Here is a 57,671-nt window from a genome sequence, read left to right on the forward strand (position 1 = left end):
GCCCGGTCGACATCGGCCTCGGTGGCCCAGGCGACCTCCGCCAGGACCTCCTCGGAGGCCGGGTTCACGGTCTTGTTGCGGTTCTCGCCCTGGGAGTCGACCCACTCGCCGCCGATGAACAGGCCGTAGGACGGCCTGATGTCGACGACGTCACGCGACTCGGGCGCCGGTGCGTACTCAAACATGTGAACGCCTTAGTCGAGGGTGAAGTAGTCGGGACCCGCGTACCTGCCGGTGGCCATCTTCTGGCGCTGCATCAGCAGGTCGTTGAGGACGCTGGAGGCGCCGAGCCGGAACCAGTCGGGGGTGAGCCAGCCGTCGCCGACGGTCTCGTTGACCAGGACGAGCATCTTGATCGCGTCCTTGGTGGTCTTGATGCCGCCCGCGGGCTTCACCCCGACCCTGCGGCCGGTCACGGCCAGGAAGTCGCGGACCGCCTCCAGCATGACCAGCGTCACGGGGAGGGTCGCGGCGGGCTGTACCTTTCCCGTGGAGGTCTTGATGAAGTCGCCCCCGGCCAGCATGGCCAGCCAGGACGCGCGGCGCACGTTGTCGTACGTGGACAGCTCGCCGGTCTCCAGGATCACCTTCAGGTGGGCGGTGCCGCACGCGGCCTTGATCGCGACGATCTCCTCGTAGACCTTGAGGTAGTCGCCCGCGAGGAACGCGCCCCGGTCGATGACCATGTCGATCTCGTCGGCCCCGGCCGCCACCGCGAGGGTGGTGTCGGCGACCTTGACGTCGAGCGAGGAGCGTCCGCTGGGGAAGGCGGTCGCGACGCTGGCCACCTTGACGCCGGAGCCCTTCAGGGCCGCCGCGGCCCCGGCGACCATGTCGGGGTAGACGCACACCGCGGCCACCTTGGGCACGGAGGGGTCGGCCGGGTCGGGGTGGACCGCCTTGGCGCACATCGCGCGGACCTTACCCGGGGTGTCGGCCCCCTCCAGGGTCGTCAGGTCCACCATGCCGATGGCGAGGTCGATGGCCTGGGCCTTGGCGGTGGTCTTGATGGATCGGGTGCCGAGCGTCGCGGCGCGCTGGTCGGCGCCCACGCGGTCGACACCGGGCAGGCCGTGCAGGAAGCTTCGCAGCGTGACGTTGGACGTTGCCACGTCGGTGAGCGAGGTCGTCATAGTTGACACCTCTCCAGCATGCCTACTGGTGTGATTACTTCCAAACTGGACCCTGCCCAGCGGCCTTGCCGGTTTTCGTCAACATCCGCCGACCGGCCCGCCCCGCCCCATGGAGGCCCGGCGGTGACGCGGAGTCATTTCCAGGACGGGGTCATCCACGGGGCCGGGCCGGGACCGCCCCGAAGAGGCCGTCTAGGCAGTGCCGGGACGGCCTAGGAACGACCTAGGGACGGCCTAGGTAGTGCCGGGGCGAGGAGCGTCCGGGAGATAGGACATCCTCCCGATGTGGGACCGGGGGTCTTAGGACGAATCTTGAGTCTGTAAGGAAAGCGCGCCGCGAGGCGCCACACCAGGAAGGAACCCTCATGGGTCCCGAGCTTCACCTTCAGATGATCGCCCACCGGACCACCGAACTCCGCGAGCAGGCCGACAACTACCGCCTCGCCCGTGAGGCACAGGAGGACAAGAAGGGTCACTCGCCCGAGAAGCGCCGCCGGAGCCTCTTCGGCAAGATCATCCCGGCATGACCCCGCCCCGAGCGCCCGGCCGCCCCCATCTGCCCGGCCGGGCCTCACAGCCTCCCTAATCTGCTGATTTCACCGAGCGAAAAATAAGGAGATCGCACCTTTAAGGCATGACATGCTGGCAGACATGGTGGGTCGGGCGGTGAGCCCCATCTTCGTGGGGCGGGAGAGGGAGCTCGCGGACCTGGCCGAGGCGTTCGAGCAGGCTCGTAAGGACGCGGCGATGACCGTGCTGCTCGGTGGCGAGGCGGGTGTCGGCAAGTCACGGCTGATCGGGTGTTTCGCGGAGCGGGCCACGGCCGACGGCGCCCACGTGCTCAACGGGGGCTGCGTGGAGCTGTCGACCGAGGGCCTCGCCTACGCGCCGTTCACCGCGGCGATCCGCCAGCTCGTCCGCGAGTGCGGCGCCGAGGAGGTCGCGGCCCTCCTCCCCGAGGGAGGGGCGCGCGACCTGGCCAGGCTGCTCCCCGAGTTCGGCGAGCCGAGTGGCGACACCGAGAGCGACACCGCACGCGCACGCCTCTTCGAGCAGATCCTCACCCTGCTGGAACGGCTCGCGGAACGCCACCCGGTGATCCTCCTCATCGAGGACGTCCACTGGGCCGACAGCTCCAGCCGCGACCTGATCGCCTTCCTCAGCCGGAACCTCCGCACCGCTCCCGTGTTGATGGTCCTCACCTACCGCTCCGACGAGCTCCACCGCCAGCACCCGCTCCGGCCGGTGCTCGCCGAGCTCGGCCGGCTGGACGGGGTCCTCCGGATGGACCTGCCCCGGCTCACCCAGTCCGAGGTGGCGGCCCAGATGGCCGGAATCCTCGGCACCACGCCCGAGTTCGCCCGGGTCGACAGGGTCTTCCAGCGCAGCGAGGGCATCCCGCTGTTCGTCGAGGCGCTGATGGAGTGCGACGGCGACCACACCTTCCCCGACTCCCTGCACGACCTGATCATCGGCTCCGTGGAGCGGCTCCCCGAGGAGACGCAGCGGGTGCTGCGCATCGCCGCTGCCGGTGGCATCCGGGTGAGCCACGCCCTGCTCGTCGCGGTCAGCGCGCTGTCGGACGTCGAGCTCGACGACGCGCTGCGCACCGCGATCGCGGCCAACGTGCTGCAGGTCGCCGATGGCCGCGCCTACGTCTTCCGGCACGCGCTGATCCGCGAGGCCGTGCACGACGAGCTCCTGCCCGGCGAGCACGTACGGCTGCACGCCCGCTTCGCCGAGGAGATCGGCAACGACCGCACGCTGGTGCCTCCCGGCCGGGCCGCCATCGAGATCGCCCATCACTGGCACTCCGCCCGCGACGACCTCTGGGCCCTCATCTCCGCCTGGGAGGCGGCGGGCAAGGCCGCCAAGACCTTCGCCCACAAGGAGATGATGCAGCTGCTGGAGCGGGTGCTGACGCTGTGGAGCAAGGTCCCCGACGCCGCCGAGCGCATCGGCGTGGACCACACCACCGTCCTGGAGCACGCCGCCGAGGCCGCGAGCGCGTGCGGGGAGGTCGACCGGGGCAGCAAGTTCGTCAAGGCCGCGCTGCACGAGCTCGACGAACGGACCGAGCCCGCCCGGGTGGCGAACCTGGTCGTACGGAGATCGCAGTTCAAGAAGGCGAAGCGGCGGCCCGGGGTGCTCGACGACCTCCGCTACGCCGAGCGGCTGGTCCCCGAACCGGGGCTGGAGCGCGCCGAGGTGCTGTCCAAGCTGGGCTCGTACCTGATATTCAGCGGCGAGCTGGCGGAGGGGACGGCGCTCACCGAGGAGGCGCTGCGGATCGCGCGCGAGCACGGCGAGGAGACCCTGGAGGCGGAGCTGCTGCTCAACCTCGCGCTGGGCCACTCGATCGCGGGGCGCATCAACGTCACGATCGAGCTCAACGAGACCGCGCAGGCGATCGGCGAGCGTGTCGAGTCCGGCCGCAGCGTCCTGCGCGCCATCGCCAACAACGTGGACGCGCTGAACAACATGGGCCGCTCCACCGAGGCGATCGAGCTCGCGTGCGAAGGGGAGCGGCTGGCGAGGAAGTACGGCCGCTACCGGGACCAGGGCACCTTCATCGCCAACAACCGGGCCGAGGCGCTGGAGGCGCTGGGCAGGTTCGGGGAGGCGGCCCGGCTGGCCGAGCATGCCCTCGGCATGGACCCCACCCTGCGCACCCGCCACGACCTGCGGCGGGTCCGCGGGGACGTGGCGGTCGCCCGCGGCGAGACGGACGTGCTCAGATCCGTCCTGGACGAGGTGGGCGCCTTCGCCACCGTCCCCGAGGAGTTCATGCAGGAGTTGACGGCGAACGCCCGGCTCATGATCGGCCTGCACATGCTCAGCGGGGAGCCGCTGGCCGCGCTGGAGGTGGCCGAGCGGGTCGCCCTGGAGGCGCAGATCACGAGCAAGCCCATGCTGGGCTGGCGGACACTCGGCCTGCTCGGGGGGATCTGCGAGACGGTCGAGGCGCTCGCGCCCGAGCGGGTGGCGGCGCTGCGCGCCCACGTCGGGAAGGCCGCGGCGGCGATGACCGTGGACAGTCCCGTCGCCGAGGCCTACCGGCTCGGTCTCACCCGCGACCACGACGCCGCGGCCGTCGCCTGGGAACGGCTGGGCCGTCCCTTCCCCCAGGCGAAGTCGCTGCTCCACGGGGGGCGGATGGCGGCCGCCGTCGGTGACCGCGAGGGCGCCGCGTCCCGGCTGCGCGCGGCCTACCCGATCGCCGTGGCGCTCTCGGCCCGGCCGCTGGCCACCGAGATCGAGGCCCTGGCCCGCCGGATCGGGATCTCCCTCACCGAGCAGGCCGGAGCCACCGGGCAGGCCGGAGGCGGGGAGCCTCCGCTGACCCCGCGCGAGCTGGAGGTGCTCCGGCTGGTCGCCCTCGGACGGTCCAACCGCGACGTCGCCGCCGAACTGTTCATCTCGGCCAAGACCGTGAGCGTTCACGTCTCCAACATCCTCGGCAAGCTGGGGGTCTCCACCCGCGGCGAGGCGGTCGCGGCCGCTCACCGCCTCGCCCTGATCAGCTGACCTCGCCCCCCGGGGCCGGGCGCGACCACCGGCCGACGGTACGGCGAACGACCCGGCGGAACGAATCCGGCGATCTTTCAACCCGATCATTCGCGCGGATATAAGTCTTATAAGCCATTAAAGCTGTGCGGAAAGCCTTATATCTTAGATATGTACGCACATTATTTGGTGATTGCGTATCTTGATCACATGGATTTCTTCACCGCACCACCGGCCCCCGACCGGGAGCCCGAAGAGGAGAAGACACTTCCTCCCTGGCTCGGTCCCCCGGACACCGTACTCGGCCGCACCGTGGACATCAGCCGGACGCTGTTCCACAGCGAGGCACTGGTCATCGTGCTCACCAGCGCCGTCGCCTTTCCCGAGGGGGCGAAGCTCTACATCCGGATGGCCGCCCGCCCTGTCGAGGGCGTGAACAAGGACACGTGGTGGGAGCGGCGCGACCTGATGTTCGAAAGGCGCCACCGCCGGTTCCATCCCGGAACGTCCCTGGAAGACGAGGTCCTCCGCTTCGGCGTCCGCTTCCCCGACGGCGGCAAGGCCACGACCGTCGACGGCAGGCCGCACTACGGCGGTGAGTGGCCCCCGCCGCGTCCCGACGGTCCGATCCTCCAGGAGCGCGGCGGGGGAGGCGGAGGGGGCGGTGACCATTTCATCTCCTTCGGCTGGAACCTGTGGTTGTGGCCGCTGCCTCCCGCGGAGCCGTTCGAGTTCGCGGTCGAGTGGCCCGCCTTCGACGTACCGCTGACGTTCACCGAGATCGACGGCGCCGCGATCGCCGCCGCCTCCGAGCACGCGCGGCCGTACTGGCCCTGATCAGGCAAACAGCGGTTCGAGCAGCAGGATCACGCCGAAGGCGGCGAAGGCCGCGGCGGCGCCGTACCGGATGATCTTCTCCGGCAGGTGCCTGCCGAGCATCCGGCCGACCACGATGGCGAGGGCGTCGGCGGCGACCATGCCCACCGTCGAGCCGATCCAGGTGCCGAACCAGCCGTACTGGGTGGCGAGCGTGATGGTCGCGAGCATCGTCTTGTCACCCAGTTCGGCGAGGAAGAAGGCGACGGTCACCGCGATGATCGCCGACCGGGTGGTGCGCTGCGCCTTGCGCGACTCCTCCTCGGTCAGCTCGTCCCCGCGCAGCGTCCACAGCGCGAAGCCCAGGAAGGCGATACCGGCGATGATCGTGATCGCCGTGGTGGGGAGAAAGTCACCGACCAGCCCGCCCAGGCCGACGCTGAGGAGGTGGACCACCGCGGTGGCCAGAGTGATTCCCGCGAGGACCGGCCACGGTTTGAACCTGGTGGCGAAGGTCATCGCCATGAGCTGGCTCTTGTCGCCGAGCTCGGCGACGAAGATCACAACGAGACTGATCCAGAACGCTTCCAACGAGGGTGCCCTTCCGCGTACGCAGCCGGGCGGAAGGGGGATACCCGGGGAGTCTCGGGCACGTCTTCGGCCCGGCGGCATCCATCAATGCCTGCCAGGCCGAAGGTCTCGTCCGCCACGGAGCCGAGCCGAACCGGCCGGATCCGAGGCCCGCGCGACCGGGCGCCTCGGGCGCCAGCATGTCGATCACGCGATTGGGACTACTCCCCTTCGGGTCTTTCCATCAGACCATAGCAGCAGAAATCGGATGCCCGTTCCCGCCCCAGAGGAGCTCAGAGGACCTCACAGGACCCTACCGGGCCGCAGGAAAGAACCTGCGCCCTGCCGAGGGCCGCTTCACGCAGAGGAACCCCAGAAGATCGCAGAGGACCTCGGGAAACCCGTCAGGAGAACCTCGAAGGCCCCGGAAACCCAGGAAAACCAGGAAAACCAGCCGGGGAAACCTCAGAGCCGGGTGCCGACCATCACGGGCTCGTTGACCAGGGTGACGCCGAACTTCTCCAGGACGCCGTCCCTGACCTCGCGGGCGAGATCGAGGAGCTCCTCCGTCGTGGCCACCATTTCCGGATTTGTCATGGCAAGGGTGTGCTTGGTGGAAATACGGGCCGGGCCGCGCCGGTAGCCCTTCGGGAACCCCGCGTTCTCGATCAGCCACGCCGCCGGGACCTTCACGCCCCCGTCCGGCATGTCCCAGCGGGGGAACCCCGGCGCCCGCAGCTCCAGCTCGGCGGCCCGCGCGGCGGTCAGGACCGGGTTGGTGAAGAACGACCCCGCGCTGCGGGTGTCCGGGTCGGCGTCGTCCAGGACCATGCCCTTGCCCGCGCGCAGCTCCAGCACCGCCGCCCGAGCCTCCGCGAGCGGCACCCGCTCTCCCTGGGCGACACCCAGCCGGGAGGCCAGCTCCCGGTAGGCGACCGGGCCGGACAGCGCGTCCCCGGCCAGCTCGTAGGTGACCGCGAGCACGACGTATCGCCCCAGATCATCTTTGAACGCGCTGTGCCGGTAGGCGAACCCGCACTCCCGCGCGGTCAGATCCCGCACCTCACCGGCCCGGCGGTCGTAGGCCCGGACGGCGACGATCGTCTGGGAGACGTCCTGCCCGTAGGCGCCGACGTTCTGGATCGGCGTGGACCCGACCAGCCCGGGGATGCCGGACAGGCACTCCACGCCCGACCGGCCCTCCCCCACCGCGCGCTCGACCAGGGCGTCCCAGTCCTCGCCCGCCTGCGCGGTGACCCGGTCCCCCTCGACCTCGACGCCCCGGGAGGCGACGCGCACGACCAGGCCGTCGAAACCCTCGTCGGAGACGACCAGATTGCTGCCGCCCCCCAGCACGAGCACCGGCTCGCCCGCCCGGTCGGCCGCCGCCACCAGCTCGACGATCTCCTCGGACGACCCAGCCTCCACGAACGTCCCGGCCGGTCCTCCCAGCCCCAACGTCGTGTACGGCGCCAGCCGCACCCCCGCCACCCGCTCCGTCATGCGCTTCCCCACCCGCGACCCGGCCGAAATCCGCGACCAGCCTACGGGGCGCGCAGCAGCTTCAGAACCCGGTCGTAGGTCCGCTGGGACTCCCGGTCGCGGTATCCGGGGTCCGCGCCGTCGTCGCGGCGGTGCCGCTCCTGGCGGACCGGGAGATCCTTCCCCAGGGCGACGAGGGTGCCGGGCAGTCTGAGCGAGAACTCCAGGTCGGCGTTGCGGTAGTAGCGGGCGTCGGCCGGGAAGCCTCCCGCGGCGAGCGCGGTGTCGCGCCTGATCGCGAACAGGTGGCCGAGCAGCCCCCGGACCTCGCCGGGCTCGGCCTCCAGCCATTCCTTGTCGTCCTCGCGGGGATTCACGCCCTTCCAACCGGCCGCGGTCACGTCGTCGTCCAGCGCCTTGACCAGCGGGGTGACGGCGTCGCCCTCCAGGACCACGGAGGTGTCCATGACGACGTGCACGTCCGAGGTGTCGAGGCGCAGCAGCTTGTCGCGGCTCTCGCCCCACCCCGCGGAGCCACCCCTCCAGTGCGGCGACTCGGCCACGTGCCAAGCCTCCACCCGGCGGGGGAACTCCTCCACCAGCTCCTGCAGGACCGCTCCCGCGCCGTCCACGTTCCCCAGGTCGAGGCCGAGGATCCTGGCCTCCGTACGGGCGACCAGGGCGCGTACGCACTCGCGCAGCTCGTCGGGGTGGCCGTCGACCAGCAGCGCGACGGTCACCGTCGGCCGCGCGGCCCTCGGCTCCTCGGCGTCGGCCGGGGGAACGATGGTCTCGTCGAGCCGGGAGACCGACAGGCTCGCGTCCCACAGCAGCTGGGAGGAGACCATCCGCTCGGGATGGCCGTCGAGATCGTCGGCCCGGCCGACCAGCTCCGAGCCCTCGGGCGTCTGCTGGGGCGCCGCCTCGCTCTCGGCGACCTCCTTCGCCTCCCGGTCACCGAGCCGCCCGGGGTGGCGTCCCGGATCCGCGGCCTCGGCGACCCGCCCGGCGTCGGCCGACCGGTCCCGCCCGGCTGCCCCGTCTTCGTCCTCGGCGCTGACCCGTCCCGGGGCCGTGGAGGCTCCCGGCTCCCCGCTCGAACCGTTCTCCTTCGCCTCCGGGGAACCCCCCTCGGGCAGGGAACTCACCGTGGGCCACACGTCGAAGGAGGGAGAGGGGATGAGCTCGAAGCCGTCCGCGGTGTCCCGGACGAGCCAGCCCTCGGTTCTGATCTCGTCACGGAGCGCGTCGGCGGCGGCATGGTCCTGCTCGGCTCGCGCCTTGGCCCGCCGCTCGGCCAGGCCGGTCACGTTAGGAGGTACTTCGCTCATGCTGGGGGGCTACCCCGAGACAGGGAGAAGATTCGGCCCCGGCCCACGAGCCTGCCGGTGAACCGCGTTCCGGCCCACCGGTGAATCCCGCGAGCCTGCCGGTGAACCGTACTGCGGCCCACCGAGGACGGTGCCGGTGGATCATGCCCCGGCCCTTCGCGGGCCCGCCGGGGACCACGCCCCGGCCCGCCGGGGAACCGTGGCCGGTGAGCCCCGGGCCGGGCCCCATGGGCGCCGACGGCACCCACGGCCGGGTGCCGCCGTGGGGTGCCCGCGACAGGGTGCCTACGACAGCTGGACCACCGCGCGGGCCTTGGACAGGACCCGGGAGTCGTTGGACTTGGCGGTCAGGACGACCACCACGCGCTTGTCCTCAAGCTTCTCCTCGATGATCCCGCTCACCGTGATGACGGCGCCCTGGTCGTCGTCGGGAACGACCACCATGGAGGAGAACCGCACCCCGTAGTCGACGACCGCGCCGGGGTCGCCCGCCCAGTCGGTGACGAACCGGCCGCCCTGCGCCATGGTGAACATGCCGTGCGCGATGACGTCCGGGAGCCCGACGGTCTTGGCGAAGCGCTCGTTCCAGTGGATGGGGTTGAAGTCGCCCGAGGCCCCGGCGTACATCACCAGGTTGACGCGGCGCACCACGTATTCGGCGGGCGGGATCTGCTGACCCGTCTCGACCTCGTCGTACTTGACCGTCGCGGCCATGTCAGCCCGCCCCTCCACGCTCGACGATGGTGTTGTAGGTCGTGCACACGGGCTCGCCGTCGACGGTGCTGACGTCGCTCTTGACGGTGATCAGGTCGTTGCGGCCGACGCTGCGGATGTCGGTCACCGTGGAGACGGTGACCAGCTCGTCTCCGGCGTGGATCGGCCGCCGGTACTCGAAGCGCTGCTCGCCGTGGACCACCATGGCGAGGTTCAGGCCGAGCTCCGGGTCGGTCAGGATCGACCCTCCGGCCAGGCTGAACACGATGGGGAAGGTCGGCGGCGCGATCACGTCGGGGTGCCCCGCGGCCCGCGCGGCCTCCGTGTCCCGGTAGATCGGGTTGTCGTCCCCGATCGCCGTCGCGAATTCTTTGATCTTCACGCGACTGACCTCGTACGGCGAGGAGGGCGCGGACGCCCGCCCGACGAAGTCACGGTTCAGAGCCATCGTGCTCCTTTGCGGATACCGAGCTGGTGGGGCCGGCACCGGCGGCTTGGACGAGACATTGACAGGACAGGATTCCAGGACGTGCCCTCGGAAGGATCACCAAGAGGCAGATCACCGGCGGGCGGGCCGTCAGGAAAGCGTAGCCCGGCCCGCTCTCCCCCCGGCTCTCTCGCGCGGTCAACGCTCTCGCGAGAAAACTGTGCGGATACGACAAACCGGCGCCTCGTCTGAGGACGCCGGTTCTCGTGGAGCGTGTGCGTGCCGACGAGGCACTCATCTCCCGCCGTGGCGGGAGGCTTCGCGCAGACTAGCGAGTCTCGCGGTGCGCCTGGTGCGTCTTGCAGTTCGGGCAGTACTTCTTCAGCTCAAGCCGATCCGGGTCGTTGCGCCGGTTCTTCCGCGTGATGTAGTTGCGGTGCTTGCACTCCTGGCAGGCCAGCGTGATCTTCGGCCTAACGTCGGTGGCAGCCACTTGGGAGTGCCTTTCTACGTTCTGGACAGTGGACAACCCACGACGGGACCTCTCTGGTGGGAGAAGCCCCGGATGGGTAGTAGCGGAGGCCGGACTTGAACCGGCGACACAACGATTATGAGCCGTTTGCTCTGCCTGGCTGAGCTACTCCGCCTTGGGGCCGACAAAATCGACCGACCCCGCAAGGATACCCGACCCGCAGAGTGCCTGCGTACTTGTGCAGGTCAGGGCGATCTCTCTGGGTCGCCCCAGTATGCCCGCTCGCGCGTCAGGAACCTTGAGTATTTTCTGGCTCGCCTTTCCTGCCTTTAAGGCCAACCATGCCGAAAGCCCTAACCAGGAGGTTAGGGCCTTTAGGCTGTTGAGCCCCTTTACGGAATCGAACCGTAGACCTTCTCCTTACCATGGAGACGCTCTGCCGACTGAGCTAAAGGGGCCTGTCCGTGTCGCTCTCGCTTGCGGACAGGTGTAACCATACACGGCTCCGCAGCAGGATGCGAAATCAATCGAGGTCCACCCGGACCACCACACGTTCCCCCTCGAAGCGCCCACGTCGCCCCCCACGACCAACCCCGTCCGAGCCCCGTCCGAGCTCCGGGACGCCCCGGGAGCACCGGGAAACACGGCCCCGCCAGAAGGTGCGACGAGCGCCTGATCCGGGCCGGCGGACAGGCGCGCATCGCCTTCGTTCTCGCGGGTCCGGAGGGGGCTTCCCGTGAAGGTCCCCGGGAGAATCCCACGGCCTCCACGGGTGACCTGACGATCACCCGGCCGCGATCCTCCGGGACCGCGGTGAATTCCACACCAATCCTCGGCCGCGAAGCCTCCGAATACGTCACGTGGCGAATCTGGGACATGTGGCGAGAACGGCCGGGGCGGGGCTCCTGCCGGCACTCGCCGCGCTCGGCGGTGGAGAGCTGGCGGCGGGGCTGCTCCGGCCGTCGTCCTCCCCGCTCGTCGCCGTGGGCGGCACGGTCATCGACCTGACGCCGACCCCGGTGAAGGAATTCGCCGTAAGCACCTTCGGGACCTACGACAAGATCATCTTGATCGGCACGATCGTCGCCGTTCTGCTCACCGCCGCCGTCCTGCTCGGCGTTCTCGCGCGGGCCGGGCGACGGCTCCGGGCCGCGGCAGGGGTGGCCGGGCTCGGTGCCCTCGGCGCCCTCGCGGCCGGAACGCGGCCGGCGGCGGTACCCCTGGACGTGGTGCCGTCCCTGGTGGCGGCGGGCGTGGGAGCCCTCACCCTGCTCCTCCTCACCCGCGCCTCCACCGGGACGGCATCACCCGCGAAGCACAGCGGAGCCTTCCCCCTCGGCGGAACGACACCCCCCACGAAAGACAGCGAGACCTCTTTCAGCGACGAGACGGCGTCACCCGCGCAGGACGGCGAAGCCTCCCCCACCGGCGGAACGGCGCCGTCCGCGTCGGACCGCAGGGCCTTCCTCGTCACGGGGGCGGGCGCCGGGGCGGCCTTCGCGGCCGGGCGCCTGCTCTCCTCCCGCGTCCCCGCCACCACCGAGCTCACCCTGCCCGCGCCCGCCTCCCCGGCACGGCCGCTCCCGGCGGGAACCGATCTCCGCGTCCCCGGCCTGAGCCCGTTCGTGACCCCCGCCGCCGACTTCTACCGGGTCGACACGGCGCTGGTCGTGCCCCGCCCCGACCTGGCGACCTGGACGCTCCGGGTCCACGGCACCCGGACGATCGAGTTGACCATGGCCGACGTGCTCAGGCGAGGGCTGATCGAGCGTGACATCACCCTGACCTGCGTCTCCAACGAGATCGGCGGGCCGTACGCGGGAAACGCCCGCTGGCTGGGCGTGCCGCTGCCCGTCCTCCTGCGGGAGGCGGGCATTCCGGCCGGCGCCGACCAGCTGCTGAGCACCTCGGCCGACGGCTGGACCTGCGGCACCCCCGTGGAGGTCGTCATGGACGGCCGGGACGCGATGCTGGCCGTCGGCATGAACGGCCGGTCGCTCCCCGCCGAACGCGGCTTCCCCGCCCGGCTCATCGTCCCCGGCCTGTACGGCTACGTGTCCGCCACCAAATGGGTCGTGGATCTGCGGCTGACCCGCTACGCCGACGAGCGCGCCTACTGGACCGAGCGTGGCTGGGCCGTCGACGCGCCGATCAAGACCATGTCCAGGATCGACGTCCCGGCTCCCCTCAAGCGCCTGCGGGCCGGGCCCGTACGGGTCGCCGGGGTCGCCTGGGCACAGCACCGGGGTGTCGCGGCCGTCGAGGTCCGCGTGGACGGCGGCCCCTGGCAGGAGGCCACCTTGGCCGCCACCCCCGGCCCCGACACCTGGAGGCAGTGGACCTGGACCTGGCACGCCACCTCCGGCACCCACACCTTGGAGACCCGCGCCACCGACACGACCGGACGCGTCCAGCCGTCGTCCCGGGTGACGCCGTTCCCCGACGGCGCGACGGGCTGGCACTCGGTCGTGGTCACCGTCGCATGACCGACCTCACACACCGATGAGAACCGAATAGAAGGAGTACCACCATGAGAAGCACGGCATTCGCCGCCACCACCCTGGCCATCCTGGCCCTCACCGCGGCCTGCGGGAGCGGCGACACCACGGCGACCGGTGGCACGGCGGCCCCGGCGACGTCCTCTCCCATGGAGAGCGCGACGCAGAGCCCGATGGAGACCCCGACCGAGGACGCCATGGCCGGCGCCCCGTTCGGCGCCGCCTGCTCCGCCGTACCGGCGTCGGGTGAGGGGAGCTTCACCGGCATGGCCGACGACCCGGTCGCCACCGCCGCGTCCAACAACCCGGTACTGTCCACGCTGGTCACGGCGGTCAAGGAGGCCGGCCTGGTCGACACGCTCAACTCCGCCAAGGACATCACGGTGTTCGCGCCCACCAACGACGCGTTCGCCAAGATCCCGAAGGCGACCCTCGACAAGGTCCTCGCCGACAAGGCGACGCTGACCAAGATCCTGACCTACCACGTCGTCTCCGGCAGGAAGACCCCGGCGGACCTGGGCGACGCCTCCCTGGAGACGCTGCAGGGCGGCACGCTGGCCGTCAAGGGTTCGGGGGAGGACTACACCGTCAACGATTCCAAGATCGTCTGCGGAAACGTTCCCACCGGCAACGCCACCGTCTACATCGTCGACACCGTGCTCATGCCGAAGTAGGCGTCCCGTTCGTGCCGGTTCCGGCACGGGGCCCGCGCCTCGGGGACACAGGGAGACGCGGGCCCCGTCTCGGGACGAATCCCGGCACCGGCCGCGCGGAGGGACGCCTGCGGCGGCGTCCCTCCGCCGGGTCTCCCACCCGGCCGGCCGACATGCTTGACGAGCACATCTCGTCAGGAAGGAAGTACGTGTTCGTCGCCGGTGCCCTGGGTGGCGGTTGTCCGCGCCACAGGTCATCGATGAAACGATCGGCGGAGACCGTGTGCCCACCCGCCGCGACGAGCCTGGCCACCACGGCTCGCCGCCGGGAGGTGCCCGGGTCCGCCGTACGGCCGTTGATCTCCGCCTGGAGCGGACCGAGAACGCGCGACATACCAAAGCGGGGTATGCGCCCTCCGGCCCTTGTGGGGAACACCGAGCCCGTATGGGGGAACGCCGAGCCTTTTGACGAACACCGAGGAGCACGATGCTGCAGGACCGCCGCAGGGACACGATCCGGGCGCTCGACGAGAGCGACCGGCCGCACCTGTACTGGCACGGGGTGGACGGCGACGGCCACGTGTGGCTGTTCGAGACCGTCATCGACAGCGGCGGGGAGTACTGGCCGGTGAGACACGCCGAACTGGGGTCGGACGGCATCGCCCGCACGTACTCATGGCGCCACATCGAGGACGAGCACGGCTTCCTGGCCGAGGGCCCGATCTATCCCGGTGACTTCGGCCTGAACGCCCTGACCCCCGAGGAGTTCGGCACCCTGTGGACCGCGCTCGGCGGCTGAGGGCGCTCCCGCCTCGCTTCCCGGGGAGACTTCGGGCGAAGTCCGGGCCGGGCGGGCGGGGCCGTGGTTTCGCGCCCGCGACCTGGACGGGGCCTTGAACGGGGACTTGGAGGGGGCGCGGATGCGGGCGTTCGTCAACCGCACATGAGTCCGGCGGATGACGAATGGTATTCGCCAGCCCTTCACCTCGATTTTCGAATGTTTTCGACCACTGGTCAGCCGTCGTTCCGACCGCGTCATAACATCGCCATATTGGGATGACAAAGTGGGTTATTTCGCATATATGCATAGGAGTAAGTTGCTCGCATGAGCGGAACGCCCGGCCTGAGGATGGCAGCCTCGGACATGACCGCGCTGAGCCTGTGGACCGCCGACGCGGTGGTGCTGTTCGACTGGCTCCTGAGCGTGGATCTCGACCAGCTTCCCGTCCAGCACCTGGCACAGAAACAGGCCCTGATGGATCTCCTCCAGCAACTTGACCGGAGCATTCCCGGCTACACCGCCGAGGACATCGAGCAGGCGCACCTGCTGCTGACCCGCGAGATGGGCCTGTAGCCACACCCGCCATGCCCTTCCCTGCCGCCCCTTTCCCGGCAGCCCCTCCCCGGTCGCCCCCACCAGACCGGCCGTCCTCACCAGACCGGCTGTCCCATGAGACCCCCGGGCACATGATCGACGCCATGGCCATCCCGGCTCCTCACGTCCCGGCTCCGTGGCCGAAAATTTTTCGCCGGATGTCCGGAAGAATGTCGAGAACGCTGTCGCCTGCTTCTACCTGTGAGTGAGAGCGTCGGCGAAGACGCTCGCACACGAGGAGCGAAGACATGAAGTACATGATGTTGATGCAGTTCAGCGGGCAGATGCAGGACGCGTTGCCGCCGATCGACACCTGGCCCGTCGATGACGTCCAGGCCCACATCCAGTTCATGCGCGACACGAACGAGAAGCTCGTCGAGGCCGGAGAGCTCGTGGACGCGCAGGGGCTGGCGGCTCCGGACCAGGCCAGGATCGTACGAGCCGGCGAGGGCGGTGCCGCCGTCGTCACGGACGGCCCTTTCCCCGAGACGAAGGAGTTCCTGGTCGGCTACTGGATCATCGACTGCGACAGCACCGAGCGGGCGGTCGATCTCGCCGCGTACGTCTCGGCGGCTCCCGGCCCCGGCGGCAAGCCGCTGAACATGCCGATCGAGCTGCGCCAGGTGATGTCGGTCGCTTCGTCCGAGGAGCTGTGACCGCTGGATAGCCCGGCCGTCAACGACCTGCTGCGCCAGCTGGTGCCGCAGGTCGTCGGCGTGCTCACCCGGCGCTTCGGAGACTTCGCCGCCGCCGAGGACGCGGTCCAGGAGGCACTGATCGACGCCGCGGCCCAGTGGCCGGCGGAGGGCGTCCCGGCCAATCCGCGCGGATGGCTCATCCAGGTCGCGTACCGCCGGATGATCGAGCAGCTCCGCAGCGAGCAGGCGCGGCGCAGCCGGGAGGAGCTGGTGGCCACCCAGGCGCCCTCCGACCGGCGGACGGCCCCGGCGGCGGACGACACGTACGAGACGGACCGGGACGACACGCTCACCACGCTGTTCCTGTGCTGCCACCCCGCGCTGACCCCGGCGTCGGCGATCGCCCTCACCCTGCGGTCCGTGGGCGGCCTGACGACGGCCGAGATCGCCAGGGCCTTCCTGGTGCCCGAGCCGACCATGGCGCAGCGGATCAGCCGGGCCAAGCAGCGCATCAAGGCGTCCGGGGTCCCGTTCCGCATGCCCGCTCCCCCGGAACGGGCGCGACGGCTCGGCTCGGTGCTGCACGTGCTCTACCTCGTCTTCAACGAGGGCTACGCCAGCAGTGCCGGCCCCGACCTGCAGCGCGTGGAGCTGTCCCGGGAGGCGATCCGGCTGGCCAGGATGGCCCACGGCCTGCTCCCCGACGACTGCGAGGTGGCCGGGCTCCTCGCGCTGATGCTGCTCACCGACGCCCGGCGCCCCGCCCGTACCGACCCGGGCGGCACCCCGATCCCTCTGGCGGAGCAGGACAGGAGCCTGTGGGACGGCGAGGCCGTCACCGAGGGCATCGCGCTCATCACCGCCACCCTGTCCAAGGGCGCGGTCGGCCCCTACCAGCTCCAGGCGGCGATAGCCGCGGTCCACGACGAGGCGGCGACGGCCGAGGAGACCGACTGGCCGCAGATCCTGGCGCTGTACGGCCTGCTGGAACGCATGTCCGACAACCCCATGGTCTCGCTCAACCGTGCCGTCGCCGCCGCCATGGCACACGGTCCCGCGACCGGCCTCGACATGCTCAAGGCGCTCGATGCCGACGGCCGCCTGACGGGACACCATCGCTTCCACACGGCACGGGCCCACCTCCTGGAGATGGCCGGTGACCGGCGGGCGGCCGTCGAGGACTACCGCGCGGCGGCGAGCCGCACGACGAGCGCTCCGGAGCGCGACTACCTCACCACCCGCGCCGCCCGGCTCACCGCACCGGAACGGCCGGAACGAACCACACCGGAACAGCCCGCGTAAGCCGTACCGAAACAGATAGATCGTCCGGAGCTGCCGGAGCGAGTCGTGCGACCGCCGCCGGCTGGGATCGCCTGGCAGCGGCGGAAAGACGCCTCAAGGGCACGGCATGGCGGCCGTCCGCGACGACCACAAAACGGCACGAATCCCGGCCGGAACCCGACGCCCCCCGCAGATGAAGATCATTTCGCTGGACCTCCTCAAGATAGTTGGAGTTCCAGCTCGCCCGAACCCTCAACTTTCACCGTCGCCCCAAAAGCGACACACGAGCATCTATCGGACATTTCACCTGGATCTTCACGAACACAGGAGCGAACTCCGGTGGGATCCCAATGATCTTGACCCCACCTCATCATCCCCGGTCACACCATGTGAAAACCCCGTCAATCCTGTAACGATTGTACCGTTCCAAGATATCTAGAGAGGGTGTGCCAGTAATGTCCCGAGCTATCGGATAAGGTGCCTTTCCCCCGTGGCCTTATGGGCATCTTGGGATGACTCGCCCAAGAAGATCAGTGGAGTCCGTTTTGGGTTGGTTTGATGCTGTCTATGAATGGCTCGTTCGCTCCAGCGCCAACGGAACCTGGCGAGACCTGATCCCCCTGGGACTGGCCGGTCTGCTCGTCTGGGGGCTGTGGGTCTATCGGGTGGTGCTGTCCCGGCTGGCCAAACCCGTCGTGAACGGCTACCGGACCACGGTTTCCGTGGTCGTCCCCTCCTACCGGGAGGACGCCGAGATCCTGGTGCGCTGCCTGGCCAGCTGGCTGGCCCAGGATCCGCAGGAAGTGATCATAGTTGTGGACGTCGCGGACACCGAGTGCCACGCCAAGCTCCGGGAGGTGACAGACCCCCGGCTGCGTGTCCTGGTGTTCGAGCACTCGGGCAAGCGCTCCGCGCTCGGGGTGGGCATCCGGGCGGCCCGGGGCGAGGTCGTGGTCTTCGCCGACTCCGACACCTGGTGGCAGCCCGGCCTGCTGGCCGCCGTGCAGATGCCCTTCGAGGACCCGGCGGTCGGCGGGGTCGGCACCCAGCAGAACGTGTTCCAGCGGACCAGCAGCGTCTGGCGGCGCATCGCGGACTGGCTGGTCAACCTGCGCTACTACGACTACGTGCCGGCGATGGGCAGCAGGGGCGGGGTGGCCTGCCTGTCCGGCCGGACCGCCGCCTACCGGCGCGAGGCCATCCTCCCGGTCCTCACCCACCTGGAGAACGAGTTCTTCCTCGGCCGCCGGTGCATCGCCGGCGACGACGGCCGGCTCACCTGGCTGGTCCTCGCCTCCGGGTACAAGACCGTGCACCAGTCCTCGGCCCGTGCCATCTCGATGTTCCCCGACTCCTTCCGCGCCTTCGTCAAGCAGCGCGTCCGGTGGAGCCGGAACTCCTACCGCTGCTACCTGACCGCGCTGTGGAAGGGATGGCTGTGGAAGACCCCGCTGGTCACCAAGGTGACCGTGCTGCAGATCCTGCTCACCCCGGTGACCATGGGCGTCACGCTCGCCTACCTGTTCTTCAGCAGGCTTGAGCTCACCCCGCTGGGCATCGGGCTCGCCGTCGGCTGGCTGCTCCTCGGCCGGGGCGTACGCGGCTGGTCGCACCTGCGCCGCCACCCCGGGGAGATCCTGCTGCTACCGCTGCTCTGCCTGGTGGTCATCATGATCGCGCTGCCGATCAAGCTGTACGCGTTCCTGACGATGAACAAGCAGGGCTGGCTCACCCGTACCTCCGACCAGGTGGGCGGGGCGGGTCAGAGCGCCGCCACCCTCAAGGGAATGGCCTGAGATGGCACGTCCCATCCCTGTTCTGCTGGGCGCCGTGGCACTGGCGTTCGGGCTGGGGGTCGGGCCGGCCGCCGCTGCCGCCCTCTCCTCCCCCAACCCCCCGGGTGACTCCGAAGTGCTCCCGGGGAACGACCCGACTCCGACGGGTAGCGCGACTCCGGACGACAACCCGTTCCTGAACGAGCCGGTGCCCGACCCCAAGCCCTCCCCCGAGGACGACCCTCCGCCGAAGGCCACCGCGACTCCGACCGTCAAACCGTCTCCGACGGCCAGTGCGACCCGGACGACCGGCCCGGCCACGAGAGACGACGCGTCACCGACCACCCGTCCGGCCCCGACCTCCGGACCCGCCTCGACCTCCGGACCGGCTCCGACGGAGGAACCGGCCACGGAGGCTCCCCCGGCTCTGGTCGAAGACGCGATCATGGCGGACGACGCGATCCTGAAGGCCGGCACCCTCACGGCGGGCGACGCCGAGGCGCAGGCGACCCTGGTGGACGTCGAGGACCAGCGGATCATCCAGACTCGGGCCGCGCTCACGGCCATGCTGCAGGCCGGTGGCATCGCGGCCGCCCAGCGCAAGCAGCCGCAGGTCTTCGTGTCGGCGCACGGCAGGACGCTGGTGCTGCCCTCGCGCAACACCGAGACCCCGTACACCCTCAAGGACCTCGCGGCCGTCGAGAAGGGCCGGTACCTGCGGCGGCTGAAGGACGGCTCCTACCTGCTCGGCGTCCACGTCTTCGTGGCCGACGGGGCGCGCCTGCAGTTGCGCGGTCCGCTGACGCTGCGGATGGGCAGTCTGCCCGGCTCGTTCAGCTCGATCGTCGCGTTCGGCGGCGACATCGAGATCAAGGGCACCGCCAAGAGACCGGTGCGGATCACCAGCTGGGACGTACGGACCAAGAAGCCGGACACGACCACGACCGACGGCCGGGCTTACATCCGGGCGGTCGGCGGCGAGTTCGAGATGACCCACGCGCAGGTCTCCCACCTGGGATTCTGGAGCGGCCGTACGGGGGGCATCGCGCTCACCGGCACCGAGCGACCGGCCAGCGTCTACCGGCACCGGACGAAGGACCAGCGCCACCAGGACAAGCAGGAACGGCTGGCGAACACCAAGCGGGGTGAGCGGAGCGGGGGCAACTTCGGCGACGTGGAGACCATCCCGATCGGCCCCGGTACCGCCTCACACGTGCTCGCCGACGAGCTGGTGTCCGGATCGATCAAGAACAGCGTCATCACCGGCGACGCCTACGGGATCTTCGTCTCCGGCTCGAACCAGACACAGATCATCAACAACAAGATCATCAGCAGTCTGGTGCACGGCGTGTTCATGCACCGGTTCGCCAAGAACGCGACGATCGAGGCGACCGAGGTGATCGGCAGCGGCGGTGACGGTTTCGTGCTGTCGCGGGCGACCGAGAAGGTGAAGGTCGTCGACTGCCTGGCCGAGCGGAACAAGCGCAACGGTTTCACGCTCAACGGGCAGGCGCTCGCGGGCGGCCCGTCCGCGAGCGGCGAGTCGCTCGCCGTCTACGGCGACAGTTCGGTCAGCAACAGCACCGCCCGCGACAACGGAAGGTACGGCGTCGAGGTGCTCGGCGGCAGCCGGCTCGCCGTGCAGACCAGCGAGGTCATCGGCGGTGACATGGGCATCGTGGTCCGCGCGGGCGCCAGCGGGGTGCAGATCTCCGGCAACAAGCTGACGAACCAGCGCCGCCAGGCGATCGCGCTGCGCGACGGGGCGACCGGCGCGCACGTGGCCGGCAACACGATCACGGGAACCGTCACCGGGATCTACCTCCGCGACTCCGTCGGCATGATCGTCGGAAACAAGATCACCACCTTGTCGACTCCCAAGGCCCACGGGATCACCGTGGTCGGCGACGCCACCGGCTCCGAGGTGACCCGCAACACCGTCATCGGTTCGGGGACGAGCGCGATCAGCATCGCGCGGGCCGGTGACACGGTGAACAAGCACAACAACGACGAGGACCAGTGGAATGACACGTCGTCGTTCTGGGTCAAGGCCAAACGCTACGTCAAGCCCATGAACGTGATCTGGGCGGGGGTCATCCTCCTGGTGATCGTGTCGGCGATCCGATCCCGCGGTGTCCTCGAACGGCGGCAACGCCGAGGGGGGATCCGCAACCCCTACGAGCAGCAGCGACTGCTCGCCGAGGGACGGTTCACCCTGCTGCGCCAGCCCACCCCACCCGCGCCGGACCGCTCGGCGCCCCCCGCCGGACATCCTCCGCGGCGCCTGCAGCCGTCGTCGCTGCACGCCGACTCGACCCCCGTGGGAGGCAGGGGATGAGCCGCCCCCGCCGGCGGAAGGGCCGCTCCCTCCTCATGGTCCTGGTGCTGGTCCTGTCCGCGGCCGGCACCTGGGCGTACCTCTCCTACATCGATCGTCCCGCCCCGCCTCCCGGTGTCAACGAGGTGTCCCAGGCGGAGGCCCAGCAGCAGTCGGCCCTCGTCGACCAGGAGGATCTGCGGATCATGCAGACCCGCGCGACGCTGTCCTCGGCGCTGGCGCGGGGCGGGCCCGCCGCCGCGAGATCCCGCGTGCCGCACATCTCCAGCTCGGCCAACGGCCAGACGCTCGTGCTGCCGCAGCGCCGCGAGCCGTACCGGATCGCCGACCTGGAACGCCTGGGCCAGGAGTACTTCCAGAAGCAGTCGGACGACTCCTACGTGCTCGGCATCAACCTGTTCGCCGGTCCGGGGGCCAAACTGGTGCTCCAGAACGCGACCGGCCCGCTGGTGATCCGGATGCGCAGCGACCCCGGCGCCTTCGTCTCGATCGTGGGCTTCGGCGCGAACATCCGGATCAACGGCTCGGCACGCAACCCGGTGCGGATCACGAGCTGGAACGCGCAGGAGAGGACGGCGGACACCAAGGTCTCCGACGGGCGCGCCTACCTGCGCGTGGTCGGCGGGGAACTCAAGATGAGCCACGCGGTGGTGGAGTATCTCGGATTCTGGAGCGGCCCGACCGGCGGGCTGGCGCTGACCGGCAGCGACCGCCCCACCCAGGGCGCGGACCTGGTGGCCCTCCCCGCCACCCCCTCGGAGCCCTCCCTCCCGCGATCGTCGCCCACCCCGACGCCGCAGGCGACCGCCTCCCAGCAGCGAGCGCTCCTGCCCAACGGCCTGCTCGTGCCGAGCAGGGGCGACGGCAACCAGATCGAGATCACCGACGGAGCGGGCCGGGGCAGGGTCTCCTACCGGATGCCCGAGGCCAACCTGGTCACCGGCGACATCACCGACACCAAGATCACCGGCAACGCGTACGGAATCTTCATCACGGCCTCCAACGAGACCCGGATCATCGACGTCTCGGTCACCGGGAGCCTGGTCCACGGGGTGTTGTTGCACCGGTTCGCGCGCAACGCCACCATCGAGAACACCACCGTGACCGGCAGCAGGGGTGACGGCTTCGTCCTGTCCAGAGGCACGCAGAACGTCACGATCACCGGCTCGGAGGCCGAACGCAACAACGGCAACGGCTTCACCATCAGCGGCCTGCCGCTGGCCCGGGGACCGTCGGCGTCCGGGGAGTCGCTGCGCAGTTTCGGCGGCAGCTCGGTGACCAGCAGCACGGCGCGGGACAACGGCCGCTACGGCGTGGAGATCCAGGGCGGCGTCAAGCTCGTCGTACAGACCACCGAGGTGATCGGCGGGGAGATGGGCGTCGTGGTGAGCCAGGACGCCACCGGGGTCCGGGTCACCGGCAACCGTCTCACCGGCCAGCGCAGCCAGGGAATCGCGCTCCGCGACGGGGTACGGGGAGCCCGGATCAGCGGCAACATCGTCCGGGACACCCAGACCGCCATCTACCTCCGCAACTCCGAGGCCACCATCTCCGCCAACACGGTCGAGTCCGCCTCACTGCACGCGATCTCACTGCTCGGCACGGCCGAGGGCACCAAGATCACCGAAAACACCCTGGGCGGCGCCGGCCGCAGCGCACTCGACACGAGCCGGGCGAAGGGAACCACGACGGTCGAGCAGAACAACACCGACGGCTGGCAGGACACCGCCGGCTTCTGGACGATGGTCAAGCGGATCGCCAAGCCGATGAACCTGATCTGGATGGGAGTGATCTCCCTGATCGTGCTCTCGGCGCTCCGGGCACTGCGCGGCGACGGCCCGCGGGTCGGCCAGCGCTTCGTTCATCCCTATGAGAAGCAGGCACTGATGGAGGAGCGACCGGCGCGGGCCCTGAGAGCCGCCACCGTCCAGACCTCAGCGGAGAGGAGTTTGAGCGATGCGCCTGGACATTGACAGAAAGACCCTGGTGGGAATGCTGGCCGGGGCGGCCATCACGATCGTCGTCGTGGTGCTGCTGCGCGGGCTGTTCGGCGGCGGGGAGGGTCCGGGCACCCCCATCGAGGACATCCGGCCGAGGAGCGCGGACGCGCCGGCCTCGCAGCCGGAGAACGACACCGCGCCCGCGGAGGAAGAGGAAGAAAAGGAAGAGGAGGACGTGGAGGAGTTCGTCGCGTCGCAGGACCCGCCCGACATCGCCGTCCCCGCCGGGAAGGGAATGATCGAATGCCCCGACGCCACGGTGACCGTCAGCGACGCCGCCGGGCTCACCGAGGCCCTGGAGGCGGCCGAGCCGGGCGCGGTGATCGCGCTGGAGCCCGGCGTCTACAGCGGCCGGTTCGTGGCGACGGTCTCGGGGACGGAGAGCGAGCCGATCTTCGTCTGCGGCCCGCCCGAGGCGATCATCGACGGCGGCGGGGTCAAGAAGGGCTACGCCTTCCACCTCAACGGGGTGAGCCACTGGCGGCTGGTCGGTTTCACCGTCCGCCACAGCCAGAAGGGGGTGATGGCCGACCAGACCAACAACACGATCATCCAGGGGCTGACCGTCCACCACATCGGGGACGAGGCGATCCACCTGCGCAACTTCAGCAGCGACAACACCGTCCAGTACTGCATGATCTACGCGACCGGGCTGCGCCGGGAGAAGTTCGGCGAGGGCGTCTACCTCGGCACCGCGGAGAGCAACTGGGCGTCATACTCCGGCGGGAAGATGGACCGCAGCGATCGCAACATCGTGCGCGGCAACGTCATCCGGGCCACCGCCGAGGCGATCGACATCAAGGAGGGCACCTCCGACGGTCACATCGTCGGCAACGTCTTCGACGGCTCCACCCTCGGCGGTTCCAAGCACAACGATTCCTGGGTCGACGTCAAGGGCAACGGCTACCTCATCCAAGGTAATACCGGTAGCAACACCAACGCGGACGGCTTCCAGACCCACAAGATCGTTGATGGCTGGGGCACCGGCAACGTGTTCCGAGCCAACATCATCAATCTTGGCAATTCAGGCGGTATCGGCATCAACGACACAGCCGGCGGAAACACGATCGCCTGCGACAACAAGGTCACCGGCGGCACGATTTCCAAGACCGGCGACTGCTCCTAAACACGGCCCCAAGGACTGAGTAGATAGGAAAGACGGACATGGGCGAAGCCGAGCTCCCACGACTGACGGTGATCGGAACCGGCTACCTCGGGGCGACGCACGCGGTTTGCATGGCGTCACTGGGGTACGACGTCGTCGGCCTCGACGTGGACAGCAAGAAGATCGAAAGACTGCAGGCCGGGGAGGTACCGTTCTTCGAGCCCGGCCTGCCCGAGTTGCTGAGCAAGGCCCTGGCGTCGGGCCGGCTCCGGTTCACCACCTCCTACGAGGAGGCCGCCGAGCACGGCGACATCCACTTCGTCTGCGTCGGCACCCCCCAGCAGCCGGGCTCGGACGCCTGCGACCTGAGCTACGTCGACGCCGCCGTACGCGACCTGGCCGCCCACCTGACCCGGCGCTGCCTGGTGGTCGGCAAGTCGACCGTCCCGGTGAACACCGCCGCCCGCCTGGCCGGCCTGCTGCACGAGCTGGCCCCGGCGGGAGAGGAGGTGGAACTCGCCTGGAACCCGGAGTTCCTGCGGGAGGGCTTCGCGGTCGACGACACGCTCAAGCCCGACCGGCTCGTGTTCGGCGTCGCCTCGGAGTGGGCGCACGAGCGGCTGGCCGCGGCGTTCCAGCCGATCCTCGACCTCGGCACCCCGGTAGTGGTCACCGACCTGGCCACCGCGGAGCTGGTCAAGGTCGCCGCCAACTCGTTCCTGGCCACCAAGATCTCCTACATCAACGCGATGGCCGAGGTCTGCGAGGCCACCGGGGCCGACGTCCGCGACCTGGCCAAGGCCCTCGCCTACGACGACCGGATCGGCGGCCGGTTCCTCCAGCCCGGCCTGGGCTTCGGCGGCGGCTGCCTGCCCAAGGACATCCGCGCCTTCGCGCACCGGGCGGAGGAGATCGGCGTCGGCCAGGCCGTCTCCTTCCTCCGCGAGGTCGACGCGATCAACCGACGCCGCCGTTCCCGGACCATCGACCTGGTCAGGGAACTGCTCGGCGGCCAGCTCGCCGGCAAGAGGGTCGCCTGCCTGGGCGCGGCCTTCAAGCCCAACTCCGACGACATCAGGGACGCCCCGGCGCTGGACGTGGCCAGGACCATGCACGGGCTGGGCGCCAACGTCCGGGTGTACGACCCGGCCGCGCTGGACAACGCGCGCCGCACCTATCCGGAGCTCAGGTACGGCACGAGCGCGCTGGACGTGGCCCAGGACGCGGACGTGGTGGTCCTGCTCACCGAATGGGCCGAGTTCCGCGAGATCGAGCCCTCGGCGCTGGCGAAGGTGGTCAAGCACACCCGGATCGTGGACGGCCGGCACGCGCTCGACGCGAACACCTGGCGCGCGGAGGGCTGGGAATACCGGGCACTGGGCTGCCCCTGAGCCACAGCCGCCCGTGAACGACGCCCGTGAACGACGCCTGCGAACGACGCCCGTGAACGACGTCGGATGTGGTCATGTGACCGAGTAACCGAGTGACCGGGTAACCGAGCAGCCCCGAGTGGCCGATCCTCACGGAACCACCCGCACACCGTGGAAGACCCCGCCTGGCATTACTTCGGCGGGGTCTTCCACGGAGATGTCCCCTCTCGCTCGGCGTCGAGAGCGGATGCCGTGTCACCACGGAACTCGGGACGGTTCACCATGCAAAGGCGACGAATCAGGTGCGGAACTTTAAACTGACCTTCGAGCGCCCCGCCGGTGTGTGCTCGTCCCTCGATGAGTCGGCGGTGTGTCGCCGCGGTAAGGAGTGCCCATGCCCCCCTCCGGCCTGACCGGCACCGCGTGGCGTAGGAGCGACTACAGCGGTCCTGACCGGGACGACCGCGTAGAGGTGACCGTGAACCCATCCGGCCCGATGCCGGCCTCCACCCCGGCGGCCTGGCGAGACTCCCTCAAAGACATCCGTAACGGGAATCTCTGACTCGTATCACGTGACTCACTCCGCGCGCTCCACCGGTGAGCGCTTCACCGCGCAGCCATTCGTGCTCCGTACGATGGCCGCCGCGTTTGTCGGCCTTCTCCTTCCGCCGCTCGTCTGGGCGATCACCCAGGCCGGGCTGGCCGTCATCCCGTACGACGGCTCGGGCGGCAATCCCGGCTGGGGCCGCTTCGGTCAGGGGGTGGGCATCGTCGCGGGAGTCGTGCTGTTCTCGCTGGTCATGACCTGGCCGTCGCTGTGGGCGCTGCGCGTGCGGCCCGCCTGGCATGTCGCCCTGCCGGCCCCGATCGTGGGCATCGTCTTCGGGATCGCCCTCACCACAGTGGCCTCCCAGATCATCGGAAACCCGCTGACGGCCGCCTCCGTCGCCCTCGCCCTCGCGTACGGGCTGACCGCCCTGCTCACCACGCCGGGAAGGCCCTGGTGGTGGCAGCAACTGCCGCTGATGGCCGTGGGCGGCCCCCCGCCGATACCGATGGCGGCACCACGATCTCGCCTCCCCGACCTTGAGATCCCACTGATCGCTCCCGACCTGCCCGCCTACACGATCGAACGCCTTTCCACCCGACCCGGCGGCCTGCGGTATCTCCTCCGCCCGTCGGCACTCCATCGCGCCGCCACCCCTGCCGAGCGCGATGCCTCCACCATCGCCGTGACCGTCCGCTCCCGGGTGGACCCGCCCGGCGAGGACTCCGCGTACGAACCGGCGGGCCCTCGGACATGGCGGCGAGCCACGGACACCGGCACCACCTACGTGATCGACCGCGATGACGCCACGATCATCGTGAAGGCCGGACCCCGTGTCCCGGCCGCCATCCTCCTCCAGGCCACCACCACCCTCCAGCCCCGCCCGCCATCCCACTTCACGACCGGACCGTGACTTAGTTCGTTCTGCTTCGTTTACGTTCGTCTGGTTCGTTCCGGTTTGTCCTGACGGGAACACGACCCCGAACCCGATGGCACACCGCCGGTGTCCGGACCACAGGGGAAACCTCACGGCCGGATTCAAAGTCGGGCCTGGCGCGATGTCCACGAGGCCGTGGCCCTACTCGCCCACCCACAATCGTTGCACTGGGCTTGCGGACGGTTGATAATTCTGGTCGCGAAGGCGTTCGACGTGTCCGTGACCGTGCCGGTCATCCTTTGTCGCCCATTCACAGGAGGCTCCGTGAAGGTCAGCGTCGTCATTCCAGCCTTCAACGTGCGGAGCAAGTTGCGCCTGTTGCTGTACACCCTCGCGCACAGCGTGCTCGATCCGGAAGACTCCTTCGAGCTCGTCGTCGCCGACGACGGCTCCACCGACGGTACCGGCGAGATGGTCGCCGAGCTGGCAGGCCGTGACAATCTGACCTACCTCTACCTTCCGCGCACCGATCGGTCGAGCCGGGCAGCCGCCCGTAACGCGGCCATCGCCAAGGCCAGCGGGGAGCTCATCGTCATGGTCGACGCCGATACGGTGGTCGGGCCGACCTATCTCGCCGAACACGTCCGTTATCACCGGCTCAGGAATGATCTCGTGGTGATCGGCCCCCGTCCGGACCTCGGAGACGGAGACTTCGACGAGGAGCGCCTCAGCCGCGAATTCACCTTTGACGCCATGCCCGCCGTCGCCTGGGGTGATCCGCGCGAGCGGGTGCTGGCCGAATTCTCGGGCAACATGAACCGGCTCGCCATTTGCTGGCATCTCCTGTTCACCTGCAACGCCTCGGTGCGCGTCGAGCACCTACGCCGGCTCGGTGGTTTCGACGAGGCATTTCTCGGCTGGGGACTTGAGGACACCGACCTGGGGTATCGCCTGCGGCAGGCGGGACTGGCCTTCGCTTTCAACGTCTCGGCCGTGGCCTACCACCAGCAGCGCCGGGGAATAGACGCCGGAATGTACAGCGACTGGGTCCGCAATCTCGCCTACATGATGGCCAAGCATCAAGCGCCCGAAGTAGCGATCCAGTCGATCGTCGGCCTGGCCATGAACCCCGCTGACCGGCGGATCGGCTGGGTGGAGGCGATGCGCTGCTTCGAGTTCGCCGCACGGGCCCTCGATGGCCGGCTGCCGGTGCCCGTCACCTACCAGCTCGTGGTGGTCAAGGAGGACACGGTCGACGCCGCGACGGTGGAGTTGGCGGCCCGCGGTGCGACGAGCGATCTTCTCATCATCGATGAGACCCACGACGCCGAGCTGGCCGGCCTGGTCCAGTGCGTGGACACCCCCGGCGAGCTGCTCTACTTCCACCGGCCGTCAGCAACACAGCGAGCCGAAATCTTCAGCCGCTACCCGGTGGCCGGCGACTGAGTTGAACGTATTTCATTCCGCTTCGCGGGTCTGAAGGACGGGGATGGCTTTGACGAGCTGACCTGCGCGAAGTGGGCAGCAGCGTAGTTTCTGGGGGATGTGCCAGGTCTTCAACATGGCGTTGGCTTGGCGGGCAGAAGTGGCATCTGACTGCACACCCCCGGAAACGTAAAAGAGGCCCCGGAGGGCCTCTGAGCTGCCGGTTTGGCTGGTGACAGGTGCAGGACTTGAACCTGCGGAGGCTGAGCCGACGGTTTTACAGCCCGTGACCGTTCCTTGCGCTTTATGGCTACTGACCTGCGATGACGCTTCCTCCCACCGCGGCGACCGCCTTGATCATTGCACGTATATTGCACGTCAAGGCAGACGCGCTTCTAGATCCAGCCAGCGTTTGATCTCGGTCTGCATCAGTTCCACCGTCAGCCGATCAGCCACCAATTCCATGGATTTGATCAAGCTCTTGCACGTGCATATAGCGAGGATCTCGTGCCGACCGAATAGCTGACCCCCGGCGTGAAATGCATGATCGTGTCGAAACGATAGCTGTTCGCTACGCTCTGCGCAGAGCAGTCTCTTATCGTTCCAAGACGAAGGCGGGTGAGGTACCTGTCAACCAGTTCACCTTCACGGCGGCCTCGGCAGAGCCGAGCCGAATGGTGGACAGCTACGCCGCGTGCTCTGCGGATCGCAGTGCTGCTGCTGGCCAGCTTCGGTGTCATCATTCTCGCGATCGGCCTCATGGGGGACTCCATCGGGCTCTGGGAAAACAGCCCTTTCCTCACAAACCTGCTGTCCTCGCTCACAGGTTTCTGCTTCGCCGTACCCGTGGCGATCATAGTCTTGCATCGTGTGTCCATTTTCCAGATGGATCACCAGCAGTGGCGCACTCTCTCGGGCCTCGCTTCGGATCTTTCTCACCGCATGTCGGTGGTGGCAGTGGGGCTGCGTGTTCACAGCTCGCCCTCTGATCATGGGGCTGCGTCCGATGCCTTCTGGGCAGCTCACAACGAGACTATTATGGCCATCAAGAACTGGCTCGACGCTCTGAACAGAACTGACCAGCAGCAACTTGCTTCGGCTCTGGAGCAGGTCATCACGCAGGGCGACCGCTGCGTCAGGGCATGGAACGCCTGCTGGGGGAGTCCCCTGGACGTCCGTGGCGCCTTAGCTGAAATCCGAATGCGCTGGAATACGCTGATCGGCGATGTCGAACCTCGCTTACGCGATATCGGACGGCCCCTATTCTCCACCTCAGAGCTTCATATCGAGATGGAGGAAGCGCTTGAGTGGATCGGTGCAGGCTCCACTTCTGGGCGGTTGGATGGCCCCCTCAGTCCACCGACATGGATCGAGGAGGCCCGGTCGGCGCTCACTCGGATCCGAGAGGCGGATTCTTCCTCCTCCCCCTCTGGTCCTCTCGTGGAAAGCATCCACCACCTTGAGGCGGCCGTCTCCTCTAGCGACGAGGAGCACGATAGGTATGAGTACCTTGCGGAAGTAACCATACGTCTTCGGTCGGTCGTTGACGCGGCTGTCGCAGGCCCTCAGCGGCTATCGTCGTGAGCATGGCTTCCGCATCGCACTTGGTGGACAAGGAAGAAATCTGCGTCTTGCTCAACACCTCGCGTCCACGCTTTTGGCGTCTTCGAAAAGAACCCGGGTTCCCTGAACCGGTGAAGCGGAGCGGCGCGCGTGAGTACTGGAGCCGAACAGCGATCTTGAGATGGGCCGCAATGGCCGGACGACGTCTCGCCACTCGGGTTCCCTTCTTGTACTGGCCTGAGCCAGTCAACCCAGCACCGTACGTCGGTGCGCGAGTCATCGATGGTCATACCATCCTTTCTTGGGACGCCGAATTCGGACGACTAAGCTTCATCTATCCACCGTTGATGGGTGCATGGCAGTCGCTGAATGAGCTCGCTGACGTGGCATCCGACGCGGATGCCATCGTGGTCCTAAGGCCAGACTGGCGGGTCTTCGAGGGGCCCAATGTGGACGCCTTGGATATTGCCATACCCCATGGCCCCTACCACGTGTTATGGGAGGACATTGCTCGCGTTATCGGTATGCCGGCGCCGTACTGGCCTATCAATATGCGGGACCCGCAGGAGATGCTTCGCTGGCGACCAGGTTCGCAAACCGTGTGCGCTCAAGCACAGCATGAGCTCAATGTAGGCCCTCTGTTTCAGCTCGCCGCCGCCTACTCCGATGATCATCGAACGTCGCGAACGCTGCGAGAGCTCGCACACGTGATAGTTCATCGTGCCTGCGTCGAAGCCAGCCGCAACCTTGAGCATTGGGACGACTACAAGAGGCATGTAACGAGAGATGTCGTGTTTGCAGCGAAGCCTCTCCGGATGCCCGATCCTCATGAGGATTCCCTCCCTCAGGACATCCGTGAATTTGGCTGGACCGAAGTTCTCCAACGCACGGACACGCTGGCGGAGCAGTGCATCTCTATCGCACGCCAGTGGGATGGCGGGGAAGGCTTCCCCTTCTCCGGTATTGTCCATCTCGGAGCAGACAATGGGACCTCAATTATCCGAGCGGAGTGGGTCTCCAAACTCATCTATGCACCCCGCAACGCTCGCTATAGGGTCCTCGGCTCTCGGTTGGAAGGGCGCACGCTTCAAGATCCTTCCACTGGCCTACCGGTACTTGAGCTACCCGACAAGACAATCATCGCGGCTGTTGCAAAACGTCTGCCGACCGTATCCCCCTTGCACTCCATAGTTCTCGACGGAAGCGTGTGGATCAGGACCGAAGACGGCCAGCTTTTTCTCGCTCCTGCCCAATGGGACGGCGGCGCTACATGGGGCTACTCGGGAACCGGACCAACTATCCTTGCTCACCTACTCGACCGACTCCTGGACGACATCAGCACGCCCGCCCCATCGACCGAGGTCTTGGGCAGCCATACCGCCCCAGGGCTCAACGCCCTTACTGAGACGGACTGGTCTCACGGAACAGTTATAACGCGTCAACAGCTTGAAGAGGCACGCAACGCCCGTACCACTTCACGCCGTCGCGCTCATTCCACGACGGTGCGCTCTGAGTAAAGGCCCTCAAGCCAAGCACTTACTGATCCCCTCCTCAACAGGGAAGCAAGTGGGTAGGACCTCCGCTCCGCTGGCTGCGTTGGGTTGAATGCGGGTCGTTGCACTGGGCTTGATCTGATTTGACGGACATCCGAGATCAGGGATTCGTCCCCGGAAGGATGTCCATGATGGAGCACCTAGGGAAGAAACCTAGCCCTCACCGCTCGTTCGCGCATAAGTTCAAGACTGAGATCGTCAAATTAGATGATGCGGCCACACTACGGAAGATCGCCTGGCATAGCCTCATCCGCCCTCTGGGCTGGCTAAGCCATCCATGAGGAGGAGCCAAACCATGTGGCACTTCCAGACGGAAGCCAGCATCGACGACGCGCACTTGCCCAGCGATCGGACTATTCTCAGTATGCCCTGCTGACAGGGGCAGCGGTTTTCAAGAGGGCTGCGTCCCCGGTGACGACATGCCCTGGCACCAGGGCGAAAGCATTCTCTTCGACTTCTACCACACAAGATCATCCCGCATATATCCCATGGCCCGGACGATCTCTACGATGCGCGCGATACCGGTGGATGGCCGCATCCAGTGCTGATGATCACGTTACCCGGCTTGAGGTGTCGCCGGTGTTCAGGAGGGAGAGGAAGCAGCCGTGCCGGTGCGCATCCTCCCAGCCCCAAGAAGTCGCAACCCTCAATCCAAAGGTCAGCGATGCTAAGCAGAGGTTTCCTCAAGCGTGCGGCGACCGGGGCCTCCATGGGCCAAAGCAATCCGCGGGGAGGTAAGGGCTTGTACGGCTTCCCTTCCTCTGCGGGCCACAAATGAAGTTCAGCCAGGAAGTCTTCGGTACGGGCCTGGCTACGCCGCCATTCACGCCAGACGGTATTTCGCGATCACTCTGGGGCTCCAAGATCCCCTTGGAGGCGAAAGGTAGTGCCAGTCGGAGAGATAGAGGCTTAGTATGTATGGCATGCGCAGCGAGCCTCGACGAATTGGGGAGCCGGCCCGATTTTATCTCTCAATTACATTCGACGATATTTTCGTTTATAAAACGAACCAGAATCTTCCAATTGGCAGGACAGGAGGCAACTGTCAAGACGGCGTTGCAACGTTTTGGGAGGATCCGAATGGACGAGTATCATTGACCGCCACGGCAGTACGGAATGCCTTACGTCGAGCCGTGAAAGTGCACGGCTTGCCTGATATAGATTTTGGCAATTTTTCTGACAACGAGATCACTGATAGCTTAGTTCAGATATCTCGCTTTTGGTCTATGGCTAACGAAATGCAAGTCTCAGGGAGTGCAACGTTTAAGGGTCACCTTAATTTATGGCGAGGTGGAACACTTACGCATGGCATTTGGCAGTTTCTACTCCAGGAAGCTCTTCCTTACGAGCTTCGCACAAGAAGCGGAGTAGGTCCGATGTCCTGTGTTCTTGCGAGGGACCGCACCTACGATACAAGGTTCCTAACATCCAAGATCCCCCAGGTGATCCGCGGCGCTATGCAGGAGCTGAGAAATGTCCTCGCCACCGACCCGACTCAGATTCTTGAGATAGAGCACCGGGACTTCGAGAGAATATCTGCGATCGTGGCCGAAGATCTCGGATTTGATGTGCAACTGACCCGTGGAAGCAAGGATGGGGGGAAGGACTTAGTGTTGCGATGCAGGGATGATCGAGGTCAGGCACGCTCTATCTATGTTGAAGTTAAACACTGGAGCTCAGGCAAGAAAGTGGGACCGCAGGAGTTAGAGAAACTATTTATGGTAATCGCACGAGACCATGTCGATGGCGGACTTCTAATCTCTACCTCCGGATTCACTGATCCTGCCCGTAAGCTTCTTTCCGGTTCCGACAAAGCTGACATTATACGCCTTATTGAATTAGGTGAAATGACCTCATACATGCGCGAATATGCGCCACATCAAGCGGGGGAAAGAAATCCCGAATCCCTGCTTTGGGAAATTATCCGCCGCCCACTGCGGTAACGCAATTACTGACACCTAATTCAGCGATACGAAGAAATGAAAAAGAAGTGGTGCGTCACTGTAGCCCGCGAGTTTAGCTGAGTACGACGGATGCTTTTATGAAGCTCAGAAGATTCGAACCCTGACGTTCTGCTTGCAAAGATGTGTGGCGATCTTACTCCACTTGAGAATGAGCAGATCACAGCGCTGATCGCGTTCCCTGCAACTCCCCGTTGTTCCTCCTTTTCCTGTTCAATCAGAAATGCAACGGGCGCGCCACCCAGATTCCCTGAATCTAGAATCTACGGATCAGCGGAAAACACTTTCTAATCTTCGCGGTGCCCTGACATCGGCGCTTAAGAACCGGCGAGGCGAGCTTGAATACGTTCTATCATCCCAGGTAGCTCATCCAGCACAGGGTCTAATTTGGTAATCGCCGACCGAAAACGGGCAAACTTTTCTTCATCTTCACCGTAACCATAGAGCCCAATAAGCGTGATAAGTGTAGGCGCCATGACTTTCCACGCTTTTTCTGGAGCGCCCCGACTCGCCATATTCGCCCAATAAAAACAGTAATCAATAATCCCATATTGAGCGCACTCTTCTAAGAGATGCCGAACAACGGGATCATCGGGAATTACCTGTTGAGCAACACGTAGAGGTAGAGATGCCTCTATGAGTACGGCGAGAACATCTCTTATAATGCATATCCTTGCATAGCTAGTCTTCCCGAGACCCGCTACTTGAGCAGATGTGGAAATATTTGGAAACTTCTCTAATGGCGACAGTCCATTCTCTTCGCGCTCACGCCATTCTCTAATCATTGCCTCGGCTAGCGTCGCCCCGTAAGCGCGGAGTTCTTCATTCGGCTGGTAATCGATATTTAGATCATTTAAGAGTCCGCGAACTATTTCAAATAGAACTTCCGAGCCATAAGCATCGGGAATCAAAGCAGTAACAGCCGCGTCAGCTAAGGCGTGCGCGTCCTCTGGCCCGTGAATCAACGAACGACGAGGCAGGTTAATTCCCTTTTTTTTCGGCAACGGATTGCCGACGAAGAAGAGTGCGAAAATGTCGATACGCTATATCAATAGCTAGATCAATCTTCTCTTCCGGAGAATTAGCAAGAGACATTGCCCGCTCGATGTTCACAATCACGCTGCCGCGATCGTTAGCAATGAGCCATTCTAAGGCTTTTCGCACACCCATTTCAGGCAATGGCAAGCGACTGGTGGTGAAGATCTCCTTGGATTGCGGGCGAGCAAAGAAGATCTGGAGTATCGCCTTCTCTAGCCTTTGCTTACGCACGGTGGCCAAAGCGAGCGCTTCGGCCACCACGTATGTGTCTTCTGTGAGCTCTACCGATGCTGCACCACGACCTTGCCCTTGGCTTCGCTTCTTCGGCCAAGGCAGAGCGCCGAACTCACGCCAGCGCCGAATCTTAGCCAGGCTCACATCCAAGTCCCGCCCATGCAGCCAGCCCTGCAACTGAAGCTCTGTCGAGGTAGGGCCTTTCCACGCCACAGCTAGAGGATAGATGGAACCCCGCGATTTTTGCCGCAGAGAGCGGATCCCCGGTCTGGCGTACTACCGGTATGAACTCACCTGAGACTCCTTCCACACAGCAAGGCAGCCAAGAGCAGAGCAAGTCCCACATCAGCCGTTCAGAGAAGATCCGGCTGGCATCTGCTGCCATCGCAGGCGTGGTGTCCGGCACAGTACGCGCAGTCATCGCTTGGTTCCTGGGATGACAAGCTAGATATGTAAGCTCGTAGCCTGGTCTTTCGGTGGGCTGGGGGCTGAGGAACGAAGTCCCAGCCCGTCGATCGCCCCTAGCCAGCTACGGTGGCTAACCACAATCAGGCGATCGTAAGGGTTGCATCCGAACGGCGGTGCGGCCCCGCTGCGGTGGCTGAGGGGCAAGTGCGGTGGGTGAGCGGTGCGGTGAGCGGCTCGCGGTCCCGCCGCCGGCCGAGACCGGCGCCCACGCCGCACGCTCGGGCGGCGGAGCGGGCGGCGGGCCGTGCGGCGGCGCGCCGCGCCGCCGTCTTGATTCAAACAAGAACAATTCGGCAACGTTCCGCAGCACCCGTTTTGTCCTGTTCCGGGACATGTTTGGACACTGCAGCTTCACCAGATGCTTGACAGTTCTGGCTGTTCCCAACCAGACGGTCCTTCCAGTTCGCGATGCTCCCGCAAGACGGGATGCTGTCGATCCGCACTGTTTGGCATGTTCTCACCTAGACATGTGTAGCACTGGCACACTGAATCCCCTACCGGGTTCGGGTCGATCCGATACGTCCCCCATGGAGATACTGATGCACCTAAGCAAGATCATCGCACGCGGATTTCGTGCTAGCGCTAATGGCGAGCTTGAATGCGTCATACCTGGCCGATTCTCGGTCCTCATAGGCGCTAACAATGCTGGCAAGTCGACTGTCTGCGACGCGATCTACCTCGGGCATCGCATGAGGTTCCCGCGATTGCCATTGCCGTCTTCTGCAACTCTTGGGTCTGGTGACCGGAGCATCACCGTAGAATACTCCTACGCTGAAAACTCCGTCGACGAAGGGCCGCTAGGACAGCTCCTGCAGGGGCAGACTGGCACCTCCAGTACCGGGCAGGCCGCCACATGGATGTATAGCCTGAGCCGTGATCTCGGAAAAGTATCTGCTCAGGTGGCCGTCGGAGCCAACCTGCTCAACAGCGTCCGACTGATCTACTTGCCAGCGTGGCGGAACCCCATCGACGAACTCGCCCGTCGCGAAGCGCGGATCCTCATCGAACTGCTCCGGGCACAGCAACAGCGGTTAACCGGAACTCGAAACCTCCAGTCGCTACGATCGAGCGCTGCCGACCTTCTCGACGCTCTCTCTCAACATGAAATCATTCAAAGCATCGAGCGAAGGGTGGGAGAGCACCTGCGCTTTCTGACGGCCGGGGTTAGCCAGCAGTGGCCCTTTGTCCGTGGGCAAGCCATCAACGACGAGTACCTTGCCCGTGTTCTTGAGCTGATGCTCGCAGTCGTCGACGACCGTGCCCAAGCTCGAAACTTGGAAGTTAGTGGCCTCGGCTACGTCAATTTATTGCACATCGCTGTCACCTTGGCTGCCATCCCTGACTCTGCAGCGCGCCAAGCCACTGACACGATCGCCGACGCCGAAGCTATGCACGACGAGAAAACCACTACGCCTATCACAGATCCGTCCGGCGAAGACTCTTTCGATCTTGAGGACCAGGTGCGTGCCGCCGCGGACCGCTTAGCGCAAGCCAGAGCCGAACGAGATTCCGAGGAAGACTCGTTCTTTCCGTCCACACCGTTTCATGCAACCGTGGTGATCGAAGAACCCGAGGCACACCTGCATCCACAATTGCAACACGGGCTCGCCCGATACCTGCGCACAGTCGTACAGCGACGCCCCGAACTGCAGGTGATCCTCTCCAGTCACGCTACTGACATCATCACCTCCTGCCTGCCGGAGGAGCTTGTCGTGTTGCGCCGCACCCCCGATGGGCGACGCATCAGCCGGCCTGTGGGCGGTCTGCCAGTTCCCGACCGCGATAAAATCCTCAAGTTCGCGCGCTTACACATGGACGCGACACGATCTGCTGCGTTGTTCGCGGAACGGGTTGTCTTCGTCGAGGGCGTAACGGAAGCAGCCGTGCTTCGGCTATTTGGGCAGGTGTGGGCTGCCTCAGATCCAAACAAGATCGCCTTCGTTGACGCGCTGACGATCACTGTGATGGGCTGGAAGGTGGGCGAGTGGCCGGCCAAACTTCTTGCCACACGCGGGTTCGAACTAGCGACCCGAGTGGCAATTCTCAGCGACAGCGATAAGCTCACCACGGAAATACCGACAAAGCCTGTATGGACGAACAACTACAACCCTGAAACGCTTGGCTACTTCATCAGCCATCCCACGCTTGAGCCATCGATCACTCCTGGCAATGAGACTCTAATCGCGACCGCCCTTGAGGCTACTGGCCTCGACGTTCCAGAGGTGGTCAATGTGGAGAGCATTGCCGCCCTGTTCGCCAGCGCCAGCAAAACCTACGGCACCCCCGAGGGCGCTGGCAAGTCTCACAAAGCCCAATTCTCCCTTAATCTGGCGCAACTGCTAGAGACATACATCAGAGTTGATCCCACCAGTGTGGTGGTGCCGGAACACATCGCTGATGTCTACAACTTTCTCTATGACGTGGATGTGGACGTAGTAGAGCCAACCATAGACGTCATCCCGTTCTAAAATTGAAGTCATCGCTACGTCGAGTCGGCCCTAAGCACAGGAACAGGAGATGCCGTTGAGGTCCAACCCATCGCAGCATCACGGCCTCACCGATGAGCAACTGCTAGCGGCTGCCGCCAAGGAGACTGCCGTATTCATCGAGGCCGCTCCCGGATCGGGCAAGACAACTGTCGCGGCTGAGCGATACGGGTTCCTGCACTACAACAACCTCACCGACCCACGTGCCACTGTCGCCTTAAGCTTTACCCGAGCGGCCACTCGTGAGTTGCGAGACCGCGTCGCACGTATGTGGGGTCTCGAAGCTTTGCGCTCACCCAACCGCATCGTCACCATCGACACGCTGCTGTCAGAGCTGTGCAGCTTCCTACTGTATGACAATCATCTACGCTGGCCTGGAAGACATACCGATCTACGGGTGCTCGACGGGTGGGGCACGTCACACAAACACACCTACTCCCGCTACGAGCCAATCCTCGCCTTAAGGGAACGTGAGATCGTCATCTCCTGTCGCATCAACGACAGTGCCAGCACCCATATCGCTGACGCCTCCTTTAAGGAAGCCATCAACGCCGGTATTTGCACTCATGAAGATGTGCGTGCCATAATTAATGCCGCCCTCAGCGATGAAGAACTGTCAGAAGTTCTGGGGCGCCGCATCCAGTCCACAATCCGGAGTCTTATCGTGGATGAGATCTTCGATGCGAACCGACTAGACCTGAGACTCATAAGCCGGGCGATCAGATATAGCACTAACGTAACGGTAATTGGAGATCCCTGGCAGGCGCTTTATCTTTTCCGCGGCGCTGGCCCTCATCTCGTACCCAAGCTTATCAAGCACTTCGACTTGCACACCTATAGGTTGACCCGCTCATTCCGGTTCATCAGTGAACAATGCGTGGATCTTGCACGTAACCTACGGGCAGGTGAACCTATAACATTGCCTGCCCACACGGACGAGCAACTCGACATAGTCCTTGCACGCAAATGGGACACTTTATGGGAGATAGGCGGAGACGTCTTACCTCTGTCGTTCGGCAGTCCGCGCACTGTTGAAAAAGCCGCCGCACTGCTCCTCTTGGACATGGTGACCGTCTCCGCGCTTGGTAGGCGAGCCATCTTTATCGAGGAAGCCTTGGTAACGCTTGGCATCACTGATTCCGACGTACGGAAGCGTCTCAGCCTGCAACTGATTGACGTCCTCGCTACACTCCGCTCGACGACGGCTTCTGCGGTCAATGACGCTTGGGACCAGCTTGTAGAGGTCGTGCAGACAGAGTCATCACAACAGTTCCGCAACCGGCACCCGACTTATACTCGCCCGCTATCGCTACTGCGTGGCTATCTGCAGCGTGACGTCTATCATCCGGTGCCAGCGGTCACAGTGCACCAAGCAAAGGGCCAGGAATGGTCGGGCGTCGGCGTACGACTCACACCAACAGAGAGGATCGCATTGGGTGCCGGACTCGACAAAACCAAGGATGATCACCGAATCATCTATGTAGCGCTTACTCGCGGTAAGTCGACAACAGTCGCTATCTAAACCGGTGGGCTGCCCAGTGCCGGATCCAGCGAACCTTGGTATATTTTCAGCCAATGATCAAACGATTCACAATGTCGTTAGCATGACCGCCTCAGGCTCGCATGCCGCTTGGCACTTGTCCCGTCTCGCTTGATGGCACCGTCTGTCACGATGCCCGTGTACGTCGGGGATGTTGGCCTGTAACTTCGCTGTGTGGCTACCAACGAAGAGCGGTCGCGGTGGATCGTGCACGGGGAACGGCTCATCTATGACAACCGGTGGATTCGGTTGGGGCTCGTTGACGTGGCGATCCCGGACGGGGAGCGGTTCGAGCATCACGCGGTGCATCTGGATCGGGCGGCGATCGCCGTGGTGGTCGACGAGCAGAACCGGGTGCTGATGATGTGGCGGCACCGGTTCCTGTTCGACCGGTGGGGCTGGGAGCTTCCCGGCGGCCTGGTCGACGCCGGCGAGGACGCCATTACGACAGCTGCTCGTGAGGTGGAGGAGGAGACAGTGTATCGGCCCAAGGAGATCGAGCCTTTGATCACCTACCAGCCGATGGCAGGCATGGTCGACTCCGAGCACAGCCTGTTCCTGGTGCGAGGTGCCGATCTGGTCGGAAGTCCAACCGGGGAGATCGAGGCCGATCTCATCGAGTGGGTGCCGATGGCCGAGATCCCGGCGATGATCGCACGCGGTGACATCTGGACGTCGGGGACGTTGATCGGTCTGTTCGCGGCGCGGGATCGGCTCAGCGCAACGAGCGGCTGACGGCTCGGGCGAGTTCCTCGCCACGTCGGCGTTGCCGGCTGGAGCCGGTCATCGTAGCGAGGTGCTGAGCGCGCTGGATGTGGGGTTGGGCGGCATCGGGCTCTCCACGGGCGAGAAGGGCATGACCCAGGTCGCAACGGACGCCGGATTCGGCGCGGTTGTAGGTGCCGTCCATCCCGGCCAATGCGGAACGCAGGTCTTCGACGGTCCCCGGATCGCCGAAGCGCACCAGGCAACTCCCCTGCCAACGCGCCAGGTGGCGAGCGTTGACCGACAGGTAAGGCATGTCGGGGTCGGCGTCACCATCGGGCAGGAGCGCGGCGGCCTGTTCCAGGGCGGTGCGGCAGGTTGCTTCGTCTCCGAGAATGGCAGCGCCTTCGGCTTCGGCTGCGGACATCCAACGACGCCAAACCGGTACGACTGGCGCTCGACGCGCTCGCCCTCCGCCTTGACGGCAAGGCGGCGGCTCCGAACACGATCGCCCGTAAGCGGGCCGTCTTCCATGCCGTTCTGGAGTACCGGTGGAGCTGGAGGAGTTGGACGCCAACCCGCTGCACAAGGTCACCTGGAAGCCGCCCAAGGTCACCGAGACTGTTGATCCTCGCGTCGCGGTCAACCCCCGGCAGGCTCAAGAGCTGCTCACGATGGTGACCTACGTGGGCGGGCGTGGTCGTGGCTGGCGGCTCATGGCGCTGTTCGCCTGCATGTACTACGCGGCACTACGCCCGGCTGAGGCGGTCGGCCTGCGACTCCAGGACTGCCACTTTCCGCCCAAGGGCTTGGGGGCGGCTGACGGTCGACATCTCCCGGCCAGAGGTCAACACGCACTGGACGGACAGCGGGAACGCCCATGAGGAACGAGGGCTCAAGCACCGGGGCCGGGCCGACGTGCGTCCGGTGCCGATCCCGCCGGAACTGGTGGCGATCCTTCGTCGACACATCGAGGAGTACGGGACCGGCGCGGACGGGCGAATCTTCCGTAGCGAGCGTGGCGGCGTGATCGCGTCGACGGCCTATACCGAGGTGTGGCAGGAGGCTCGAAGGCTGGCCTTCACCCCGGCTCAGGTAGCTTCTCCCCTCTGGCCCGCAGACCGTACGACCTGAGGCACGCGGCGGTCTCCCTCTGGCTCGACGCGGGTGTCTCGGCTCCCGACGTGGCGGAGCGGGCCGGGCGCAGTGTGGACGTTCTGCTGCGGGTCTACGCCAAGTGCCTCGACGGTCACAAGGATCTGGCGAACCAGCGGATCGGTGACGCGCTGGTCGGCTGAGGTGTTCACCGTACAAAGAGGTCCCGGAAGCCATCCGGGGCCCTCTTCGCTTGTTCCACACGTCGTGGAACCGTCGCATAATCACCATTCGGCCAGTCGATGTCGCCACCATGCGCCTGGCATCGACGAGTGTCCGCGGCCCGCCCCCGGATCAGGCAGAGTCCGGTCGCGGAACTTCGTGTCCAGCCGCTCCACAATTCGCCAAAGCTCAGATCGAGCGAACGAGGGCAGGGCGTGAAGAGCTTCTTCCAAGAGGTCACGGGCTTCTACCGGGTCGCAACATGGCAACCCGTCCGGACGGAGGTAGAGGTATCGGCCGGAGTGCCGGAGAAACCCTGCGTACTGGTCCAAGGCGTCGGCCAGGGCGTTCAGCCACAGACGCTCGGCTTCCAGTCGTCGTATCGCGGCATGGGTTTTACGAGAGATTCCAGGTATTTGCCTGGCCGGGGTGGGGGCGGGTGATCGAGGGCACCCTGAACGCAGAGTGCTGGGCGGCCTACGCGGCACGGTTCCTTCGAGTCGGCATGCGGCACATCCTGTCACGTCTCAGCAGGCCACCGAAAGGCCGATGCTCGTTGCAGAGCCTCCGGAAAGCCCGGCGTGACCTGGGAAAACACGACCAAGATCATTGCACGCATATTGGTGGAGCAGTGACATGCGGCTGCTTCCGGTTGCCTGCGGCTGCACACCCCAGAAACGCAAAAGAGGCCCCGGAGGGCCTCTGAGCTGCTGTTTCTGCTGGTGGCAGGTGCAGGACTTGAACCTGCGTAGGCTGAGCCGACGGTTTTACAGACCGCTCCCTTTGACCACTCGGGCAACCTGCCGTGTCTTCCGCTTGCGGCGGCGACAGGAAGAAGAATAGCGGACTTCCGGGTGTGACGTGACATCGACGGAGGGCACCTCCGGATACCCGCTCCTATCAGGACTTTTGGTGCGTACGTCACCGTCTGCCCCGGTGTCGTCTGGGGAATCTGGGGAGGGAGTGACACCGGAGGCGTCGCGGTGCTGGGGTGGGATGGGGCTCACTGATGGGAGTGTCTGGGGAACGGCCGCTGGGAGGCGACGCGGGGGATGGGGGAAGAAGGAGGGACCGGAAGAAGAAGAGGACACGCCGGGGGCGCGGGAGGGTGGGGGTGGGAATGAGACACGCTGGGGCGGGACAGCACCCGCTGGGGGCGGGGCGGGGACGCGCTGCCGCCTCGGCATCGGCGGGAGATGCTGGCTAGGCTGATCCGTTACGTACGCGTCTACCGAACCGGCTCGCGGGCGCCGCCGCGATGCGAGGTCCGTGGCCTCCGGGAGCCGGGTAGCGATTCATAGTTCTAACAGGTCAGAGGGGATTGTGCTTTGGCAGATTCATCGTTCGACATCGTTAGCAAGATCGACCACCAGGAGGCCGACAACGCGCTGAACCAGACGGTCAAGGAGGTCGGGCACCGATTCGACTTCAAGGGCACCGGCGCGACCATCGCCTGGTCGGGTGGTCAGAAGGCCGTTGAGATCAAGGCCAACAGCGAGGAGCGCGCCAACGCGGTCCTCGACGTCTTCAAGGACAAGCTGATCAAGCGGGGACTCTCCCTCAAGATCCTGGACGCGGATGAGCCCAAGCTGTCCGGCAAGGAGTACCGGCTTCTGGTGACCCTCAAGGAGGGCATCGACCAGGAGAACGCCAAGAAGATCTCGAAGATCATTCGCGATGAGGGGCCCAAGGGCGTCAAGGCCCAGATCCAGGGCGAGGAACTGCGAGTGAGCTCGAAGAAGAGGGACGAACTGCAGGAGGTCATCGCCCTTCTCAAGGGTAAGGACCTGGAGATCGCCCTTCAGTTCTCGAACTACCGCTAGGGGCCCGCATGGACTTCGGATCCTCAGATGGTTGGAGGCTTCGAATCCATACGATGGCTCCGCGGAGATGAAGAAGTCGGGGGTCTTGTCGAAGCGGAAGGCCGGCCCGTGCCACTCTTTGATCCGGTTGATACAGCGTTCAGTCGCGTTGCGCTACGTGGAGAGCTCTGGACTGGATCACGGCTGGCCGGGCGGCCGCCACGGGAGCCGCGGTTCTGGCGGTTGGCCGCCTGGTCGGTTTTCCCGGGGATGACGGCCCTGAGGCGGCACCTGCGTAGACGCCTAGAAGGTGCGGTTGTCGTGGGAGTGGGAGGAGTAGGCCGGGCGGGGGCGCGGGCCTTCGATGGGCGGGCGGACCTTTCTGGTCAGGCCCTCCGGGAGCGGCCCAACCCGGCTGCCGGTACGAACCGCCGTGTCACCGCGTCGAATCGCTGCCGTGGGTCCGGGATCGGGCCTCGCTCGCCCAGGGGCGGGTGAGGATCGACATCGGTGAGGTCTCCGCACGCCACACCCTCTTCCTGCCATCGCTCGACCCGCGTGCAGAGGTGAGGATCGATATTGGTGAGGTCTCCGCGCGTCACGGCGATGGCCTGCTGGGACGGCAGACCATCGCGCGCGAGCGAATCACTCTCGTACAGGTAACTACAGGGTGAGGGTTTCCAGGTCTACGGCGTTGGCCATGGCCTGGGCGCCCTTGTCGTTGAGGTGCATGCCGTCACCGCTGTCCAGGGCGGGGTGGATGTAGTCGGGCGCCTCGGGGTTCTCGACGGCTCGGGCCACATCGAAGACGGCGTCGAAAGTGTCCGTGGTACGGATCCAGTCGTTCACCGCGCGTCGGGTGGTGAGGCCCTCGGGGGTGCTGATCCCGGGGTAGATGGCGCCCGCGAAGGGGCCGACGGTGGCGGCGAGGATCTTCAGGTTGGCCGTGTGGGCGCGGTGGGCCAGGGCCGTGAAGCCCTCGATGAGGGCATCGGGGGTGACGGGAGGCTCGCCGGACATGCCGGGGAGGCCGAGGTCGTTGATGCCGAAGTGCACCAGGACGTGGGTCAGGCCGGGAATCGAGAGGACATCGCGGTCGAAGCGCGCCAGCGCGTGCTCGCCGACCTCGTCCCGTAGCAGGCGGTTTCCGGCGATGCCCTGGTTGACGACCCATCCCCGCTTGAGGCGCCGGTTGAGGACGTCCACGGAGCGATTGTTCGCACCGGTCGTGGAGCCGACCCCTTCGAACCAGGAGTCGCCGAACGCCACGGCGATCGCGGTGTCGTCCGGGGTGAGCACGTCGACACCCGAGACGTAGAACCTGGCTTCCACCCGCTCGGCCTCAGGGAGTGCGGGTGAGGTGACGTGGTTCCCGCCGACGATGTGGGCGGTCTCCATGGGCCGGTGGGAATAGGTGGCCAGGCCGGTCTCCTCGGGGAGGTAGAGGCTGAGGGACAGGTCGGCGCCGGAGGCGACGGGGAGATCCACCGGGTCGCTGACAGTCTCTTCTCCCGGCGGGATGGTGAGCTTCTCGGTGCCGTCGAAGGTGAGGACGGCCCGTCTGTGCCCGGTGGCGGCCGTCGCGGCGGCGATGGTCAAGGGGGTGCGGCCGTAGAGGTTCGTCAGGCGTACGCGGAGGCGTTCTCCGCCTCCGGCCATGTGAAGCACCTGACGCACCGTCTGGTCGGCGAAGCCACGCGGTTCGGTGAGCTGGATCTGCTCGTAGGGACTGATCACGGCGGTGCGGAAGCCGGCTGTCCAGGTCATGTTCACTCCGTTGGTCGTCACAGGGAATCTCCATCGCTCATCGCGGGGAATCTTCATCGGTTGTCACTCGGTCGTCACGGGGAATCTCCATCGCTCGTCGCGGGGGATCTCCGTTGGTCGTCACGGGGAATCTCCATGGGTTGTCGCGAGGGATGGGGAAGGGGGATGTCGTCGTTCAGGCGGGGGTCAGGACGGTCTTTCCGGCCAGCCGTCCGGTGGCGGCCTCGTCGTGGACGGCGGCCAGGTCGGCCAGGGGGCGCCGCTCGGCCACCTCGACCTTCAACTCTCCGGCGTCGACGCGGGCGACCAGCTCGGTGAGCTGGGTGGCGTCGCTGCGCACGAACACCCGCACCGTCCGCACCCCGCGCCCGGCGTCGTCGGGACCGGGGGTCGTGGCGCTGACGAAGGTCGCGCCGTCGGCGACCAGGTCGACCAGCCGCGCGGTCTCCCGCGGGCCGGTGGGCGCGAGGTTCAGCACCACGTCGAATCGCTCCCCGGCCACCGCCTCCAGGATGGGGGTGGCGGTGTAGTCGATGATCCGGTCCGCGCCGTAGGAGCGGACGCGGTCAAGGCTGCGCGCGCCGGCGGTCGCGGTCACGTCGGCACCGGCCCGCTTGGCGAGCTGGACCACGTACCCGCCGACCGCGCCACCCGCGCCGTTGACCAGTACCGACTGCCCCGCCTTCACCTCGGCGTACTCGAACAGCGCCTGCCAGGCCGTCAGGGCGGCCGACGGCAGCGCCGCGGCGTCGGCGAGGTCGATCGTGCGCGGGGCGGCGGCCAGGGTCTCGGCCGGGACGGAGACGTACTCGGCGGCGGCACCGGGCGCGGTCATCGGCAGGAACGCCACCACCGCGTCTCCGGCCTGCCAGCCGCCGACCCCCTCGCCGACTTCGGTGATGACGCCGGACACGTCGAAGTTCGGGATGTGCGGGAAGGTCACCGGAAACACCTCCCGCAGGAAACCGGCGCGGATCACGGCGTCCACCGGGTTGAACGAGGTGCCGGCGACCCGCACCACCACCTGCCCCACTCCCGCCACCGGACGGTCGGCGTCCTCGTAGACCAGGACGTCGCTGTCGCCGTAGGAGTGGTAGCGCACTGCCTTCATGATCTCTCCTCGCTCAGATGCTTTGAAGTCGAAGCAGATGGTGACAGTAACCTGCTTCAACTTCAAAGCAATACCCGTCGCGCGAGTGACCTTCGTCACAGTGCTTTGAATTCGAACATATACGGTGGAGGGATGACGGACACCCACCCCACCCCTGCCGATGGTCAGGCGCTCGATCCCCGGCAGCTGGGGGCCTACTTCGCGCTCATGGAAGCCGTCAGCCTGCTCCAGCACCAGGTCGAACAGCAGCTACGCACCGAGGGTGACATCAGCTACGTGCAGTTCCAGCTTCTGGCCCGCCTCGCCCACGCGCCCGGTCACCTGACCATGACGCAGTTGGCCGACGGCGTCGTCTACAGCCGTAGTGGCCTGACCTACCAGGCCGGCCTGCTGGAAAAGGCCGGTCTCATCACCCGTGGCCCCTGCCCCAACGACGAGCGCGCCACCCTGGTCACCATCACCGAAAACGGCCGGGCCCTCCTGGACCGCGTCCTGCCCGGTCACATCCAGGTCTGCCACAGCCTGCTGTTCGACCCCCTGACCGACGAGGACCTGCACCACCTCGGCGACATCATGACCCGCGTCCGCGACCACATGCGCGCCCAGCCACCCCGTTCCGCCGCTCCTCGCAATCGCCGTTCCGGCCCGACGCGGACGTGAACCGGAGTCCCGCGCCCGGCCCGGCGCCGAGGCTCGGCGAAGGCGGGCGGCACGGTCCGGCGAATCGCCGAACGGCTGGCGACGCCGCCGTACGCCTGGGAGTCCGCTGACGGGAGCCCGCCGACGCCGGTCGGCGTCGAAACCACCAGGGGAGCCGACGTCTTCGCGCCGCTCGCCCGAATCGCCCTTCAGGACAGCCGTCTCCGGGACGCGCCCGACCTGGATCCGCCCGTCCTGACCAGGCCGCATCTCTGCGGTACGACGCGCGTCGGCGCCGTCCCGCAACCCAATCCCTTTACTTCCAGTCGGAAAAGTCTTGATTTGAGAGGCAGATCACTCTTACAGTCGGAATGCTGTCCCGTTCACTACTGCTTACTCATCCTGTGAGGTTTTACGTCCTGTTTGTGTGGCTCGTTGGGCGGCTGCACGTCAATCTCTGCCGTCTGACCGGCTCCCTCTGTCGCTGATCGCGCCCTGACGAACCCGTCGTCGATCGCGCTCTGACGAGCGCTCGATCCCTCACCTCTCATCACCTCTCTTTCGCATGCCCTTTTCGGCATGCCATCTTTCGGAGCCCTCCTCATCGTGAAGAGATTCTCTTTCTCCCTGCAGTTGCTGCTGGGCCTGGTCGTGGGCGTGGCCCTCGGCTTCGCCGCCCGCGTCTGGGACCTCGCCTGGCTCGCCACCACCCTCACCGAAGTCGGGAAAATCTTCGTCCAGCTGCTCAAGCTGGCGGTACCGCCGCTGGTGTTCACCGCCGTGGTGGTCAGCGTCGCCAATCTCCGCAACGTCAACGGCGCGGCCAGGTTGGCGGGCAAGACGCTGTTCTGGTTCCTGGCCACCGCGCTGATCGCCGTCATCGTCGGCATCGGTCTCGGCCTGATCATCAACCCCGGCCAGGGCGTCACCCTGAACACGGCGGGCGCGAAGGCGCCCGAGAACGTCGGCACGTGGGTCGACTTCCTCACCGGCATCATCCCGACGAACATCGTGACGGCGTTCACCGAGCTCAACGTCCTCCAGATCGTCTTCCTGGGGATCGTCCTCGGCGCGGCGGCCCTCGCGATCGGCGAGAAGGCCGAGCCGTTCCTCGACGTCAGCCGCTCGATCCTCGAACTGGTCCAGAAGGCGCTGTGGTGGGTCATCCGCCTGGCCCCCATCGGGACCGCCGGCCTGATCGGCAAGTCAGTCGCCACGTACGGATGGGACCTGCTCGCGCCGCTGGCCAAGCTCACCCTCGGCGTCTACGTCGGCTGCTTCATCGTCCTGCTGGCCGTCTACCCGGCACTGCTCGCGCTGGTCGGCAAGGTCAACCCGATCACGTTCTTCCGCAACGCGTGGCCCGCGATCGAGCTCGCCTTCGTCTCCCGTTCCTCGGTCGGCACGCTGCCGCTGACGCAGAAGGTCACGATCGAGCGTCTGGGCGTCGACCGCGACTACGCCTCCTTCGCCGTGCCGTTCGGCGCGACCACCAAGATGGACGGTTGCGCCTCGATCTACCCGGCGCTGGCGGCGATCTTCGTGGCGCAGGTGTTCAACGTCCCGCTGGGGATCGGCGAGTACCTGCTGATCGCGTTCGTCTCCGTGGTCGGCTCGGCCGCGACGGCCGGTCTGACCGGCGCGATCGTGATGCTCACGCTGACGCTGAGCACGCTGGGCCTGCCGCTCGAAGGCGTCGGCCTGCTGCTGGCCATCGACCCGATCCTCGACATGATCCGCACCGCGACCAACGTCGCGGGACAGATCGTGGTGCCGGTCCTCGTCGCCCGTGGCGAGGGCCGTCTCGACGAGGCGGTGCTCAACGCTCCCCCGCAGCCGCTCGACGAGGCTCCGGTGAGCACGCCGCGCCTCTCGGGCGAACCGGCGATCGCGTAGGTCGCACAACGTTCCCACCCGAGGGACCCGAGGGACCTGAGGGAGAGGACGGGGCGGCCCGCGCGGGGGCCGCCCCGTCCTGTCATGTTCGAGGGCCGTCTGGATTCCCGACCCCTTGATAAAGGCCCGGGCGAGGTCGTCCTCCCGATCGGAGGCGAGTGCCGGACGCGGTGCCGACCGGCGAACGACAAAGAACTATCGTCCTTTACATGGGGAAACTTCACGACAGGATCGACAACCGGCTGCGTGAGTTCATCGGAGCGCAGCCGGTCTATTTCGTGGCCACGGCCCCCGAGCAGGGCGGCCACGTCAACATGTCCCCCAAGGGATACGCCGACACCTTCGCCGTTCTCGACGACACCACCGTCGCCTACCTGGACCTGGACGGCAGCGGGGTGGAGACGATCGCGCACCTCCGCCAGAACGGCCGCATCACGGTCATGTTCTGCGCCTTCTCCGGCCCTCCCAACATCCTCCGCCTGTACGGCACCGGCCGGGTCGTCGTACCGGAGAACCCCGACTTCGCGACACTGATCAAGAATTTCGGACCGCATCCGGGCGTACGGTCGATCATCGTCGTCGACTGTGACCGGATCTCCGATTCCTGCGGTTTCTCGGTGCCGTTCATGTCCTTCGACAAGGACCGGACGCTGCTAGACGAGTGGGCGGGACGCAAGGACGTCCAGCAGCGGCGCACCTACCGTGCACAGAAGAACCGCGAGAGCATCGACGGCATCCCCGGCCTCTCCGCGGAGGAGACCGACCCGGTCACGCAGCACTCCTGAGGAGGCGGCCGTCCCAGCCGGGACCGGCCCTCGCGAGGGCCGGTCCGTTCGCCCTGCTCCGGAGGGGTTCCCGCTCCCCGCCGCGGCCGGATGACACTCACGGCGGCACCGCCGACCGGCCCTCCCCGAGGCGTACAGTAGCCCGTACGTGACGGACGCCCCCCGGATGTCCCGGAAGAGTCAGGGGGCCTCGGTGGGGTGGTTCTGCCGCTTGAGCGTTTGCGTCGGCGCGATCGCCGTGGTCATGGGGGCGGCGGGCGTCCCCGCGGAGGCCGGGGGCGCGAGACCACCGGTCCGGTACGCGGGACTCGACGGGTGCGTCTGCGCTCCGTGGAAACTCTGGGTGCGCGGTGGCCGGGTGGTCGCCCTCCCCGAAGCCCGGGTGTTCTCCGTGCGCAGGCAACGAGCACCGCTGGCCCTGTCACCGAACGGCAGGTATGTCGCGTACTTCCAGTTGGAGGGCGGGGCGCTGGTGGTGCGGGAGATGTCCACCGGCGAGGTGCGCGCGGTGCCGGGGGTGACGTGGTCGAACGCCATGCGCACGGCACGGGTCGAACTCTCCCCCGGCGGGCGGTACGCGGTGCTGGGCCTCGGCGGGGAGCACTGGATCCTGGACACGTACAGCGGGGAGAGCATCCCGGTGCCGCCCGGACTGCGGCCGTGGAGTTTCAGCCCTGACGCGAATTTCGTACTCGTGGTGGATGACACGTTCCAGGCGGGGATCTACTCGGTGTCGCCCTTCGCCGAGCGGGGACGCGTCCCGGTGGGGGGCGCGCTCGGCCCGGACGGCGAGGTCGTCGCCCACTTCACGGCACGTGACGCGGGGATCCGCCTGTGGGACGTGCCCACCGGCGGCATCCCCAGGCGCGCCCCCATCGCCGTGCCCGTGGACAGGACTCCGACCCGGATGCGCTGGAACGGCGAGGGCCTCCTCGACCTGCAGACGGTCGTCCCGCGCAGGATCAGGAAGGGGGGAGGCGCTCGCTACACCTGGTATCGGGTCGACCAGGAGTCGGGCGGGATGGAGCGGGTGGGTGGCTTCGTCGTGCCCGGATCCGTCTACAACCCGATCGTCACCGGGCTGACTCCCTGAACCGTCGCGGGCCGTGGAGGCCCGCCAGGACGGGGGGCGGGGTCAGCGGCGGTAGCCGGCCATGCGCTCCAGGCGGGCGACGCGCTCGGCGGTGGGCGGGTGGGTGGAGAACATCCTGCCGATCCCGGCGCCGCGGAAGGGGTTGGCGATCATCAGGTGGGAGGCGGAGGCGATCCTGCCGTTCTCCGGAAGGGGCAGCTGACGGGTGCCCATCTCGATCTTCCTCAGTGCCGAGGCGAGGGCGAGCGGATCGCCCGTCAGCCGGGCACCGGACTCGTCCGCCTGGTATTCGCGGGAGCGGGAGATGGCCATCTGGATCATTCCGGCCGCGACCGGGCCAAGCACGATCATGAGGAGCGCTCCGATGAACCCGGGGCCCTCGTCGTCGTCCCCGCCGCCGAAGAACAGCCCGGCGTAGCCCAGGTACGTGATCATGGTGGCGAGCGCGCCGGCCACCGAGGAGATCAGGATGTCGCGGTTGTAGACGTGGGAGAGCTCGTGCCCGATGACTCCGCGCAGCTCACGCTCGTCGAGGATCTGGGTGATCCCGTAGGTCACGCAGACCGCGGCGTTGCGGGGGTTGCGCCCCGTCGCGAAGGCGTTGGGCTGCATGGTCGGCGAGACGTAGAGCCGGGGCATGGGCTGACGCGCCTCGGTGGAGAGCTCGCGCACGATCCGGTAGAGGAGCGGTTGCTCGACCTCGCCCACCGGCCGGGCACGCATGGCGGACAGCGCGATGCGGTCGGAGAAGAAGTAGGCGACACCGCTGGTCGCCAGCGCGACCAGGACCGCGATCTGCACGCCGACGCCGCCTCCGAACCACGCCCCCACCGCGATGATCACCGCAGATAGTGCGCCGAGAAGGACCGCGGTACGCAGACCGTTGTGATGCACTACACCCCCCTCTCGGTTGATGCTGACTCACCTGTGACAACGTCTTCGGCCAGGTCGAACGTTCCCGGGCGGCTCAGCGCGCGGCGATGAGTGCCGCGGGGACGAGGTCGAGGGCCAGCTGGGGGGCGACCGAGAACGCGATCGCGACGATCGCCGCCACCGCGACCGCCACACTCGCGGGTATCCATCCGGCACCCCTGCCGCCCGTTTCCACACTCCCGGTCACGGTGCTTCCCGATATGGCCCCCCCGGTCACGGTGCTTTCGGTCACCGGCACCGGCGTGAAGATCCGTACGACCCAGGCGACGTAGTAGTAGAGGCCCACGACCGTGTTGACCGCCATGACGGCGGCCAGCCAGCCACCGCCTCCGCCGAGGATCTCCCGGAACACCACGATCTTGGCGAAGAGCCCGGCCAGCCCCGGGGGCAGGCCCGCCAGGCAGATCAGGGAGAAGGCCAGCACCAGCCCGGCGGCCGGGCTCCGGAACGCGAGGCCCCGGTAGTCGTCCAGCTCTCCCCCGCCCGACCGCCTCGACACCAGCGTGACCACGGCGAACGCCCCGAGGTTCATCGCCGCGTAGAAGACCAGGTAGGCGACAGAGGCGTTCATCGCCTCGCCGTTCCCGACGCCGAGGGGAGCGAGGATGTAGCCCGACTGCGCGACGGACGACCAGGCGAGCAGCCGCACGGCGTGGCGCTGGCGCATGGCCAGGAGGTTGCCCACGGTCATGGTCAGCGCGGCGAGGATCGCGATCAGCGGGACCCAGGTGGCCCCCTGTCCGCCCAGGGCGACGACCAGGACGAGGATCAGCCCGGCGAATCCCGCCGCCTTGGAGATGACGGACAGCAGGGCCGCGACGGGGACGGGAGCACCCTGGTAGACGTCGCCCGCCCACGCGTGGAACGGCACCGCCGCGATCTTGAAGGCGAACCCGGCGAGGACCAGGACCACGGCCACGGTGACCACGGCGGGCAGGTCGTAGCCGATCCGCAGCACGGACTCGTAGGCGCTGTCGTCGCCGATGCCTCCCTGGCCGGGTCCGAGACCGGTGGCGGGGGCGTCCTGTCGCAGGACGTGGGCGATGCGGTCGAGGTAGACGGTGCCGGTCGTCCCGTACAGCAGGGAGACCCCGAAGAGCATCACCGCCGTGGAGACCACGGAGACCAGGAAGAGCTTGACCGCCGCCTCGGAGCTCCGGCCGTCGTAACGCCTGAGCGCGGTGAGCGCGAACACCGGCAGCGAGACGAGCTCCAGCGCCACCACCAGCATGATCAGGTCACGGGAGGCGGGCAGGGCGACGGCACCCGCCAGCGTGCAGAGCAGCAGGAAGTACCACTCTCCGACGGGGATGTCCCCGGAGGAGAGTTCGGCCGCCGACAGCAGCACCACGACGATCCCGGCGACCAGCGCGAGCCCCGCGAAGACCAGCGTGAAGTCGTCGACCACGAACGAGCACGGCGCCACGGCGGCCGTGGGCGCCGTCGGCCCGGTGACCGGGGGGACGATGGCACCGATCACCGCGTGGGGGGAGCCGAGCAGCCCCTCCGGAACGCAGAACGTTCTCAGCGGCTCTCCGGCGCGTACGGCCTGGGAGACCACCACCGCCAGGGCGCCGATCACCCCGGCCAGCGTGACCGCGCCGAGTGCCGTCCGGACGTACGGCCTGCGGGGCAGGAAGGCGTCCAGGAGCAGCACGAGCCCGGCGGTGAGGGCGAGGATCAGGGGCGGCGCGACCGCGTAGTAGTCGATCGACTGGATCACGGCGCGCCCACCAGGGTCCGGACCACCGGATCGGTGAGAAGGAGAAGCGCCTTGGGCCAGAGCCCGAACAGCAGGATCAGCGCGATCAACGGCACCCAGGCGGCCAGTTCGTAGCCCATGACGTCGGGCATGCGCGGCCTGCTCGCGCTCGTCGCCCCCGAGGCCGTGCCCGAGGTCACTCGCGAAGCCGTGCCCGAGACCACCGTCGGCGTCGTCTCCGAGGCCGCCGCCGAAGGCGTCCCCGGCGTCACCGTTGGCGTCGTCTCCGAAGGCGTTCCCGGCGTCGCCGCCGGAGGGGAGGCGTCGCCCTCGCCGCCGGGCGCCTCTTTCCCACCGACGGGTGCCTCGGAGGTGGGGGCTCCCCCCTCGTGGTCACCCTCCTCCCCGGTCGGGCCCGTGGAGGGGAGGCCTCCCGCGGTGACCGCGGCCAGGACCGGGACGTGAACGGTCTCGGTGCCCCGGCCGTGGGTGACGCGGGAGAGCATGAGCAGGAAGTAGGCGGCGGTCAGCACCGTACCGAGACCTCCGAGGGCCATGAAGGTCAGGTAGAGGGGGCGGGACAGGCCCGCGGCCGGTTCGAAGGCACCGAGGAGGGCCAGCATCTCACCCCAGAAGCCCGCAAGTCCCGGCAGTCCGAGCGAGGCGACGCAGGCGAAGGTGAGCAGGGAGGCGAGGTGGGGAAGGCGGGTCAGCATGCCACCGCCGAGGGCGGGCATGTCGGAGGTGCCGTAGCGTTCCTTGATCGCTCCAGCGACGAAGAACAGCAGGGCGGTGATGAGGCCGTGGGCGATGTTGCCGAACAGGGCGCCGTTGACTCCGGCCGGGGTGAGCGTGGCGAAGCCCAGGAGCACGAAACCCATGTGACCGACCGAGGAGTAGGCGATCATCCTCTTGAGATCGCGCTGGGCGAGACAGGCCAGCGAGCCGTAGACGATGCCGATCACCGCGAAGGCCCCGAGCCAGGGGGCCATCGCGGCGGCGCCGTCGGGCAGGATCGGGATCGCGACGCGGACGAAGCCGTACGTGCCCATCTTGAGCAGCACGCCCGCCAGGAGCACCGAGCCGACGGTCGGCGCCTCGGTGTGGGCGTCGGGCAGCCAGGTGTGCAGCGGCCACATCGGGGTCTTGACCGCGAAACCGATGCCGACGGCCAGGAAGGCGAGGATCTGCACCGGGGGGGACATGCCCGTCCCCCGTGCCCGCGCGAGGGCGGTCATGTCCAGGGTGCCGGTCTGCGACCAGATGAGCAGCAGGCCGAGCAGGAGGACCACCGAGCCGAGCAGGGTGTAGAGGATGAACTTGATCGCCGCCGCTCGGCGGGCACGCCCACCCCAGACGGCGATCACGAAGTACATCGGGATGAGGACGACCTCGAAGAACACGAAGAACAGCAGCAGGTCGAGCGCGAGGAACGTGCCGATCATGCCCACTTCGAGGATGAGCAGGGTGAAGATCAGCGCCCGTGGCCGGTTGCCGCCGGGCCGGGGCCCCAGTAACTGTCCGGGGCCGTCGGCACGGCCCCGGCACAGGTAGACGAAGCAGAGGAAGGTCAGCAGCGTGGTCAGCACGACCAGCGGCAGTGAGATCCCGTCCACGCCGAGGTGGAACCTGAGGTCGAGGCCGGGGACCCAGGCCAGGTCGGTCACGAACTGCAGCCGGGCGGCGTCTCCGTAGTCGAACGCGGCGGCCAGCAGCACCGACAGCGCGAACGTGAGCCCGGAGACGACCAGGCCGTGCACCCTGAGCAGCCGCCTCCCGGCCGTGCCGTCCGCTCCGGACGGGACGAGCAGCGCGGCGGCTCCGGCGAGCGGCACGCCGAGGAGCGCGATCAGCACCCAGCTCATGGTGTGGCCACCTCGCAGGAGTCAGGCCCCGGGCTCGCCCCTGTGTCCGGCGTTGGCCTCAGCCTCGCGTCCGGCTTCGTGTCCAGCTCTGTGTCCAGCCCTGTGTCCGGTGCCTGGCTCGGCCCCGTGGTCGGTGTCGGGTTCGGTGTCGGCCCTGTGGTCGGTGTCGGTCCCGTGGTCGATGTCGGCATCGGCGTCATGGTCGATGTGGGATTCGGCCCTGTGTTCGGTCGCGGAGGGGAGGTCAACGGCGCGTCACCGCCAGACGGATGAGGAGCAACACGACGAGGGCCACGACGCCCCAGAACAGCAGAGAGATCATCTCAGAATCACCGCCCCGGCCACGATCAGGAGGACTCCGGCCAGCAGGCCGGTGATGTAGAGCTGGGCGTTGCCGTTCTGCACCAGGCGGACCAGGCCCGCCAGGCCCAGGGTCGCCTGGCCCGAGCCGCGCACGGCGCCGTCCACCACGCGGCTGTCGGTGCGGGCGACGAGACCCGCGACGAACAGCACAGGCCGGACGAATATCCCGGTGTAGAGGGAGTCGGCGTAGAAGGCGCGCTCGCAGGGGCCCCGGAGGGGGCCGAGCAGGCGGGCCGGGTCGTCCAGAGGGCCGGAGCGCCACACGGCGTAGACAACCCCCGCACCCAGCAGTGCCACCGCGAGACTGAGGGCGGCGGTGCCCCAGTGGACGTCGCCGACACGGGCGAAACCGAGGAGCAGGGCGGGGACGGCCAGGACGAGAATAGGCCAGCGCATGGTGGCCGGAGCCTCGTGAACGCTGTGAATGGTGCGAGACGCACCGGACGCGGGCTCGGGCCGGGGGGCACGCTGCCCGAAGAAGGTGCGCAGCCACGCACGGGTGGCGTAGGCACCGGTCACCGCGACCGTGGCGAGCGCGCAGCCGTAGAGCAGCAGGGCCGCGACGCCGGTCAGCGGCCCCGAGGACAGGGAACGCTCGATGGCCACCAGCACCTCGTCCTTGCTGAAGAAACCGCTGGCCGGAGGCAGGCCCATCAGTGCGGCGAAGCCGATCGTCATCGCGGCGAAGGTGATGGGAAGCTGCCTTCTGAGGCCCCCCATCGTGCTCATCAAATTGGAACCGACCGCGTGGATCACCGCTCCGGCACAGAGGAAGAGAAGTGCCTTGAAAGCGCCGTGGGTGATCAGGTGGAAGATCGCGGCGCTCCGTGACCCGGCGGCCAGGGCACCGGCCATGTAGGCGAGCTGGCTGATCGTGGAGTAGGCGAGGACGCGTTTGAGGTCGTCCTGGGCCAGGGCGGCGAGGGCCGCGCCGAGCATGCCGAGGGCGGCCAGGACCGCGAGGACGTCCAGGGTGGGGCGGGCACCGAGGAAGACCGGGTAGAGCCGGGCGACGACGAAGATGCCCGCGGCGACCATGGTGGCCGCGTGGATGAGGGCGCTGATCGGTGTCGGTCCTGCCATCGCGTCGGGGAGCCAGACGTGCAGCGGCACCTGGGCGCTCTTTCCCGCCACCCCGGCCAGCAGCAGCATGGTGGCGGCGATGAGCGTGCCGGACGACATCTGGGGAACCCCGGCGATGACGTCGGCGATTTTGAAGCTTCCGGCCGCCGTCCCGAGGACGAAGATGCCGAACAGGAAGCCGACGTCGCCGATCCGGGTGACGAGGAACGCCTTGATCGCCGCTCGCGAGTTGGCCCTGTCTTCCCACCAGTGCCCGACCAGCAGGTAGGAGCACAGGCCCATGATCTCCCAGCCCACGTAGAGGACCATGAGGTCCGCCGCGTAGACAACCAGCAGCATGGCGCTGGTGAACAGGCTGATGAAGGAGCTGTAGGACGGGTAGCGCCGGTCGCCGCGCATGTAGCCGACGGAGTAGACCTGCACGGCCAGCGCGACCACGCCGACCAGCACGGCGATCGACGCGGCGAGGCCGTCGACCAGCAACCCGACCGAGATCGGCACCGAGCCCGTCTCGATGACGGTGAACGTCGCGGTGACCCCCTCGATCGCCCCCTGAGCCCCTGGCCCGACCGGCGCTGACGGCTCGATGACGTCCCCACCGGCCGCCCAGGTGGCGTAGGCCAGCCAGATCGCCAGGGCCGTGGAGATCGCGGTGGGCACCACGGCGATCCAGGCGGCTCTGCGGTTGGCGCCGGTGTCGGTGTTGTTGCCCTCGGAGGTGTCGGCCTTGGGGGCGCTGGCTTTGGGGGCGCCGACCTTGGAGGCTTCGGCCTTGGAGGTGATGCCGCCGGTCTCCGGGAGTGGCACGCTGCGCGAACGCCGGGGAAAGCGGGAGCCGAGAAGCCCGGTGGCCGCCGCGAGGAAGGGCAGCAGGATCACGAGCGAGGCGATAGTGATCATGTCGTGTCACCCGGTCTGGCGGCTGCCGGGTCGGCGTGGGCGGGATCGACATGGGCTAGGTCGGCCTCGCGGGAACCGGTGGTGGCCGGTCCGGGGTGGGCCGGGTCGGACAGGGGCGGGCCGGTGGGGGCCGTGTTGGTGTCGCGGGAACCGGTGGCTGCCGGATCGGACAGGGAACGGAGGCGGTCGAGGTCGACGGTCCGGCGGTTGCGGTAGAGCGCGAGGATGATCGCGAGACCGAGGCCGACCTCGGCTGCGGCGATCACGATGACGAACAGCGTGAGAACCTGCCCGCTGTGCAGCCGGTCGCGCAACCACACGTCGAAGGCGACCAGGTTGAGGTTGACGGCGTTGAGCATGAGCTCGACCGACATCAGCACGAGAATCGTGTTACGGCGAGCGAGCACCCCGTACACGCCGATGGAGAACAGCAGCGCCGAGACGACCGCGGGGTAGACGATGTGCACGTCAGTCCCTCCCGCGGATGTCTGTGCGGGACAGGACGATGGCGCCGATCAGAGCCGCGAGCAACA

The 57,671-nt window shown here is 67.0% G+C and carries 48 protein-coding genes, 3 tRNA genes and 1 pseudogene (2 of these 52 running past the window's edge); 30 read left to right on the forward strand and 22 right to left on the reverse strand.

The features are described 5' to 3' along the window. Window positions 1-185 carry the 5' end (the start) of an aldehyde dehydrogenase family protein gene (locus ABD817_RS01870; RefSeq protein WP_344914313.1) on the reverse strand. Its footprint begins 1,243 nt before the window's first position, so 185 of the gene's 1,428 nt are visible here — the first part of the coding sequence; its start codon is at window positions 183-185; the stop codon falls past the left edge of the window. A gap of 9 nt (window positions 186-194) precedes the next feature. Then, the gene (deoC, locus tag ABD817_RS01875) at window positions 195-1,133 is read right to left on the reverse strand and encodes a deoxyribose-phosphate aldolase (protein ID WP_344914315.1); all 939 of its coding nucleotides are present in this window, start codon (window positions 1,131-1,133) and stop codon (window positions 195-197) included. A gap of 365 nt (window positions 1,134-1,498) precedes the next feature. On the opposite strand from deoC, the gene ABD817_RS01880 reads away from it, so the two are divergent. From ABD817_RS01880 to ABD817_RS01890, 3 genes are all read left to right on the forward strand, one after another. Next, window positions 1,499-1,660, forward strand: a complete 162-nt coding sequence (locus ABD817_RS01880; RefSeq protein ID WP_344914317.1) for a hypothetical protein — start codon at window positions 1,499-1,501, stop codon at window positions 1,658-1,660. A gap of 139 nt (window positions 1,661-1,799) precedes the next feature. Beyond that, window positions 1,800-4,661, forward strand: coding sequence for a helix-turn-helix transcriptional regulator (locus tag ABD817_RS01885; RefSeq protein WP_344914319.1), 2,862 nt, complete (start codon window positions 1,800-1,802; stop codon window positions 4,659-4,661). 189 nt (window positions 4,662-4,850) lie between these two features. Next, entirely contained in the window at window positions 4,851-5,477 is a 627-nt protein-coding gene (locus ABD817_RS01890) for a hypothetical protein (RefSeq protein ID WP_344914321.1), read from the forward strand. Here ABD817_RS01890 and ABD817_RS01895 read toward each other — a convergent pair whose 3' ends face one another. The 8 genes from ABD817_RS01895 to ABD817_RS01930 all read right to left on the reverse strand — a co-directional run bounded on the left by ABD817_RS01895 (window position 5,478) and on the right by ABD817_RS01930 (window position 10,910). Next, a complete protein-coding gene (locus ABD817_RS01895) occupies window positions 5,478-6,047 on the reverse strand; it encodes a TMEM165/GDT1 family protein (RefSeq protein ID WP_344914323.1) in 570 nt (189 codons plus the stop codon). Window positions 6,048-6,491: 444 nt separating this feature from the next. Continuing rightward, window positions 6,492-7,529, reverse strand: a complete 1,038-nt coding sequence (locus ABD817_RS01900) for a UDP-N-acetylmuramate dehydrogenase (protein WP_344914325.1) — start codon at window positions 7,527-7,529, stop codon at window positions 6,492-6,494. Between the two features lie 41 nt (window positions 7,530-7,570). Further along, window positions 7,571-8,839: a glycosyltransferase family 2 protein gene (locus ABD817_RS01905; protein ID WP_344914327.1), complete on the reverse strand. Its 1,269-nt coding sequence runs from the start codon at window positions 8,837-8,839 to the stop codon at window positions 7,571-7,573. Window positions 8,840-9,124: 285 nt separating this feature from the next. Beyond that, window positions 9,125-9,553 (reverse strand): MaoC family dehydratase, encoded by a 429-nt coding sequence (locus tag ABD817_RS01910; protein WP_344915577.1) that lies wholly within the window; start codon window positions 9,551-9,553, stop codon window positions 9,125-9,127. A 1-nt stretch (window position 9,554) separates the two neighbouring features. Further along, on the reverse strand, window positions 9,555-10,001 hold the full coding sequence (locus tag ABD817_RS01915; RefSeq protein WP_344914328.1) for a MaoC family dehydratase N-terminal domain-containing protein: 447 nt from the start codon (window positions 9,999-10,001) through the stop codon (window positions 9,555-9,557). A 307-nt stretch (window positions 10,002-10,308) separates the two neighbouring features. Next, entirely contained in the window at window positions 10,309-10,473 is a 165-nt protein-coding gene (gene rpmG / locus ABD817_RS01920; protein ID WP_030921771.1) for a 50S ribosomal protein L33, read from the reverse strand. 80 nt (window positions 10,474-10,553) lie between these two features. After that, window positions 10,554-10,627, reverse strand: a tRNA-Met gene (locus ABD817_RS01925). A 210-nt stretch (window positions 10,628-10,837) separates the two neighbouring features. Further along, window positions 10,838-10,910 (reverse strand) — tRNA-Thr (locus tag ABD817_RS01930). Between the two features lie 411 nt (window positions 10,911-11,321). Here ABD817_RS01930 and ABD817_RS01935 point away from each other — a divergent pair. The 17 genes from ABD817_RS01935 to ABD817_RS02015 all read left to right on the forward strand — a co-directional run bounded on the left by ABD817_RS01935 (window position 11,322) and on the right by ABD817_RS02015 (window position 33,393). Beyond that, entirely contained in the window at window positions 11,322-12,938 is a 1,617-nt protein-coding gene (locus ABD817_RS01935) for a molybdopterin-dependent oxidoreductase (RefSeq protein WP_425583261.1), read from the forward strand. Window positions 12,939-12,982: 44 nt separating this feature from the next. Then, complete coding sequence (locus ABD817_RS01940) at window positions 12,983-13,624, forward strand: fasciclin domain-containing protein (protein WP_344914332.1); 642 nt, start codon at window positions 12,983-12,985, stop codon at window positions 13,622-13,624. A gap of 466 nt (window positions 13,625-14,090) precedes the next feature. Beyond that, window positions 14,091-14,402 (forward strand): hypothetical protein, encoded by a 312-nt coding sequence (locus ABD817_RS01945; RefSeq protein WP_344914334.1) that lies wholly within the window; start codon window positions 14,091-14,093, stop codon window positions 14,400-14,402. Window positions 14,403-14,708: 306 nt separating this feature from the next. Further along, window positions 14,709-14,957: a hypothetical protein gene (locus tag ABD817_RS01950; RefSeq protein ID WP_344914336.1), complete on the forward strand. Its 249-nt coding sequence runs from the start codon at window positions 14,709-14,711 to the stop codon at window positions 14,955-14,957. 269 nt (window positions 14,958-15,226) lie between these two features. Beyond that, window positions 15,227-15,634: a YciI family protein gene (locus ABD817_RS01955; protein ID WP_344914338.1), complete on the forward strand. Its 408-nt coding sequence runs from the start codon at window positions 15,227-15,229 to the stop codon at window positions 15,632-15,634. 27 nt (window positions 15,635-15,661) lie between these two features. After that, window positions 15,662-16,918 carry an RNA polymerase sigma factor gene (locus ABD817_RS01960; RefSeq protein WP_425583262.1) on the forward strand — a complete coding sequence of 419 codons (1,257 nt, stop codon included), beginning with the start codon at window positions 15,662-15,664 and terminating at the stop codon, window positions 16,916-16,918. 524 nt (window positions 16,919-17,442) lie between these two features. Continuing rightward, entirely contained in the window at window positions 17,443-18,693 is a 1,251-nt protein-coding gene (locus ABD817_RS01965; RefSeq protein WP_344914340.1) for a glycosyltransferase family 2 protein, read from the forward strand. Between the two features lies 1 nt (window position 18,694). After that, window positions 18,695-21,010, forward strand: coding sequence for a right-handed parallel beta-helix repeat-containing protein (locus ABD817_RS01970; RefSeq protein WP_344914342.1), 2,316 nt, complete (start codon window positions 18,695-18,697; stop codon window positions 21,008-21,010). Beyond that, window positions 21,007-22,983: a right-handed parallel beta-helix repeat-containing protein gene (locus ABD817_RS01975; protein WP_344914344.1), complete on the forward strand. Its 1,977-nt coding sequence runs from the start codon at window positions 21,007-21,009 to the stop codon at window positions 22,981-22,983. Before ABD817_RS01970 ends, ABD817_RS01975 begins: the two co-directional genes overlap by 4 nt. After that, window positions 22,967-24,136 carry a right-handed parallel beta-helix repeat-containing protein gene (locus ABD817_RS01980; RefSeq protein WP_344914346.1) on the forward strand — a complete coding sequence of 390 codons (1,170 nt, stop codon included), beginning with the start codon at window positions 22,967-22,969 and terminating at the stop codon, window positions 24,134-24,136. Before ABD817_RS01975 ends, ABD817_RS01980 begins: the two co-directional genes overlap by 17 nt. A gap of 38 nt (window positions 24,137-24,174) precedes the next feature. Next, a complete protein-coding gene (locus tag ABD817_RS01985; RefSeq protein ID WP_344914348.1) occupies window positions 24,175-25,506 on the forward strand; it encodes a UDP-glucose dehydrogenase family protein in 1,332 nt (443 codons plus the stop codon). Between the two features lie 373 nt (window positions 25,507-25,879). Beyond that, window positions 25,880-26,047, forward strand: coding sequence for a DUF397 domain-containing protein (locus ABD817_RS39515; protein WP_425583224.1), 168 nt, complete (start codon window positions 25,880-25,882; stop codon window positions 26,045-26,047). A 10-nt stretch (window positions 26,048-26,057) separates the two neighbouring features. Next, window positions 26,058-26,945 (forward strand): hypothetical protein, encoded by an 888-nt coding sequence (locus tag ABD817_RS01990; RefSeq protein ID WP_344914350.1) that lies wholly within the window; start codon window positions 26,058-26,060, stop codon window positions 26,943-26,945. A 288-nt stretch (window positions 26,946-27,233) separates the two neighbouring features. Beyond that, window positions 27,234-28,355: a glycosyltransferase family 2 protein gene (locus ABD817_RS01995; protein ID WP_344914352.1), complete on the forward strand. Its 1,122-nt coding sequence runs from the start codon at window positions 27,234-27,236 to the stop codon at window positions 28,353-28,355. A gap of 690 nt (window positions 28,356-29,045) precedes the next feature. Further along, entirely contained in the window at window positions 29,046-29,918 is an 873-nt protein-coding gene (locus ABD817_RS02005) for a hypothetical protein (protein ID WP_344914354.1), read from the forward strand. Window positions 29,919-29,920: 2 nt separating this feature from the next. Beyond that, a complete protein-coding gene (locus tag ABD817_RS02010; RefSeq protein ID WP_344914356.1) occupies window positions 29,921-31,414 on the forward strand; it encodes a helix-turn-helix transcriptional regulator in 1,494 nt (497 codons plus the stop codon). A 959-nt stretch (window positions 31,415-32,373) separates the two neighbouring features. After that, window positions 32,374-33,393 (forward strand): restriction endonuclease, encoded by a 1,020-nt coding sequence (locus ABD817_RS02015; protein ID WP_344914358.1) that lies wholly within the window; start codon window positions 32,374-32,376, stop codon window positions 33,391-33,393. A 335-nt stretch (window positions 33,394-33,728) separates the two neighbouring features. Here ABD817_RS02015 and ABD817_RS02020 read toward each other — a convergent pair whose 3' ends face one another. Together ABD817_RS02020 and ABD817_RS02025 are read right to left on the reverse strand one after the other, a co-directional pair. Next, on the reverse strand, window positions 33,729-34,415 hold the full coding sequence (locus tag ABD817_RS02020; protein ID WP_344914360.1) for a hypothetical protein: 687 nt from the start codon (window positions 34,413-34,415) through the stop codon (window positions 33,729-33,731). Beyond that, the gene (locus ABD817_RS02025; RefSeq protein ID WP_344914362.1) at window positions 34,393-34,896 is read right to left on the reverse strand and encodes a hypothetical protein; all 504 of its coding nucleotides are present in this window, start codon (window positions 34,894-34,896) and stop codon (window positions 34,393-34,395) included. Before ABD817_RS02025 ends, ABD817_RS02020 begins: the two co-directional genes overlap by 23 nt. A gap of 782 nt (window positions 34,897-35,678) precedes the next feature. Here ABD817_RS02025 and ABD817_RS02030 point away from each other — a divergent pair. The 3 genes from ABD817_RS02030 (at window position 35,679) to ABD817_RS02040 (ending at window position 39,912) form a co-directional block, all read left to right on the forward strand. After that, window positions 35,679-37,619: an ATP-dependent nuclease gene (locus tag ABD817_RS02030; RefSeq protein ID WP_344914364.1), complete on the forward strand. Its 1,941-nt coding sequence runs from the start codon at window positions 35,679-35,681 to the stop codon at window positions 37,617-37,619. Between the two features lie 49 nt (window positions 37,620-37,668). Then, the gene (locus ABD817_RS02035) at window positions 37,669-39,159 is read left to right on the forward strand and encodes a UvrD-helicase domain-containing protein (RefSeq protein WP_344914366.1); all 1,491 of its coding nucleotides are present in this window, start codon (window positions 37,669-37,671) and stop codon (window positions 39,157-39,159) included. Between the two features lie 225 nt (window positions 39,160-39,384). Further along, on the forward strand, window positions 39,385-39,912 hold the full coding sequence (locus ABD817_RS02040; protein WP_344914367.1) for an NUDIX hydrolase: 528 nt from the start codon (window positions 39,385-39,387) through the stop codon (window positions 39,910-39,912). On the opposite strand, the gene ABD817_RS02045 is transcribed toward ABD817_RS02040, so the two are convergent. Next, window positions 39,893-40,309 carry a hypothetical protein gene (locus ABD817_RS02045; RefSeq protein WP_344914369.1) on the reverse strand — a complete coding sequence of 139 codons (417 nt, stop codon included), beginning with the start codon at window positions 40,307-40,309 and terminating at the stop codon, window positions 39,893-39,895. The two genes, ABD817_RS02040 and ABD817_RS02045, sit on opposite strands and share 20 nt — an antisense overlap. A 124-nt stretch (window positions 40,310-40,433) precedes the next feature. Here ABD817_RS02045 and ABD817_RS02050 point away from each other — a divergent pair, with 124 nt between their 5' ends. After that, window positions 40,434-40,766 (forward strand): hypothetical protein, encoded by a 333-nt coding sequence (locus ABD817_RS02050; RefSeq protein ID WP_344914371.1) that lies wholly within the window; start codon window positions 40,434-40,436, stop codon window positions 40,764-40,766. A 171-nt stretch (window positions 40,767-40,937) separates the two neighbouring features. Next, complete coding sequence (locus tag ABD817_RS02055) at window positions 40,938-41,180, forward strand: site-specific integrase (protein ID WP_344914373.1); 243 nt, start codon at window positions 40,938-40,940, stop codon at window positions 41,178-41,180. 739 nt (window positions 41,181-41,919) lie between these two features. Here ABD817_RS02055 and ABD817_RS02060 read toward each other — a convergent pair. Next, window positions 41,920-42,004 (reverse strand) — tRNA-Tyr (locus tag ABD817_RS02060). A 523-nt stretch (window positions 42,005-42,527) separates the two neighbouring features. Here ABD817_RS02060 and ABD817_RS02065 point away from each other — a divergent pair. After that, window positions 42,528-43,022: a YajQ family cyclic di-GMP-binding protein gene (locus tag ABD817_RS02065; protein ID WP_344914375.1), complete on the forward strand. Its 495-nt coding sequence runs from the start codon at window positions 42,528-42,530 to the stop codon at window positions 43,020-43,022. A 642-nt stretch (window positions 43,023-43,664) separates the two neighbouring features. Here the strand turns inward: ABD817_RS02065 and ABD817_RS02070 are convergent. Together ABD817_RS02070 and ABD817_RS02075 are read right to left on the reverse strand one after the other, a co-directional pair. Next, the gene (locus ABD817_RS02070; protein WP_344914377.1) at window positions 43,665-44,768 is read right to left on the reverse strand and encodes an SGNH/GDSL hydrolase family protein; all 1,104 of its coding nucleotides are present in this window, start codon (window positions 44,766-44,768) and stop codon (window positions 43,665-43,667) included. Window positions 44,769-44,943: 175 nt separating this feature from the next. Further along, window positions 44,944-45,879 carry an NADP-dependent oxidoreductase gene (locus ABD817_RS02075; RefSeq protein WP_344914379.1) on the reverse strand — a complete coding sequence of 312 codons (936 nt, stop codon included), beginning with the start codon at window positions 45,877-45,879 and terminating at the stop codon, window positions 44,944-44,946. Between the two features lie 132 nt (window positions 45,880-46,011). On the opposite strand from ABD817_RS02075, the gene ABD817_RS02080 reads away from it, so the two are divergent. The 4 genes from ABD817_RS02080 to ABD817_RS02095 all read left to right on the forward strand — a co-directional run bounded on the left by ABD817_RS02080 (window position 46,012) and on the right by ABD817_RS02095 (window position 50,292). After that, complete coding sequence (locus ABD817_RS02080) at window positions 46,012-46,539, forward strand: MarR family winged helix-turn-helix transcriptional regulator (RefSeq protein ID WP_344914380.1); 528 nt, start codon at window positions 46,012-46,014, stop codon at window positions 46,537-46,539. A 585-nt stretch (window positions 46,540-47,124) separates the two neighbouring features. Further along, on the forward strand, window positions 47,125-48,414 hold the full coding sequence (locus ABD817_RS02085) for a dicarboxylate/amino acid:cation symporter (protein WP_344914382.1): 1,290 nt from the start codon (window positions 47,125-47,127) through the stop codon (window positions 48,412-48,414). Between the two features lie 209 nt (window positions 48,415-48,623). Next, window positions 48,624-49,199, forward strand: a complete 576-nt coding sequence (locus ABD817_RS02090; protein WP_344914384.1) for a pyridoxamine 5'-phosphate oxidase family protein — start codon at window positions 48,624-48,626, stop codon at window positions 49,197-49,199. Between the two features lie 211 nt (window positions 49,200-49,410). Next, the gene (locus ABD817_RS02095) at window positions 49,411-50,292 is read left to right on the forward strand and encodes a WD40 repeat domain-containing protein (protein ID WP_344914386.1); all 882 of its coding nucleotides are present in this window, start codon (window positions 49,411-49,413) and stop codon (window positions 50,290-50,292) included. A 42-nt stretch (window positions 50,293-50,334) separates the two neighbouring features. Here the strand turns inward: ABD817_RS02095 and htpX are convergent, their stop codons facing one another. The 6 genes and pseudogenes from htpX to ABD817_RS02125 form a co-directional block, all read right to left on the reverse strand. Next, window positions 50,335-51,186: a zinc metalloprotease HtpX gene (htpX, locus tag ABD817_RS02100; protein ID WP_344914387.1), complete on the reverse strand. Its 852-nt coding sequence runs from the start codon at window positions 51,184-51,186 to the stop codon at window positions 50,335-50,337. 73 nt (window positions 51,187-51,259) lie between these two features. Continuing rightward, a complete protein-coding gene (locus ABD817_RS02105) occupies window positions 51,260-52,948 on the reverse strand; it encodes an NADH-quinone oxidoreductase subunit N (RefSeq protein ID WP_344914389.1) in 1,689 nt (562 codons plus the stop codon). Beyond that, window positions 52,945-54,792, reverse strand: a complete 1,848-nt coding sequence (locus ABD817_RS02110; protein ID WP_344914391.1) for a complex I subunit 4 family protein — start codon at window positions 54,790-54,792, stop codon at window positions 52,945-52,947. Before ABD817_RS02110 ends, ABD817_RS02105 begins: the two co-directional genes overlap by 4 nt. 318 nt (window positions 54,793-55,110) lie before the next feature. After that, entirely contained in the window at window positions 55,111-57,138 is a 2,028-nt protein-coding gene (locus ABD817_RS02115) for an NADH-quinone oxidoreductase subunit 5 family protein (RefSeq protein WP_344914393.1), read from the reverse strand. 164 nt (window positions 57,139-57,302) lie between these two features. Further along, window positions 57,303-57,605: pseudogene (gene nuoK, locus ABD817_RS02120) on the reverse strand (NADH-quinone oxidoreductase subunit NuoK); the annotation flags it as partial. 1 nt (window position 57,606) lies between these two features. Continuing rightward, window positions 57,607-57,671: the 3' end of an NADH-quinone oxidoreductase subunit J family protein gene (locus ABD817_RS02125; RefSeq protein ID WP_344914395.1), read on the reverse strand. The gene runs 472 nt beyond the window's last position; 65 of the gene's 537 nt are visible here — the last part of the coding sequence; the start codon falls outside the window, past its right edge — the gene reads right to left on this strand; its stop codon occupies window positions 57,607-57,609.

Source organism: Streptosporangium oxazolinicum (assembly GCF_039537505.1).
Lineage (GTDB): Bacteria > Actinomycetota > Actinomycetes > Streptosporangiales > Streptosporangiaceae > Streptosporangium > Streptosporangium oxazolinicum.

Coding starts and splice junctions, on each gene's coding strand:
- deoC (WP_344914315.1), bottom strand. CDS start 1,133: ATGACGACCTCGCTCACCGACGTGGCAACGTCCAACGTCACGCTGCGA.
- ABD817_RS01880 (WP_344914317.1), top strand. CDS start 1,499: ATGGGTCCCGAGCTTCACCTTCAGATGATCGCCCACCGGACCACCGAA.
- ABD817_RS01890 (WP_344914321.1), top strand. CDS start 4,851: ATGGATTTCTTCACCGCACCACCGGCCCCCGACCGGGAGCCCGAAGAG.
- ABD817_RS01900 (WP_344914325.1), bottom strand. CDS start 7,529: ATGACGGAGCGGGTGGCGGGGGTGCGGCTGGCGCCGTACACGACGTTG.
- ABD817_RS01905 (WP_344914327.1), bottom strand. CDS start 8,839: ATGAGCGAAGTACCTCCTAACGTGACCGGCCTGGCCGAGCGGCGGGCC.
- ABD817_RS01910 (WP_344915577.1), bottom strand. CDS start 9,553: ATGGCCGCGACGGTCAAGTACGACGAGGTCGAGACGGGTCAGCAGATC.
- ABD817_RS01915 (WP_344914328.1), bottom strand. CDS start 10,001: ATGGCTCTGAACCGTGACTTCGTCGGGCGGGCGTCCGCGCCCTCCTCG.
- ABD817_RS01940 (WP_344914332.1), top strand. CDS start 12,983: ATGAGAAGCACGGCATTCGCCGCCACCACCCTGGCCATCCTGGCCCTC.
- ABD817_RS01945 (WP_344914334.1), top strand. CDS start 14,091: ATGCTGCAGGACCGCCGCAGGGACACGATCCGGGCGCTCGACGAGAGC.
- ABD817_RS01950 (WP_344914336.1), top strand. CDS start 14,709: ATGAGCGGAACGCCCGGCCTGAGGATGGCAGCCTCGGACATGACCGCG.
- ABD817_RS01955 (WP_344914338.1), top strand. CDS start 15,227: ATGAAGTACATGATGTTGATGCAGTTCAGCGGGCAGATGCAGGACGCG.
- ABD817_RS01970 (WP_344914342.1), top strand. CDS start 18,695: ATGGCACGTCCCATCCCTGTTCTGCTGGGCGCCGTGGCACTGGCGTTC.
- ABD817_RS01975 (WP_344914344.1), top strand. CDS start 21,007: ATGAGCCGCCCCCGCCGGCGGAAGGGCCGCTCCCTCCTCATGGTCCTG.
- ABD817_RS01980 (WP_344914346.1), top strand. CDS start 22,967: ATGCGCCTGGACATTGACAGAAAGACCCTGGTGGGAATGCTGGCCGGG.
- ABD817_RS01985 (WP_344914348.1), top strand. CDS start 24,175: ATGGGCGAAGCCGAGCTCCCACGACTGACGGTGATCGGAACCGGCTAC.
- ABD817_RS39515 (WP_425583224.1), top strand. CDS start 25,880: ATGCCCCCCTCCGGCCTGACCGGCACCGCGTGGCGTAGGAGCGACTAC.
- ABD817_RS02010 (WP_344914356.1), top strand. CDS start 29,921: ATGGCTTCCGCATCGCACTTGGTGGACAAGGAAGAAATCTGCGTCTTG.
- ABD817_RS02015 (WP_344914358.1), top strand. CDS start 32,374: ATGCGCAGCGAGCCTCGACGAATTGGGGAGCCGGCCCGATTTTATCTC.
- ABD817_RS02030 (WP_344914364.1), top strand. CDS start 35,679: ATGGAGATACTGATGCACCTAAGCAAGATCATCGCACGCGGATTTCGT.
- ABD817_RS02035 (WP_344914366.1), top strand. CDS start 37,669: ATGCCGTTGAGGTCCAACCCATCGCAGCATCACGGCCTCACCGATGAG.
- ABD817_RS02045 (WP_344914369.1), bottom strand. CDS start 40,309: ATGTCCGCAGCCGAAGCCGAAGGCGCTGCCATTCTCGGAGACGAAGCA.
- ABD817_RS02070 (WP_344914377.1), bottom strand. CDS start 44,768: ATGACCTGGACAGCCGGCTTCCGCACCGCCGTGATCAGTCCCTACGAG.
- ABD817_RS02075 (WP_344914379.1), bottom strand. CDS start 45,879: ATGAAGGCAGTGCGCTACCACTCCTACGGCGACAGCGACGTCCTGGTC.
- ABD817_RS02080 (WP_344914380.1), top strand. CDS start 46,012: ATGACGGACACCCACCCCACCCCTGCCGATGGTCAGGCGCTCGATCCC.
- ABD817_RS02090 (WP_344914384.1), top strand. CDS start 48,624: ATGGGGAAACTTCACGACAGGATCGACAACCGGCTGCGTGAGTTCATC.
- ABD817_RS02110 (WP_344914391.1), bottom strand. CDS start 54,792: ATGAGCTGGGTGCTGATCGCGCTCCTCGGCGTGCCGCTCGCCGGAGCC.
- ABD817_RS02115 (WP_344914393.1), bottom strand. CDS start 57,138: ATGATCACTATCGCCTCGCTCGTGATCCTGCTGCCCTTCCTCGCGGCG.